Source organism: Oligosphaera ethanolica, from assembly GCF_030814695.1.
GTDB classification, from domain to species: domain Bacteria; phylum Verrucomicrobiota; class Lentisphaeria; order Oligosphaerales; family Oligosphaeraceae; genus Oligosphaera; species Oligosphaera ethanolica.
Map to the genome: position 1 here is coordinate 4,208,948 of NZ_JAUSVL010000001.1, position 57,671 is coordinate 4,266,618.

The window sequence follows — 57,671 nt, forward strand, 5'->3', positions numbered from 1 at the left end:
CTGTCGAAAACTGACATGGAGGTCCTGGACGTCGATGAGTTGTTTTGGCTGATTGTTCATGGTAGCGGAGGTCATTGGGTGCGGAGGCGGGGGTCGAGGGCGTCGCGGACGGCGTCGGCGAAGATATTGGCGGGGAGGACGAGGCCGATCATGAAGGCGAAGGCCGTGGTCAGTTTCCACCAGATGACGGGATCGCGGGTGAGTTCGGTGCGGGCGTCGTTGATCATGCTGCCCCAGGACATAGTGTCGGCGCCGACGCCGATGCCGAGGTAGGTCAGGGCGGCTTCGGCAAGGACTTCGCTGGAGAAACGCAGCACGGTGGTGATCAGCACGATGTGCAGCAGGTTGGGGACGATGTGCCGGCTGAGGATGCGCCAGACGGGCACGCCAGTGGCGGTGGCAGCCTGGACGAAGTCGGCGTCGCGGAGGCGGAGGGTTTCGCCGCGGAGGAGGCGGTAGAGGCCGGTCCAGGAGGCGATGCCCATGGCGAGGCAGAGCTGGGGGAGGCCTTGGCCAAAGATGATCATGAAGGCGGCGATGAACAGCACGGTGGGGATGGAGCTGAGGACGGCGCAGAGGTACTGCGCGGCGTCATCGAGCCAGCCGCCGAAGTAGCCGGCGCAGACGCCGAAGAGGATGGCGAAGGGTACGGCGAGGAGAGTAGTGAGCAGGCCGATGATCATGCCGGTACGGATGCTTTTCAGGCCCTGGTAGAAGACGTCCATGCCGACGCGGTCGGTGCCCATGAGGTGCCGGCGCGGGTGATTGAGCGGCGGGCGGACGCGTTGGGCGCGGCCGTCGGGACCGATGTCGGTGACGGCGCTGAACTGACGGTCGCTGAAAGGCGCGGAGTAGGTCTTTTCGCGCATGCCGCGGATGGGCTTGAGCAGCGCGTCGAGTGCGGAAGCGCCCTGGTCGTAGACGACCGCGCCGGTTTGGGTGTGGCGGGCGACGTCGCCGGTCTCGGGGTTGATGACGGGCCGCCGCCAGCCGACGCTGTCGAGGACGGCGATGCCACCGTAGAGGGCGAGGATGGCGAAGCTGGCCAGCGCGAGGCGGTTGTGGCGGATTTCGCGCGCGGCGATGCGCCAGGTCTCGCGGCGGCTGAGCTGCCAGGCGCTGGCGGCCAGCACCAGGAGGAGCGCAATGGTGATACTGTTCTGTAGAAGCCAGTAATGCATTTTTAAGTTCTATCCGCAGATTACACAGATTAACACAGATTTGTTAAAGAAAGTAAGGATAGTCTTTTGGAGAAGGGATGGTTTTTGTGTGGGGGGATTTTTTTATCCACAGATTACACAGATTAACACAGATTTTTTTCTATCCACAGATTACACAGATTAACACAGATTATTTTTTAGGAGGATAGTCTTTTGGAGAAGGGATGGTTTTTGTAGGGGGGGTATTTTTTTATCCACAGATTACGCAGATTAACACAGATTATTTTTGGGTGTGTCTTTTGGTGGTGGCAGGCGGGGGAAGTTTTGCATTGGGTACGTTTTTATGTGACTTCTGTGGCAAAAAGGGCAAACACGTAGGTCTATCTCTACGCCAAACAACTATCTAAAAGAAATCTGTGTTAATCTGTGTAATCTGTGGAAAAAAATAATCTGTGGATAGAAAAAAATGGTGGTTATTCGAGTCTGACGCGTGGGTCGACGACGGCGTAGCAGATGTCGGTGAGGACGAGGCCGGTGAGGTAGAGGACGGAGCCGAGGAAAACCATGGCGCGGACGACGGCGAAGTCCTGGGTGTTGATGGCCATGATGGTGTAGCCGCCGAGACCAGGGATGCTGAAGAAATTTTCCAGCAGCATATTTCCCATGATGAGCATAAGCAGCTGAATGGGCACGTTGGTGAGGATGGGTATGAGGGCGTTTTTGAGGACGTGGAGGAAGAGAACGCGGCTTTCGGGGAGGCCTTTGGCGCGGGCGGTGCGGACGTAGTCGCGGTTGATTTCTTCGAGGAACAGAGTGCGGTAGAGGCGGATGCCGCCGCCGATATTGCCGATGATGCCGACGACGACGGGCAGCGCCAGGAATTTGAGCATATCGCGGCCCGGGAGGAAGCCCGATACGGGCACAAGGCGGAGGATTTTGGCGAAGAGGAATTGTCCAGCAATGATGTAGATGAGGGTGGAGATGGACATGGTGAGGACGCAGATGAGCTGCACGCCGAGGTCGATGCGGTCGCCGCGGCGGGCGGTGACGAGCATGGCGACGAGGATGTTTACGAGCATACTGCCGGCAAAAATGGGTAAGGTTATGCACAGTGACGGCGCGATTCGGCGGCGGATTTCGGCGCCGATGGGCTCGAGGGTCATGTCCGAGCGGCCGAAGTTGCCCCAGAACATGGCGGCGCTTTTCTGCCAAAAGATGGTATCGCTGAGCACGGCGAGGCCGGTGGCGGCGGTGTTGAGGAAGCGTGGGCGGTCGTAGCCGCGGGCTTCTTGCCAGCGCTGGACCTGCTCGGGGTTGGCGGCCTTGTCGCCGAGGGCCTGGCGGGCCATATCGTCGGGAGTATTGACCAGAAAGAAGAGGAGGAAGACGAGGATATTGACGCCGATGAGGGTCGGAATGACGTAGAGGATGCGTCTGAGGAGGTACGCGGTCATGGCAGGTCCTCCCGTTTGCTGCAGAGGATCATAGCGCTGGCAGCGACGGCGACGATGCCCAGGGCGGCGTAGATGCCGGCGAGGCGCGGGCGGTTCCAGTCGCGCTGGCGCTGCTGGCGCTGGGCGGCGTCAATGCGGCGGTATTTGAGGAAAGATTTGGACATTTCGTGTGGCTGGTAGTTATGCAGCCATGCGTGGGTGAGGATGAAATTTTTGGGATGGAAGCCCCAGCAGCACGGCGCGTCTTCCTGGAGGATACGGGTTGCTTGCTGGATGAGTGCGAGGCGTTCGGGTCCGTCGGCCATGGATTCGAGTTGTTTGAAGACTGCGTCGAAGGCCTCGGAGCTGTAGTTGACGTAGTTGGCGCCACGGCCGCCGCTGTTGACGACGCCATTGGCGCTGTAGAAGAGGAAGAGGAAGTTTTCGGGGTCGGGGTAATCGGCGAGCCAGCCTTTGTTGAAGATGATCTGCCAGTTGCCGGTGTTGACCTTGTCTCGCCAGCGGTTGAGGTCCGATGGGCGTTCCTGGATGTTGATGCCGAGGAGATCGAAGCGCTGGCGGAGCCATTGGAATTGTGCTTTGAAGGCAGACTGGCCGGCGCTGGCGTGGTCGAGGAAGAGGGTGAGGGGCGCGCCGTCGGGGCCGATGCCATTGGGGTAGCCGGCGTCGGCGAGGAGCTTGCGGGCGTCGTCGATGGGTCGGCGGCGCGGGGTTTGGCGCAGGTCGTCCCAGGTATCGACGAAGGGGTTGACGCCGGTGGGGCCGTCGGCTGGTGCGCCGGTGATGCCGGGCGGGATGACGGATTGGGCGACCACGCCGCGGCCATTGAGGAAGATATCAATGAACTCCTGGTAGTCGAGGGCGATGGAAATGGCCTGGCGGAGTTTCTTTTGGCGGGGACTGTTGCCGCCGACGACGGGGTCGAGCATATTGAAGCCGAAGTAGAAGATGGTCGGGGCGACGCCGGTGTTGAGGCGAATGCCGCGCTGGATCATGTCCTGGGAGAGAGCGAGTTCGCCGTTGGGGTTCATGGCGACGGCGGCGTCGAACATGTCATTGGGGATGCCGCTGTTGTCGTAGTAGCCTTGGAGGAATTTGATCCAGGTGGGGATTGCCTCGCGTTCGAACTGGAAGACGACGCGTTTGATGAATGGGGTGGTTTTGCCGGCGTCGTTGAGAAGGCCGGCGTGGCGGTCGTCGTCGCTGCCGTCATTGGGGTATGGCTCGTGGCGGAAGTTTGGGTTTTTGACGATGGTGACGTGGTCTGCGGGGGCGCACTCGTGCATCATGTAGGCGCCAGTGCCGACGGGCCAGTTTTTTAGGCTGAGTCGCGCGTCCATGACGGCGGGCTGATGGTAGAAGGCGAGGGCCTCCCAGGGCATGGGCGCGAAGAAATGCATAGCCAGCCAATAGATGGCCTGGGGATATTTGCGCGAGAGGACGAGGCGGAAGCGGTGCTGGTCAATGACCTGCAGTCCGGCCAGGTCGTAGCGGCGATAGTCGGGTAGGACGGGGTGCATGCCGATGTCGCGGCCGTCGCGGCTGGCGTCTGCTTCGAGGGTGGCAACGTCGTTTTTGAGTTGCGCGGAGCAGTCGTCCATGCCGAGAATGAAGGACTTGAGGGTGGAATAGACGGGGGAAGCCAGGCGGGTGTCGCAGAGGCGAACGAGGGCGACCTTGAAATCCTCGGCGTGGAGCTCGCGGCTGTCTTGCGCCGGGAAATCGCCGATGCGGCGGAAACCTTTGAGGTCGCGCGGGGTGAGCTGCTGATAATGTGGCGTGCCGTCGCTGTTTTTGGCGAAGCACGGGTGTGGCTGGTAGCGGATGCCGGGTATGAGCTCGATGTCGTATTCAACGCGGGCGACCTGCTCGGGTGGGGGATCGCCGCTGAGGGTCGCGCCGTCGTGGCCGATGTAGCGCGGCACGGGGATGGCGCTGGCCAGCATGGGGCAGAGCTCGTAGGGGCGGCGCAGGTAGTGGTAACTCAAGGGCATCTCGACGATGCTGTCAAGAATCTCCCCTTCGTGGACGTAGTAGGACACGGCGGGATCGAGGCTCTTGATGCTGCTGCTGTAGCTGGTGAAGAAAGTCTCGTCTGCGGCCATGCCGGCTGGCCAGGGGTCGTTGGTGGCGCTGAAGGCGAGGATGGCGGCGATGAGCAGCGCCAGCAGCGGCGGCAGCGCGCCGAGCAGCCAGCGGCGGCGGCGCGGCTGGCGGCGGCGCGGCGCACTTTGGTCTGGCGCGGTTTGGCTGCTCATGGTCGGTCCTTGTCGGTAGAGGCTGCGGGCTTGGAGGCGGCGCGGCGCTATTGTTGGCGAATCAGGCGTGGTCTTTTTCGCGGATGCTCTTGCGCATGATTTTTCCGGAGATGCTTTTGGGTAGCGCGTCGACGAATTCGACGATGCGGGGGTACTTATATGGCGCGGTGCTGTGTTTGACGTGTTCCTGGAGGGCCTTGGCCAGTTCGGGGGTGGGCTCGTAGCCGCGGTTTTTGGCGAGGACGATGGTCGCTTTGACGACTTGGCCGCGGACGGGGTCGGGCGCGGCGGTGACGGCGCATTCGAGGACGGCGGGGTGTTCCATGAGGGCGCTTTCGACTTCGAAGGGGCCGATGCGGTAGCCGGAGCATTTGATGACGTCGTCATTGCGGCCGAGGAACCAGATGTAGCCGTCTTCGTCGCGCCAGGCGACATCGCCGGTGCTGTAGTTGCCGTCCTGCCAGGAACGGGCCATGGCGTCGGGATCGCGGTAGTATTCGCGGAAGAGACCGACGAAGCGTTCTTTGGCGGCGTTGCGGATAATGATGGTGCCTTCGCTGCCGTCTTCGCAGGGTCGGCCCTGCTCGTCAAGCAGTTCGAGGTCATAGACGGGGGCGAATTTGCCGGTTGAGCCGGGTTTGATGGGGAACCAGGGGAAGTTGGCGATAAGCACGGATGACTCGGTCTGGCCGAAGCCCTCGACCAAAGGCAAGCCGGTGAGTTTGAGCCACTGGTTGTAGACTTCGGGGTTGAGGGGCTCGCCGGCGATAGAGCACTGTTTGATGCTGCTGAAGTCGTAGTCGGCGAGGTTTTCCTTGATGAGGAAGCGGTAGATAGTCGGCGGCGCGCAGAAGGTGGTCAGGCGCATTTTCTGGATAATGCGGAGCATTTTCTGGGGGACGAAGTGGTCCATGTCGTAGGCGGCGATGACCGCGCCGCAGAGCCACTGGCCGTAGATTTTGCCCCAGCCGAATTTTGCCCAGCCGGAATCGGATGCGGTCATGTGGAGTTTGCCATCCTGGACGCCCTGCCAGTATTTGGCGGTGACGATATGGCCGAGGGGGTAAGTGAAGTCGTGCAGGACCATCTTGGGCATGCCGGCGGTGCCGGACGAGAAATAGATGAGCATAGTGTCATGCAGGCAGGCGAGGGCCTCGCCAGTGGGCTTCTGCCAGCTGGTGGGCATGGCCTGGTAGCCGCGGCGGAAATCGAGCCAGTTGGCCGGGAGCTTATCGCCGACGCCGGCGACGTTTTTGACGGACGGCGCCTGGGGCAGCGCTGCGCGGATGTAGCCGGCCAGTTCGGCGTCGTCGATGGCGACGATCATGGCGACGGTGGCGGCGTTGCAGCGGTAGACGATGTCTTTAGTGGTGAGCTGGTAGGTCGCCGGGATGACCACGGCGCCGATTTTATGCAGGGCGATCATGGCGATCCACACGTCGACGCGCTGTTTGAGGATGAGCATGACGACGTCGCCCTTGCGGATGCCCTGGCTGACGAACCAATTGGCGGCCTGGTTGGAGAGGCGTTTGAGGTCGCCGAAGCTGTAGTTTTCCTGGATTTCGTGGTCGTCGATCCAGGCGAGGGCGGGCTTGTCGTCCTGCTGCTCGGCCCAGGCGTCCATGACGTCGTAGGCGAAATTGAAGGTGGTGGGGATGGTCACGCGATAGTTGGCTTTGAAGTCCTCGTAAGAGTTGAAGTCCTGTCGCGGCAAGAATTTTTCGAGCATCACTGGTCTCCGGTGCGAAGGCGTGTCGTCTGCGGCGTTGGCAGAGGGCTGGCTGTTGTTCAGTTATTGATGACGGTGAGGAATTTGGCGGGTCCGCCGACGGCGCGTTGGCCGTGTGGGATGCGCGGATCGAAGTAGAACGAGTCGCCTTCGCCGAGTTCGAATTCGTGTTTGCCGAGGACGATTTTGATTTTGCCGGCGAGGACGAGGTTAAATTCCTGGCCGGTGTGGGTGACCAGGGCGGGGGCCTTGTCGTCGTCATATTCGTCGAGGCTGACGAGCATGGGTTCCATGCTGCGGTTTTTGAAATTGAAAGCGAGGGACTGGAAGTCGTAGCCGGGGAAGCGTTCGACCTTGACGCCTTCGCCTTTGCGAACCAGCGAGTAGTTTTCCATGCGGGGCATATCGCCGGTGAGCAGAACGGTGAAATCGACGTGGAAGAGTTCGGCGACGGCATTGAGGGTGCTGATGGGTATGGACTGCTGGCCGGTTTCGTACTGGCGGAAGGTGTCGAGGGCGATGCCGAGTTTGTCGGCGACTTCTTCCTGGCTGAGGCCGAGGATTTCACGCAGTTCGCGGACGCGGGCGATGATATCGTCGGGTTTGTGAGACATGAGGTGGGTTTTCCTTATTCGCTGGTGCTGGCGGAGTGGCTGGCGGCTTTGTTTCACTATTGTCCGTCGCGCCGCCGGCGTTTTACTGCTGTTTGACGACGGGGTTGCGGAGGGTGCCGATGCCCTCGATGCTGACTTCGACGACATCGCCGTGTTTGAGGTACACGGGCGGGTTGCGGGCCATGCCGACGCCGTCGGGGGTGCCGGTGAGGATGATGGTACCGGGCAGGAGGGTCATGGCGTGGCTGAGATAGCTGATGAGATAGCGGCAGTCGAACATCATGTTGGCGGTGGTGGACTGCTGCATGACCTGGCCGTTGAGGCGGGTGGAGATGGTCAGGTTGTCCGGGCTGAGGTCAGTTTCGATCCATGGGCCCAGTGGGCAGAAGCTGTCGAAGCTCTTGCCGCGGGCCCACTGGCCATCGAGTTTGAGCTGACAGTCGCGGGCGGAGACGTCGTTGGCGCAGGTGTAGCCGAGGACGTAGTCGAGGGCGTCTTTTTCGCTGACGCAGTGGGCGTTGCGACCGATGACGACCGCCAGTTCGGCTTCGTAGTCGACGGCGTCGGGGGCTTGCGCGGGCAGGACGATGGGCGCTTCCGGGTTGGTGAGGGCGGTGGTGGCCTTGATGAAGAGCAGGGGGCGTTCTGGGCGGGCCGAGCTGGTTTCATTGACGTGGGCCAAGTAATTGCGGCCGATGGCGAGGATGTTTGGCGGGCTGACCGGTGCCAGCAGTTTGAGGTCGCTCAGGGGAAGCGTCTTGCCGCTGACCTGGATGGACTGGAAGGGCGCGGCGTCTAGAATATCGACGGTGTCGTCGTGGATGAGACCGTAACGGATGGCTTTTTCATGTTGGAAGCGGCAGATACGCATGGCGGTGGTCCTTTCTGACTCCGGCGCCGGGCAGGGCCAGTGGGTGCTCTGTGCGGCAGCTTCTTCGTAGGGTGTGCCGCGCGCTGGCGGCGGCGATTTTCTGGTGGCTTCGGTCTTTGCTAGCAAAACGCCGCCGGCAGGACGTGTCCGGCGGCGGCGTGGGGGGCTGCGTGTGCTGCGGGCAGTGGATTAGTTGACGACACCGATTTTGATATTGAGGTCTTCGCGGCGTTCGAGGCGGTCGACGGCGCCGTCTTTGATCCAGAGAATACGGTCGGAGGTGGCCAGCATTTTATGATCGTGAGTAGCGGTGACGACGGTGACGCCCAGGCGCCGGGAGAGATCGGCGATGAGGTTGATGATTTCCTCACCGGTGTTGAGGTCGAGGTTGGCGGTTGGTTCGTCGGCGAGGATGATGGCCGGCTCGTTGGCAAGGGCGCGGGCGATGGCGACGCGCTGCTGCTGACCGCCGGACATTTCGTCGGGGCGGTGGTCGAGGCGGTGTCCCAAGCCGACCATTTCGAGGACTTCGACGGCGCGTTTGTGCGCCTTGTCCGGCTCGACGCCGCTGAAGAGCAGGGGTAGGATGACATTGGAGATGGCGTCGTAGGCGGGGAGGAGGTTATAGGACTGGAAGACGTAACCGATGTGGTTGCCGCGGAAATGGGCCAACTGCCGCGGCGTCAGCTTGGTCAGGTTGACGCCGGAGACTTCGACCATGCCGGAGCTGGGCGTATCCAGCGCGCCGATCATGTTGAAGAGGGTACTTTTGCCGGACCCGGAAGGACCCATGATGGACAGGTACTCCCCGCGGAAGATTTCCAAGTTGATGTCTTTAAGGGCGTGGACGACGGTCTTGCCGAGGTTGAAGACCTTGTTGACATCCTTGACTTTGATGAGGGTTTCTTGGCTCATATTGGACTTGCTCTCGGTTGGTGTTGCCCGGCTGATAGGTGATTGCGGCGGCGCTTGGCGCGGTGCGGTTTAGAAGGGCAGTTTGATGACGGCCTTGCTGAGGAAGGTGACGCCGACGCCGACGGTGGTGATGAGGCCCATGCCGCAGGAGAAGCCGGCGGCAACGACGGGGATGTACTGGCGCCACTTGAGTTTCAGACGTTTCTTGAAGTAGAAGTGGCCGATGAGGGCGCCGATGAACTGTGGCAGGATGGAGTGTGGCAGGCTCTGGCCGAGGCCGCGGACCACACCGTAGGTGAGCATGATAGGTGCGCCGATGACGCTCATGCCGCTGAAGAGGATGACGCCAAAGATGGCACCGAAGCCCAGGTAGGTGACATTGAAGGCTTGTTCGAACATGGAGTATTCGCCCATGGTTGACGAGTACATGATACAGGCGTTGGCGGCGTTGAGTTCCCACATTTTCTGGGCGAATGGGTAGGCCACCGAAGGAATCTGATCGAGGCCCCAGATGAAGTTCATGAAGAAGATAGTACTGAGGAGAATGAGGGGGAAGAGGATGATCTTCGTCTTCCAGATACTAGTGAACTTGGTACCGGTGAGTTCACACTGGCGGTAGAAGACGGTCATGGTGCCGTAGTTGGCGATGGGCAGGGGCAGGAACCAGACGGCGACGCCGTGGTAGCCGCTGAGGATCAGCGCGGCCTCGCGGATCATGGGGACTTCGACGACTTGGCCGACCATTCCTTCCAGGCGGGCGGTGACGTAGCTGATGATCGGCGTGTAGACATAGCCGAGGAGGAGGAGGACGATCAGCACGTTGCGGATGTCATCCGTCCAGCCGCCGTGATGCCAGACCAGCAGGCCAATGGACACGACGGTGTAGGACGCAGTGACCAGGAAGTAGCAGAGGATAATCGCCCAGGCGCCGATGTCGCCGCGGCCTTTGGGGACGTCTTTCCAGGCGCCTTTCTTGACCTGGCCGATGGCTTTGAGACGGCGTTTTTCGCGGTTGCCCTTGACAATGCTTTTGACAACCTGGTAGATGCCGGCGATGGCGATGGCGACGGCGATGCCGATATGCAGGCTGAAGTAGAAGTCGATGTTATTCTTGAAGAGGGTGGAGATGGTGTCGTCACCGAATTTCCAGTTGCTGAGGATACCGCGATTGTAGAGGATGGGGTTGATGACGACGGTGATGATGAGGCCGATGAAACTGCCGACCATGCCGTAGAAGGGCATAACCATGCCAGTGACGATGTTGCCGAAGTCCCAGGAGATACCTGTGGCGACAGCGTGGAGGTACTGGCCAGTCTTGCCCGTGAAATCAGAGAAAGGAATGGGGAAGATCTGGATGGCGGTGCCGGTGAGGGCGCCGCTGATGACCGGCAGGAAGAGGTAGATGGAACCGAAGGCAAGGCCGAGCGCGCCGCCGATGGCGAAGACGCGCCAGCGCCAGGAATTCTCGGCGTCCTTGCTGGTTTTGGCTTCGATGTCTTCAGCCATGGCCATGATGCCCTGGGCGCCGATCGGCGCCATCGGGAAGGGCAGTTTTTCCATATCGCTGGCGACGCGGAAGAGGCCGTAGCCCAGGACGAGGTTGGAGAGCTGGCCGACGAAGGAGCCGAAGAGCATCATGAGGATGACGGGCAGCCAATCCATGTGGAAGAAGGTACGTTTAGCATAGGAGTCGGACTCGATGGGCGGTGCCCACCAGCGCGGGATTTGATCGACGATGCCGTTGGCGGCGGCGGCGTCACTTTGGGCGAAGAACTGCTGCCAGAGCAAGCCGCCGGTGGTGGCGGCGCCCATCATGGACCCGGCCATGAAGAAGAGGACGAAGATTTCGGAGCGATTGAGGTAGCGGTGGGCTCGGCGGGCGACCTCAATGAAGAGGATGACCGTCACCCACTGGGCGGCGGAGCCGATGCCGGTACCGGCCAGCAGGCCCATGTAGATGGCGCCAGGCACCATCAGCAGGGCGACAAAAATGGCGCCAAACAGGGCCGACCAGCGGAAGCCTTCTTCAAAAGTCGAAGGCACCTCCATGATGCGGCGAAACTCGTCTAATTCTTTATCTACGCGGTGTTCCATGCTCGTATTTCCTCACCCTGGTGAATGATCTATTGATTGTTTTCGGCTCCGAGGCTCGTCAAAGTCCTCTGGCGGTAGAGTTCCATAGTCTGGCGGGGTATGGAGCGCCAGATGAGGAACTGCTGCCGCAAGTCGTCAAGGAAGACTTTGTTGAGGCGTTGCCAATCCTTAGGCTGACCGGAAATACGTTTGAGGACGACGCGGACCTCGTCAATGCCGGCGATTTCGCTGGGTGTGCTGCGCAGAGAGAAGCTCTGGCTGACACCGAGGTCGAAAGGCGCGAGGGCGAGGTTGGCGTCCAGTCCGAGTTCGCCGTTAGCTTCTTTGACGAGTTGGACATTGCTGGTCATGAAGCGTCCGAGGCCGGTGTCGGTGTGGTTGCCGAAGTGTTCCTGGAGGAAGCTGACGACGCCGGTGATGTCATACTGTGAGACGGTGAAGGGGAAGACCAAGTCCATAATATCGCCCTGGGGTTCTGGTGGCCGCCAGATGCGCATGAGTCCGGGGTTGGCGGACTTGGAGGCCTTGATGGCTGGGTACACGGAAGAAATCAGCACGGTGGCCATGACGATGAGGATGGTGACGATGGTATTGGTGGAGGACATGTTCATCTCGGGCACGCGGACGAGGCCGAATTCGGAGGCGACGCCGAGGAGTTTGAGGGTGCCCTGGGCGAGCAAGTAGCCGCCAAGGCCGCCGATGAGGGCATAGACCATGGATTCGGCGAAGAAGAGGGTGGCGACGTGCCTGGGGGCAAGGCCGAGGGCGCTGAAGGTGTAAATTTCCTTTTTGCGGTCGGCGACGGAACCGAGCATGGTGCCGAAGATGACCAGGCCGCCGAGGACGATGGGGAAGAAGAGGTCTTTGGCGCCGCTGGCCTTGAGGACCGTGCCGAGGAGGTGGCGGTAGACGCCATTCTGGCGGGTGGCGGGAATGGGGAAGGGGAGGATACGGGCGAGGTTTTCGGCGGTTTCGATCGCCTCGGAGCTGTCTTCGGTGTAGATAATCAGGCCGTAGAGGGAGGCGCCGAGGGTCTTGGCGGTGTCAGCAGAAACCACGGCGACCTGATCGACTGGCAGGCTCGCCCAGTTTTTCTGCGACATCATTTCCATCTCTTCCTCGCCGTCCACGTTGGTGGGCTGGGTGGAGGAGGTTTCGGTGAAGTCAGCGGGGAGGATGCTGCTGGTGTCCATGTCTTTGGCGGCCGAGAGCATGACAGCGTCAAGGAGTTTGCCGACGGTGAGACGGCGGCCGCGGAAGAGCACCTGGTCGCCGGGTTCGACTTCAAGGACTTTGGCGACGGCGTTGGTGATGAGGATGGTGTTGTCATCGACGGCGCCGAAGTAGTCGCGGAGGTCTTCGCGCTGGTTTAGTTCGTCGGGTTCGATGCCGAGGACGCCCTTGATGGTGAGGGGCTTGGAGGCGTCTGTACGGCTGACCAGGAGGCCGGGGTTGTCCTGGGTTTTGGGTGAGATCCAGAGGCGGCGGCAGACCGTGAGTTTGGGCCAGCGGCCTTTGATGATATCGCGGAGGTCTTCGCTGAGCGGGTTCCAGTTGACGTTGTGAACGAAGGCGCCGCTGTAGGCCGGGTTTGGGGCGGCGAAGAGGGTGACGACGCCGGACTGGGTGCCGAAGGAGGCGAAGCAGAGGATAGTGAAGGTTAGCAGGATGATGGTGATGGCGGTGAGGGCGGTACGGGTGGGGCGCCGGCGCATGGTGGAGATGCCCATCTGCATAGCGGCCATAAAGGTACTGACGTTGGAGACGTCATTGACGTGGACGGTGGCGGTCAGGCCCTGGATGGCTTTGAGTTCGTACTCGAATTTGCGCATGATGATGAAGATCACCATGGTGGACATGACGACGATGGCAAAGCCGAGGAAGATAATGATGGGCGTGTTGGCGATGGCGAAGGCGGGGTGGGTGAGGTAAAGGATGGTGAAGGTCATCGCGAAGAAGAACACAAACCAGTAGATTTGCTTGTAGATGGTGGTGGCGCCAATGATCACGCGTTCCAGCGCGAAAGCGAAGGGGACGGAGAGGCCCAGCAGGATTAGCACCGCGAAGACCAGGTCGTCCAACATGGAGCGGACTTTCTGGTAGACTGGCCGGGAGGCCCAGAAGGAGGTGGTGGTGAGGGCTTCGCGGCGCAGGGGCGTGGTGTCGGGCTTGGCGGCTTCGAGCAGGATGTCTTCAGAGCGGCCATGGAGTTCGGCCAAGGAGGAGTCGAGGATGCCCTTGGCGCGGAGGATGTCCATGCGGGATTCGTTGAGGCGCCAGAGGTCGGACGAAGAGCGGGCGGCGGCGTTGATGGCGATGGGGTCGCCGATCATGGAGAAGCCATCGCCGATTTGTTCGTCGGCAGCGGGGGTGTTGTCCAGGAACTGCGGGCCGTTGTTGAGGCCGACCATCTGGCGGAGACTGAAGAGCTTGACGCCCTTTTCGCGTTCTTCGGAATACCAGCAGACGACGCCGTCGACGGTTTCTTTGAAGGACTTGGTTTTGTCGAGGTCGGAGTTGGCGCGGGCGGAGAGGATTTTGACGTCCTCGCCGGGCAGTTTGTCGGTCCGTTGCTGGGATGGGAGGACGATGCTGCCGCTGCGGGCGCGGAAGGTATTGAGGCGCCAGCGGATGTTGGGGTAGGAGTTGTCGCCGGAGACTTCGAGGATGTTGCCGGCAGGGTCGAAGATGGCTGCGAAGCCGCCGCGTGAACCCCAGGCGTTGGTGACGGGGCCGAGAGAGTAGACGCCGTTGCGGTCCGTGCGCAGCACCTGGAAGTTGTCAAAGGCCGGCGGTTTGTTTTCGTTGAAAGCGAGTGAGAAGTTGCGGTTGAGGCGGAACTGAATGATGGCGCCGGGCATGGGGGTGTTAGGGATGGAGGTCCCTTGGAGCATGCCCATGACCATGGGGCCCTTGGCGCTGTTGTCGGTGTCGAAGCTGGGAATGACGTATTCCTTGCTGGCGACGATACCGCGGCGGAGGGACAGTGCGGGTTGGTTGCCGAGGGCGTCTTCGGCGGCCGTGGGGGGCAGGCCGGGTGATGGTGCGAAGAAGCGGGCGATATCGGCTGCCTGGGAGTAGATGCGGGCGATGTCGAGTCGGTCGAGGGTGTCGTTGGGGGTGCCTTCGCGGACGGTGGCTTCCTGGACGGTGCCGAGGGCGAGGTTATAGATACCGAAGAGACCGGCGGGCTCGCCACTGTGGATGAGGAATGGCGCGCCCCAGATGACGCGGGTCTGGGGAAGGGTCTGGTCAGAGGACTCGGTGAGGAAACTGGTGGGGATATTCAGGCCGGTGAGAGTCTGGTTGGTTTTGAGGAAGGCTGCCTGGATTTTGCCGTAGAGGCCGGGGTTGTCCTGCCAGGAGTGCATGGACGATTCGCCGCCGATGATGACAGCCCAGCGATCGCTGGTGTCGCCGAGCAGCAGGGATACGTGGAGGCTGATCCAGCTGTTGCCGATCAGTTCGACAATAGCTTCGTCGGCATCGAGGCCGAGGCGTTCGGTGTCGAGTTCCTTGGCGCGCAGTTCAATATCTTCGCGGACCTCAGCGAGGATTTTTACGAGGTTTGCGGCGACTTCCGGCTCGAGGGTGATGGCGCCGCCACCGCCCTGGAGGTCGCGTTTCTGTCTGCCGATGGTGCGCTGCAGTTCATTCCAGGTGTGTTTGATGGGAGTGACTTTTGCGCGTTCGCCGCGGATTTCCTCGACGCGGGCGGCGATTTTGTCAGGGAAGCCGTCGGGATACATTTTGCGGTAGGTGAGGACTTCGTCGTTGAGGAGGTATTCCTGGTTTTTGTAGGTATGGGCGTGGCGTTGGGCCTTGTCAGCGAGGCGGTCGAGGAGGCGGCGGCGGACGGGTGAGGCGGCGGTGATGGGATTTGGGGTATCCAGCAGGAGCTTCATTTCCTTGATGAAGTTAGCCTCGTTGTCGTAGGATTCTTCGCGTTTGGCGATAGTGACGTCTTCCTTGTCGATTTCGAGGGTGCGGTAGAACATGCTGCTGCCCAGGTGTCCGCGGGACTGATTGTCGAAGAAGGCGACGAGAGTGTGTCGGCGTGGGCGGTTGGCGCTGATGTGTTCGGCGATCTGGAGGAGTGCGGCGCAGTTGACGGCGCTGCGGGCGCCGGGTGAGATGGTGGGCACTTCGCCATAGGAGTCGAGGTTTGCGGCCATGATGATGACTTCGTCTTTGCTTTGGCTGAAGACGGGGTCGGTGCCTTTGAAGAAGGCGAAGATGTTTTTGCCGATAACGGGTTCCCAGATGACGCTGCTGTTGACGGTGACCATGCCGGATTTGGGCAGATCAGCGGGGTCGCCGGGGTAGTAGTAGCGGAGGAGGTTGACGTTGCTTTCGGCGTAGTGGGGGGTGCGGCTGTCGGCATTGTCATTGCGGGTGAAGATGATGCCTTTGGCGCCCATGCGGAGCGCGCGGACCCAGCCCTGGCCGCAGTTGAAGTCGAGTACGGCGATAGCGCCTTCGACGTTGACGGCCGCGAAATCCGTGGCGGCGCCGGCGCCGACGTGGACGATGGGAGCGGTGATGCCTTCGGGCGGGGTGACGGGGGGGATAATGCCGTTGGGGCGCATGGGCACCAGCGTTAGCGGCGCACCGCCTTCGGGGGTGAGGGTGGCATTGAGGACCTTGAGCTGAGTGGTGGCGAAGGGCTGCTCAATGAAGCTGTCGGGCTGGAGTCCTTTGAGGCGTTGCCCGACATGGTCGGCTGCCTGTTGGAATTCGCTGGTGCCGCTGAGGCGGTGGGGTGTCTGGGTCAGGGTGCGACAGTCCTTGACAAAGGACTCGGGCAGAGATTGCGCGGTGCAGACGGCGACAGTGAGTACGGCGGCGATGCCAATGATCAGTTGTGATGTTGAGAAAGCTCGCATAGTTGGTTATTATCCCTTTGTCGTCCCTACTGGATCTCTTGCCTGGTCCTGGTGCTTTCGCGCCGGGAGCGGTTTTTTATATAATTTTGAGCCTGACGCCGGCCGTGGCCTTGGTTGGCTGAGTGATGTGCAGTACTTGCTGGCGGTCTGCGGTTTAATGGCCGTCGATGCCGCCGACTTCGATATGGACGTCACCGCGGTCGGCGATGCGGTCGATTTTGCCATCGCGGATCCACATCAGGCGGTCGCAAATGTTCATCATGCGGTGGTCATGGGTAGCGCAGATAATGGTCACGCCCTTTTCCTTGTTGAGGCGCTGGAGGATTTCGAGGATCTCCTGGCCGGTATGGAGGTCGAGGTTCGCGGTCGGTTCGTCGCAGAGCAGCACGCTGGGGTTGTTGGAGAGCGAGCGGGCGATGGCGACGCGTTGCTGCTGACCGCCGGACATTTCGATGGGGCGGTGATGCCAGCGGTCCTTGAGGCCGACCAAGTCGAGCAGGCCCATGCCGCGGGAACGGGCTTCGTCCGGCATGACGCCGCCGAAGGCCATAGGGGTGGTGACGTTTTCGAGGGCGGTCATGTATTTGATTAGATTGTAGCTTTGGAAGATGTAGCCGATTTTATGGCAGCGCAGGTAGGCGAGTTCTTCGGCGGTGAGCTGGGCGACGTCCACTTCATCAATGAAGACGCGGCCGACGGACGGGCTGTCGAGGGCGCCGATCATGTTGAAGAAAGTGGATTTACCAGAGCCGGAGGGGCCCATGACGGAGATGAATTCGCCCTGGAAGATTTCGATGTCCATGCCCCGCAGGGCCTCAGTGAGCACACCCTTCATGAGGTAGCTTTTTTTGAGGCCGACGGTGCGGATGATGATACGTCTGTCAGCGTTTTTCTGAGCGGCGTCGCTTTGCGGGGTGGTTTCAGCCATAGTGCACTCTTCTCAGCTAGTTATTTACATGCAAGGTTTTCATTGATGACCGGTAGGGGCGGTGACGCTGGGGGGATTACTCGACGCGCATGGCTTTCATCGGTGCGAGGCGGGCGGCTTTGAAGGAGGGCAGCACGGCGGCCACGGCGGCCAGGATGGTGCCCAGGAGCACAGACATGAGCATGCCCACGAGGATGTCGCCAATCGGAATGGCGCCGAGGAAGTTCACGCCGAAGGCCGCCAGCATGCGGCCGAGGCCGATGACGCCGCCGAGGATGGAACCGATAACGCCGCCGACGATGCCCATGAAGCAGCTTTCGAGGACGAACATGATCATGATGAAGCCGTCGAGGGCGCCGAGGCATTTGAGGGTGGCGATTTCGTTGAAGCGTTCCGTGACGGCCATCATCATGGCATTGGTGATGCCGATGCCGCAGACGAGCATGGAGACGAAGAGGAGCCAGCCCAGGCGTTCGCCGAGGCCGAGGACGCCCTTGCCGGCGTCGAGGGTGAGGCGTTCGGCGCGCAGCAGCGCGGCATTTTCCTTGCGGCCTTGGGCGAGGTCAACGAGGCGGTCGGGGGTGAGCCCCTCCGTCTTAAGGCCGCCTTCCTGCATCTTTTCGAGGTAGCGAGTAGCGAAGCGCTTGCCGTCGAGATATTTCCACATCATCATGACATTGACGTCGGCGGGGAGGATATTGGCTTGTTGGGCGATAAGCTGGCGGGTGGGGCGTTCTTCCATGCTTTCTTCGAGGGCGAGGATATCGAGCAGGCGTTGGGCTTGGTCGGCGACCAGCGGCGCGGTTTGGTCGGCGTCAAAGATAAAGCCCGCTTGGCGGATGGTGTCGCCGAAGGGGCCGTTGGCGGTGGCCAGTTTTTCGAGGATGGTTTTTCCCTTGAGGGTCTTGTTGATAACAGCGATGGCGTTACGGCGGGCGGTGATGATGGTTTTGACTTGTTTGCGGATTTCTGGGCCTTTGGCGAGCACGGCGTCGAGTTCATCAAAACTCATATCGAAGTGTACGGAGCGAATGCGTGAGAGGGCGAGCTTGAACTGCTCCATGTTCTCGGGGGTGCGGAGGCGGTTGAGGATTTCCAGGCCGGAGGCGGTGTGGATCATGGCGCGGCGCTTGGCGTAGTCGAGGCTGTTGAAGAAATCGAAGACGAAGACGATTTTCTGGGCGTGGGTCTGGAAGGCGGCCATATCGTCGTCGTTCATGGCGGCGAAGCGCTGGGTTTCGCGGTACAGATCGGAGTCGGGGCTGCAGTTGGCGACTTCGATGATGATGGACTCCTGGCTTCCCGGCGAGCTCAGTTTGGCGCTCCAGTTGTAGATGACGCGGGACGTGTCAATACGTTCGCGGGTATTGCTGGCTACGGAGCGTTTGATGAGACTTTCAGCGAGGATATTCATGAGGAAGGCGACGGCGACAACGATAACGGCGACCGTCACGGAAGCCCGGAAGAGGCGGTAGCGAATACCATCGACCGTGATGGAAATAGTCCGCCGCATGCTTAGCCACGGTTGATCAGCAATATTGATTGACTTCATGGTCCTTCCTGTTGTCCTCAGGGCTTCGTATGGTGAATAGGTTGTGAGTGAAAAGATGCCTGGCCGTGCGGGCGCTCAGTCCTTGTCCATGACGACAGCGAGGACGCCGCGTTGCACGAGCTTCTTAAAATAGTCCGTTACGCCGGTTTTCGCCTCATGAAAACTCAATTGGTACTTATCTTTAAACAAATCTATTATTTCCTCGACGTCTCGTTGGCCATCGCACCACAGCCAGAGCTGTTTGCCGACGCCGTCGAGGATGACCTCACGTTGTGGATTGTAGGGCACGAACCAACTGATGGGAGGAAACATATAACGCGGTTTTTGGGTTTTGACAACTACGCAGAGCTGATTTTCGTCGTTTTCCCGGGTAGTAGCGGCGGTGTTGCGGACGGGTCTGGCTTTGAGCATGGAGCGCCAGTTTTGGCGTTGCGGCGTGTTTTTTGGGTGGCTTTTGTCCATAGCGATTAGAATCCGCGCTGGTGATCCGCGCAGCAGGCCATGCGGATATCGGGGAGGGCGTTGGGGGCGTTTTTGGGCTGATGGGCGATACGTGAGAACATGTGCAGGCGTTTATCTTGTGGGCAGATCCAAGCGCAGGCCTGGTAATGTCGGGTGCCCCAAAGCCAGTCTTTGAGGACAGGGCGGGTGATACGGGCTTCGAGCTGCCAGCATTCGTGGCTGGCGTGGGTGGACTGGCGTCGGGACACGACGGTGTAGCCTTGGGGCAGCTTGCTCTCAAGCCATTCCTGCAGGGGCTGGTCGAGCCATTCGCTGACCATTCCCCGGCGGAGGAAGGTTTCCTGAGTGCGTTCTTTTTGATCGGCAAAGAGCATCTCGGCGTAGGCAGTATGGACGTTGCATTCGACGAGTTCGTGGTTGTCAGGAACCGTGGCGTCAATTCCGAAGGCGTGCCACTGGCGCAGGGCGTCGTCGTTTTGAGCCGGTACCCGGATGCCGTCCATAACGCGGCCCTCAAAGGCATTATTGGCTTTTTGCTCTTCAGGCCAGAGAAAAACGATTTCGAGGAGGAGGCTGCGGGCGGGGAAGAAGGCGCCGTAGCGGCTGATGGGCAGTTTGTTTTCGCGGCCGAAGACACCGTACCATGGGGCGTGTTGGACGCTGCGCAGGTCGGTGACCTCTTCGGCTTCGAGTTTTGCCTTGTAGTCGCTGACCATTCTAGCGAAGTCGGGTGGGCCGTCGACGACGGCCCAGTCGAGTTCGAAGCGGAGTTGATAGCGGTCAGCGAAGGCACAGCGGCCGGAACGGGGGTCTTTGGAGAACTGGATCAATTCCCAGTCGTCCGGAAGATCAAGATGAATGCCGTTCCAAGCCCAGGATTCCAAAAGTGACCTCGTGTGTTCGCTCGGCGCCAAGACAGCTGTCGTGCGGTGTTATGAACGGTGAAACCCGGGCTGCCAAGATTGCCGGGAGTGAAAAAGCAACTTTAGCATTTGAGTAGCTTTTTTCAAGCAATTCCTGGCCGGCAGCGGCATATCCGCTCGACATTTGCGGGTTGAGGGGTTGTGCGGATGCTGACGGCGGGGCTCTTGGCTCAGGTGAGACCGAGCTGATTGCCGGCACAGAGGATTTCTTCGAGGTCGCGGTCGCTGAGTCGCAGGCGTTGCTGGAGATGGGCGATTTCGGCGCCGGGGTCCCAGAGTGGGTAGTCGCTGCCGAAGAGGAAGAGATGGCGCGGGAAGGCCTTGAAGATAGCCTCAAGCTCTTCTTGGGCAATGGCGAAGAGGCTGCTGGAGGTATCCATGTAGACATCAAGGCCGCTGAGGGCGGCGACGACGTATTGCCAGTGGCGGTAGCCGCCGAAATGGGCCGCGATGATCTGGAGTTTGGGGAAGCGGCGTTTGATGGCGGCGACTTTCCAGGGGCAACTGGGATTCTGCTCGGGCGGCAGCAGGTCGCCGACATGGACCATCAGGGTGAAATGGCCTGCCATGGCGGCGAAGAGCGGCAACAGCGCCGGGTCGTCCAGGCGGAAGCCTTGGAAGTCGGGATGGAGTTTGATGCCGCGGATGCCGTTATCGTAGAGTCTTGCCAGTTCGCCGGCCATGTCGGGGAATTGCGGGTGCATGGTGCCGAAGGGGACCACGCCGGGGATTTTGCGCAGCGAGCAGGCCCAGTTATTGGCCGGGATGACCTGTTCGGGGGCGGTTGCTGCCGAGTGCACGAAGACCTTGTGGATGTCGCAGGCAGCCAGACGCTGCTGGAGGTCGTCCCAATATCCGCTGCCGACCGGCTTGATGCGATAATGACTTTCCAGCTGCTGCACGGCCTTTTCGGCAATCTTGGGGTGAAAGGCGTGCGTGTGCACATCGACGCGTTCCGGGGAAGACATGGGCAGAGACCTTGTGACAATAGAGTAGGGGAGGGGGCGGTAGGGGCGGGAAAAAAACTAATATAATTAAGCGGGCGGGCAAGTCAACGGTGGGGAGGGGGTGAATGGGACGTAGTGGACAAATGGGCAGGGGACAATGGGACAAATGGGCAGGGGACGTATGGGACGTATGGGACGTAGAGGACGTATGGGCAGGGGACAATGGGACAAATGGGCAGGGGACGTATGGGACGTATGGGACGTAGAAGACGTATGGGCAGGGGACAATGGGACAAATGGGACAGCGGGGGCCGAAGTGCGGATTAGGGCGCGGGCAGGGGACAATGGGACAAATGGGACAGCGGGGGCCGAAGTGCGGATCAGGGCGCGGGCAGGCGCCCAGACAAGTTGGGAATGCGTGGCTGTTAATTTGGGGTTTGGGCTGTATTTTTCCTTGCGCGAACGTCGCGGGGCGACTACTTACGACATGGCGTTCGGGCTGGTGTCATGGCCTCTAGCACAGGGGAAGCTTCCGATGCGAGAAGAACACTTTGTCATTTTGTTCATCCTTTTGGCCCTCGTCTGGGTGGTGAAGACGCTGTGGGGGCTGTACTTGATGTTTTCCATGAGCCGCGATATGCGGCGACAAGTGGCCCTGTTGCAGGAACTGGCTGCGAAGCGTCCTGGCGGTGCAAAATCGCCTTTATCCGCAGGTAACGCAGATTCAGCGGCGGCGGCAGAACCTGTTGCTGCTGCCGCTGGTGTTGCTGGTGTTGCTGGTGCTACGGAAGCGGCCAGTGGTGGCTCGCGTCCAGCCTGGGCGACGGCCCCTACTACTGCGGCTGCGGCGCCGGCAGTGGGCGAGCGGCCGTTGCCGGCATCTGCGTCCGTGTCGCCGCCCGCATTGTCGTCTGCGTCGCCAGCTGCGTCAGTTGCATCATCCGTGCCGCCGTCGTCGGTTATGCCGCCGCCGTTGCCGTTGTCGGTGTCGACTGAGGCACCAGCGGTGGATTTGCGGCCATTGCCAGTATCGTCTGCGTCGTCTTCTTCGGCCACTTCTTCGTCCGTGTCGTCGTCAGCATTGCCTGCTGGTCCGTGGTCGGCAGCGGCGGCCGAGCCGTCCATGCCGCCTGCGGGTTCAGTTGCGCCGTCGGCATCGGCGGTGGCAGAGCGCAGTGCCTTTGAGCGCGCGGCGCTGGAGAAATTGCGCCAGGTTGGTTATTGGCTGTTGTGTGGTCAGAGCGAGGCGCCGGCGGCGGGCAGCATGGAGAAGATGGTGGCGACGACGTGGCTGTTGCGTTCAGGGGTGTTGGTGATTTTGTTCATGGTTGGCTTTTTGCTGCGACTGTCGATCAGCCGCGGCTGGCTGGCGCCGGAGGGGCGGGTTGCCTTGAGTGTGGCGGCGGGCGCAGCGTTGTTGGTATGGGGACTGCGGCTCCTGCCGGGTCGTTATCGGGCGTTTGGGCAGGCGGTGATGGGCATTGCGCTGGTGACCTTCTATTTTAGTGCCTTTGCGGCGACGAGCATGTATCATTTGCTGCCGGTACTGGCGAGTTTTGCCATTATGGCGTTGATCACGGCGGCAGCGGGCTTCATGGCGGTGCGTTTCAACACGGCGGCGGTGGCGGTGATTGCGCTGATTGGCGGCTATGGCACCCCGATCATGCTGAATACCGGCCAGAAGAATTATATCGGGCTTTTTGCGTACATGCTCGTGTTGGGCTTTGGCGTACTGGCGGTGGCGGTTCGTCGCAACTGGCTACCATTGAACTGGCTGGGGATGCTGTTCACTTACGTGTTGTTTGTGGGCGCGTGGCAGGCGCATTACGTCCCGGCGGATTTTCCGGTGCTGATGACGGCGCTGATACTGTTTTTCATGCAGTACTCTACGGTGGTCTTCATCCACAACGTATTGCGCAAGGAGGAATCAAGTACGCTTGAGCTCTTGGCTTTGCTGGTGAATGTGTCATTCTGCGTGGCGGGCGGTTACAGGCTGGTGGCCAGTGTGAGTGACGACCGGATCTGGAATGTGCCGTTGCTGCTGTTTCTGGCAGCGTTTTACGTCGCCCATGCGTATTGGCTGCTCCGGGCTAAAATACAGGATCGCGGCCTGCTGCTCTGTTTCATTGGCTTGAGTGCGCTGATGCTGACCTTGATCGTGCCCTTGGCGTTTTCGGCAGAATGGCTGGGCGCGGCGTGGGCGTTGCTGGCCTTGTTGATGCTGTGGCTCGGTTATGGCATGGACAGCCGTTTCCTGCGCAGCACGGCATGGGGGTTGTTCACGCTGGTGCTGATTCGCATGAGCTTCTGGGACTTTGGCGCGGCCTGCCGGAGCAACCGCGTGCGGATGGATACGCTGGCCCAGTATTGGCCTTTGCTGCTGGGGCGCCTGGTGCAGTTCGGTGTGCCACTGCTGTCTCTGGCCGCGGCCGCGCGCATGACGCAGCGGCCGCCGGCGCGTGCGGCCATGGCGGTGCCGGCGGCCTGTGACATCCCGCCACGGAAGCTGCCGGTGTCACTGCCCCTGTCGGTCTATATCGTGGTCGGCGTGCTATTTTTCATCTATTGGAATTTTGAGACCTACTGGACAATTGGTCGGCTTTTCCAGCCTTTTCAATTGCCGGCGCTGACCATGGTCTGGCTGGTGCTGGCCTTGCTTTGCGCTTGGACGGCGCTGCGTGCGGAGGGTGAGGACGCGGCGACCTGGCCGAAAATCCTTGGTCTCTGCGTGGCGGCGATACTGCTCAAGTTGTTTTTGTGGGATTTTCTGTCCTGGCAGCCGACTATTCGCCTGCTCTATCGCGGCGACTACAGCTGGCTGGGCGGCCTGATGCGCTTGGCGGATTTCGGGCCACTGATTGCCTTTTTGATCTTTGTCTGGCTGAATCTCGGCGGTCGTGATGCCGTGCTGGCGCGGGTCGCCGGCGCGCTGTGGCCGTTGTTGCTGTTTGTCTATCTGACCTGGGAGCTCAACAGCATGCTTTATTACTTTGTGCCGGGCTTGCGAGCTGGCGGCATATCGGTGCTGTGGGGGGCCTTTGCGGCGACGTTGGTGTATCGCGGCCTGCGGCAGCCATCGGCGTTGTTGCGCTACCTCGGTTTGGCGCTGTTTGCGTTGGTGGTGGGCAAGGTCTTCTTGTACGACTTGAGTCGGCTGAGCAATGTTTATCGGGTGGTGGCCTTCATGGGCTTTGGCTTCTTGCTGATGGCCGGCGCTTTCTTCTATTTGCGCTTCTGGCAGAACGAGGAAAGCAAGTGAACGACAACAATGCGAGCAAGCAGGAAAGAGCAGGAATGACAATGAAATACGCAGTATTGACCGCAGCCTTGCTGATGGCGGCCGGGTGTGAGCTGACGGCTGAACCGTGTTCTTTTCCCATCACGGGCTTGCCGAAGGCCAGTGCGGCCTTGGCGAGTCTGGAATTGCCGGTGTCGGCGCTGGCCGATCTAGGCGGGCGCGTCGAGTCCCTGCGGATCTACGACGCGCAGCGTCGTGAGACGCCATATTTGTGCGTGCCGGTGACCGCCAAGGGGCAGATCAGCCAGCGCGAGAAATGCCCGAGCAAAGTCTTGCTAGTGCGGGAAAAGAGTGGTGGCGGTGTGACGGTGGACTTCGAGTTGCTGGATGGCGCGCCGCAGCCCACGGGGCTGACCATCGACACGCCGTTGCGGCGCTTCGAGCAGCTGGTGACCTTGTCCGGCGAGATTGATGGCAGCTGGCAGGTCCTGGTGCCCGACGCGTTGATTTTTGAGAGCAGCGGGCTGCTGGCCATGCGTCACAACGAGCTGCGTTTTCCCATGGCGTCCTGCCGGCGTTTTCGGTTGGACATCAGCAAAGTGAGCATCGAACGGCAGGCCGAACTGCGGCAGGTGACGCGGGTGATCAACGCCGACGGCGTGGTCTCCAGCGTGGAAAGCACGGTTGTGCGCGACGAGGCGTTTAAAATCGGCGCGGTGGAATTCTGGCGCGAGAAAGCCGTGGCAGTCGATGGCGCGGTAAAGAGCCTGGACTATCCCGTTAAGGCTATGCAGCGGGAATGGCTTGCCGAGAAAAAACAGAGCGTATACACGCTGACGCCCGAGTGCTACCCGGTGACCGGCGTGGAGATCGTCAGCTCCGAACGCAATTACCACCGCAAGGTGCAAGTGCTGCGGGAGCAGGGCACGACGATGCAGCCGTGGCACAGCGGCGCGGTGTCGGCCATTCGCTTGCCGGGCTTTGAGAAAGTCAGCAGTGGTCTGAGTATTTCCGAGGTCGAGGCTGGCAAGATACGCGTGATCATTGATGAGCACGACAATCCACCGCTGGAGATTAGCGAGATACGCCTGCAGACGCCGGCGCGGCAGCTGCTGTTTTTTGCCGAGCCGCAGCGGGTGCCCTATCTGCTGACGGCGGTAGAAAAAGGACCGGCGCCGGTATATGAGCAGCACGACATTATCCGGGACGCCTGGGCAAGCAAGGCGGCGCTGCAGCCAGCCAGCCTGGGCGAACGTCAGGGCACGCCGATGGAACTGACGCCACCGGCGGGGCCCAAAGTGCCGCGTTGGGCGCTGATCGTGGTGCTGGCGATGGCGGCTTATGCGCTGGGTTTCGGCGTCTACAAGGCCGCGCAGAGTGCCCAGGCTGTGGAACGGCCGAAATGATGGGCGGCGGCGTTGCCGAGCAGACTACTGCCGCCTGGTGTACATCAGCTGGCTGAGGCCGTGGCGTTTTTCTTTTTGAGGACCTTTTCTACCGCCCACATGATCATCTGGCGTGGCTCGGCCAATCTGAGGGCGAAGGATCCGGCCAGATAGACGATGCCGCCGGCGGCGCCGGCGATGACGATGCGCATGGCGATGCGCACGCGGCTGATGTGCACGTCGCTGCCGCTGCCGAGCTGTTCCAGGGCTTTGCTGATGCCGTCGGGGAAGACCTTGTCCACGCCGGTGGAGACCAGCCAGGTGACGGCGCCGACGGCGACGGACAGCACGGCGAGCTTGAAGAAGAAAACACTGATGTCGCGCCGGTGGAACATGGGCGTACTGCGTTCAAGATAGATGGCCAAGGCGGCGCTTTTCAAGCAACGCGAGATGACGAAGCCCAGGGCTACGACCACCAGTGCGCCTTGCGGCGTGACGCCAACGAAGACGATGTAGATGTAGCTGAGCATGACGCTGAACATGGATGAGATCACGCCGATGACGGTGACCGAAACCGTCCGCTGATCGGCGAAATAGCCCTGCATGAGGACGCATTCGACGGCGGCGGCGGGCAGCACCAGGCAGTAGCAGGCGGTGGAGAGGCCCGCCCAGGACGCCAGTTCAATGCCGGTTTTGCCGCCGAGGAAAATCAGCACCGAGATGGGGCCGCCAAGGACAAAGAGCAGCACCGCGGCCGGCACAAACACGGCCAGCAGCAGTTTGCAGGATGAGCCGAGGACCATGCCGAGTTTCTCGCGGTCGCGCTGGCTGACCAGTTCGCAGAGGAAGGGAAAGAGCGCGATCTGCAGGGCGTAGGGAACCAGCCATTGAATGGTGGCGAAGAGCTTGCGGCCGAGGTCGTTGGCCATGAGGATGCCCTGCTGGTCGATATGGGTCAGGATGTAGATGTTGTTGAAGTTGTCGCGGACTTTGGCGAAGATGATGCCGGCGAGCAGGGGCAGCATGAGCAGGAGCATGGTGCGGAAGGCCGGATTGCGCCAGTCCAGCGAGGGCCGCAGATAGCGCAGGCGTTTGGCCAGGCCGACGGCGTGGGTGAGAATCTTGGCGGCGCTGCCGAAGAGAATGCCCAAAAATAGCGCCCGGTAGTCCAAGCCGAAGACTTTCATGCCGATGACCAGGCCGAGGATGATGCAGACCTTGGTTGAGGCATCGCCGAATGCTGCCAGGAAGAACTTCTTGTAGCCATTGAGCAGCATGTAGGTCGTCGAGCCCAACGAGAGGAAGAACAGGGCCGGCGCGAGTACCTGCAGACTCTGGCGCAGCAGGCGGTAGCGGGAGGGATCCTCGGCTTCCGTCCACTTGGTGAAGAGGCCGATAAAGAAATCGGGAAAACAGACGATGGAAGAGATGACGGCAATGAGCACGAGGGATTGAAAAGTCAGGACGATGTTGGTGAAATGCCAAGCGGCCTTTTCGTCCTTGGTTTCCTTTTCCTTCATGAAGAGACTGAGAAAGGTCGGCCCGATGACTTCTTCGCCGATGAGGAAGAGGCTGTTGATGACGCCGGTGAAAGCGACGACCATGATGGGCTCGTAGAGGGACGCATCCAGAAACTGCGTTGCAAATTTGACCTGGATGAGGCCGGCGAACTTTAAGCAGATATGGGCGATGCCGACGATGAAGCTGGCTTTGATGATGCGATCGGCGAGGGTTTTGTTGGCGCTGCTGCTCAAAATACCGCTCCTTGCTGCGTGCGGGATACCATTCGAATAGCGTGGGCTGGGGAGGAGATCGGGTTTTAGCGCCAGGCACGGGGCGGCGGTGTGGATACTTACGGGTGAACTCAGGGCACGCCGGGCCGGCACTAGCGCATGGCCCTACAACGTACCAGAACGCGCGGGGCTTTGCCGCAGTCGCAAGAAAAACGCGTCAGGCAGTGATATTAGTGCCCGGCTTGGGTGAGATTGCGGAAAAGATCGGCGCGGATGCCGGCGAGTTTGCGGGCATCGAAGCGGCTTTCGATGAGTTGCCGGGCGTTTTTGCAGCGTCGCTTGCATTCGTCCCGCTGGGCGCAGCATTCGCTGATGACGGCGGCGAGATGTTCGGGGCTGAGTGGGTCGACGGGCCAGCCGGTGTCTGGGTTGAGGACTTCACCGAGGCTGCCGAACAGGCTGCCGACGACCGGCAGGCCGCTGGCCATGGCTTCGGTGACGACGTTGGGGATGCCGTCGCGGTCGCCGTCGGCGGTGACGACGCTGGGCATGCAGAGGCAGCTGGCCTGTTGGATATGTGTGCGGACGGCATCGGGCGGTAGGACGCCGGTCCAGGTGATGAGACTGTCGAGGTCAAGGGTGTTGGCCTGGGTCCTCAGCTCATCTTCCAGTGGGCCGGCGCCGACGATAGTCAGGCGGACGTCGCTGTGCTGCTGTTTGAGGAGACTGATGGCGTTGAGGAGTATGGCAATGCCCTTTTTGGGGACGAGGCGGCCAATGAAGAGCAGGCGGGCGGGGCCCTCGACCTGTCTTTCGGGCTGGAAGGGCCAAGTGTCGAGAAGGATACCGTGATAGAGGACATTTAGGCGGTCCTGGCAGGTGGGACAGTGGCTTCTGAAGGCTTGTGCGGCGGCTTGATTGCAGACGGTGATGAAGGCGGCGGGGCTGAAGAGCCGCCGGCGGGGATATTTGCATGCGTGGATATCGAAGGCGTGGATGCCGACGCTGTAGCTGATACCGAGGTACTGAGCGACATCGGCGGCGAGGAGCGCTGCCACGTCGGCGAATTCGGCGTGGATGTGGCCGATGCGTTTATCCCGGCATTCGGTGAGGAGGCGCCGGCGCAGTTTGCGGTGACTGAGCAGGGACAGCTGGGCGTGAATGGCGTCAGGCAGGAGCCGGGCGATGAGTTTGTGCCAGCGGTCGCTGCGGTCTTTGCCGGCGCTGGGTGCGGGCGCGGTGTCGCTGAGGAGGGTGACCTTGGGCCAGCCAGGCTGGCACTCGCAGTCGCCGGGGTAAAGCGCAACGGGGAGAAGGGGAAGGTTTTCGGCCTGAAGGAGTCGCAGGTCTTGACGCAGGAAGGTCTCGCTCCAGCGCGGATAGGCCGTAAGCAGGTAGAGAATGGGCCTGCCGGCCGATGGTGGCGCCTGGATCAAATGACGGAGATGCCAGGCGCGACGCAGGCGGAAGACGAAGCTGATGGCCCAGAGCAGGGCAAGTGCTGCAAGCACAACGAGCAGGGTGGAAGCAATGCGGGCCATGCGCAGTTGCAGCTCTTCCAGGCCGGAGAGGGCGTGGCGGCCATGCAGCGTCAGCGGCAGCGACGCCAGGGCGGCAACGGGCCGGCGGATGACGACCACGAGTCGGCCACGGCCCAACGGGCGCTCGCGAATAGCTAGCGGCGCGCAGGGGCGCAGGGGCATGACGGCCTCGCCGCGCTCGTCGTCAAGGCGATGGCGGACAAAGTTGGCGAAGTCGTCTTCCCAAAGGAGTGTGCCGAAGTCGTCGTAGAGTTGAATGACGCCGATGGCGGCGTGGAGCAGCCCGACGAGGTCGTCGGGCGATTGTGCGGCAGCGGGGCGAGGGGCTTCGTCGGTGGTGGCGTCTGGCGCGTCGTCGCCCGTGCCGGCGCTGGCCGTTTTTGCGTCCGAGCTTAGGTCAGCCGTGTTGGCTGGCTTGACGGCGGGCATGCCCGCTTGGACTGGCAGACGCAGTTCGAGGGTGACGCCCTTGGGGAAGGCAATGTCGTGGGTGAAGGGCAGCGACTGCTCGCCGGCGCTGGCCAGTGACAGCTCGCCCTGGCAGACAGCGGTGTTTTTGGCGATGTCGAGCCGGCTGCGCATGGACTGCGCGGAGCGACGCCAGGACCACGCGTAGTTGCATGCGATGATGCTCAAGGCCAAGGCCAGGATGATGCCGAATGACGGCGCAATGAGTTTCTTCATAACGGCCTCCCGGGCGGTAGCTGCTGACGACTGGCGCGGCTGGCAACGACGCGGCTTGGTGGTCGTGCCATCGCGGTCCAGCTGCGTTCAGTAGCGGTAATGATCGGGCTTGTATGGGCCTGCGGCGGGCACGCCGATGTAGGCGGCTTGTTTGGGTGACAGGGACGTCAGGCGGACGCCGAGCTTGCCGAGGTGCAGGCGGGCGACTTCCTCGTCGAGTTTTTTCTCCAGGCGGTAGACGCCGACGGGCAGTTTTTCGCTGGCCAGTTTGATATGGGCGAGGACCTGGTTGGTGAACGAGCAGCTCATGACGAAGCTGGGGTGGCCGGTGGCGCAGCCGAGGTTGACGAGGCGGCCGTCGGCGAGGAGGATGATGCAATGACCGTCGGGATAGATATACTTGTCCACCTGGGGTTTGATATTGACATGTTTGATGCCGGGGGTGGCCTTCATGGCGGCGACTTGAATTTCGTTGTCAAAGTGGCCGATATTGCAGACGATGGCGTGGTCTTTCATGGCGGCGAGGTGCTTGGCGGTGATGACCTCGCAGTTACCGGTGCAGGTGACGACGATGTCGGCGCAGTTGATGACGTCATCAAGGAGGACGACTTCGTAGCCGGCCATGACGGCCTGGAGGGCGCAGATGGGGTCGACTTCGGTGACCAGGACGCGAGCGCCGAAGCCACGCAGCGACTGAGCGCAGCCCTTGCCGACATCGCCGTAGCCGCAGACGACACAGACCTTGCCGGCGATCATCACGTCGGTCGCGCGTTTGATGCCGTCCACTAGTGATTCGCGGCAGCCGTAGAGATTATCGAATTTGGACTTGGTGACCGAGTCGTTGACATTGATGGCGGGGACGAGGAGGCGTCCGGCTTCGTGGCGTTGATAGAGTCTGTGGACGCCGGTGGTGGTTTCTTCGGATACGCCCTGCCATTCGGCGCAGAGGCGCGACCACTTGTGCGGGTCGCTGGCGATGCTTTTGGCCAGACAGGCGACGAGCTCGCGTTCATCTTCGGAGGCATCAGCGGCGGCGGCGAGGGGGCTGCTGCCCTTTTCGGCTTCGACGCCGAGGTGGAGCATGAGGGTCGCGTCGCCGCCGTCATCGACGACGAGGTTAGGGCCTTTGCCGCCAGGGAAGCTGAGTGCCTGGCAGGTGCATTCCCAGTAGTCGGCGAGAGACTCGCCTTTCCAGGCGAAGACGGCGACGCCGGTGGCGGCGATGGCGGCGGCGGCGGAGTCCCTGGTGGAGAAGATGTTGCAGGAGCACCAGCGGACTTCGGCGCCGAGCTCGACGAGGGTCTCGATCAGCACGGCGGTCTCGGTGGTCATGTGCAGGCTGCCCATGATGCGCTTGCCCTTGAGGGGCTTGAGCGGGCCGTATTTTTCCCGCACGGCCATGAGGCCGGGCATCTCGATTTCAGCGAGGGCGATTTCCTTGCGGCCGAGATCGGCCAGCGTGGGGTCGGCAATCCAGTAACGGTCGGTCTTGACAATGCTCATGATGCTATCCTTGGCGGCTGCGGTGATGGGGCGGTTGCTGATGAAAAAGAGGTGGGCCTGACGAGGCGTTCAAGCGGGCAGGTCGCGTCGGATGGCCGTCCAGACGTCGTCGGGAATGACGGCGCCGGTGACCTGCACGACGGCAGCGGCGACCTTGGCGCCAAGCTCGGCGGCGGCGTGCAGTGGCCAGCCTCTGAGCCAGCCGTAGAGGAAACCCGCCGCCCAGAGATCGCCAGCGCCAGTGCTGTCGATGGCCTTGACGCTGCAGGCTGGCACGGCGATGACCTCGCCACCGCGTTCGCGGAGGCGGACGCCCTGGCGGCCGAGTTTGAGGACGGCCAGCGGGCAGTGCGCAGCAAGCGCGTCCAGGCCGGCAACGGGGTCGTTGCTGCCGCAGAAGGCGGCGGCTTCCTGTTCGTTGGCGAAGACGGCGTGGACGTAGTCGCGCAGTAGCACGGGGAGAATGTCCTTGGCGGCGAGGACGACCTCGGGTGCGGAGAGGTCCAGGCAGATGACCATGCCGGCGGCGCGGGCCAGGTCGAGGGCGCGGAAGGTCAGTTCGCGGCTGAAGAGCGCGTAGCCTTCGCAGTAGAAATGGCTGTAGCCGCGGAAGTCGTCCAGGCTGAGTTCGTCGGGGCGGAGGGTGGCGGCGGCGCCCATGTAGGTGCGCATGGTGCGTTCGGAGTCTGGGGTGATGAGGGAGAGGCAGCGGCCGGTGTCGGTGTCGCCGGTGGCCTTGAAGGGCGTGGTGTCAACGCCGGCGCGTTGCATGTCCTGGCGGTAGAAGACGCCAGCGTCGTCGAGGCCGATTTTGGCTAGGAGGGCGGCTTTGCCGCCAAGCTTTGCGTAGCCGACGATGGTGTTGGCGGCCGAGCCGCCGGGGGCTTGTCGCGGCGCCTGTGGGAGGCGTCTGACGATGGCGGCCATGGTATGGCTGTCAACGAGTTCGGTGCCGCCTTTGATGCCGGGGATGCTGGCGCGGAAATCCTCGTCAACATGGGCGAGGACGTCCACCAAGGCGCTGCCGAAGCCGAGAACGGAAGCTGTTACGAGTGCTGTAGTCATGTGCTTGCGGGTGCTGTCGCTGTCGGCGCGGTGGGTATTCGGAGCAGGGAAGGGCGATGGGATGTCGGCTGGCGTGTGGGTCAGGCGAGGGCGGCGAGCAGCTCGTTGACCTTGTCGGTCTTTTCCCAGGGGAAGCCGTCGCGGCCGAAGTGGCCATAGGCGGCGGTCTGGCGGTAGGTCCAGCCGTCGGGTCTGGTCAGGCCAAGGGCGTCAATGATGGCGGCGGGGCGGAAATCGAAGATTTTGCCTGCCATGAGCTGGTCGATGAGGCGCACCTCGTCCACCTTGCCGGTGCCGAAGGTGTCAACATTGATGCTGAGGGGCTTGGCGATACCGATGGCGTAGGACACCTGCACCTCGCAGCGGTCGGCCAGGCCGGCGGCGACGATGTTCTTGGCCACGCAGCGCGCCATGTAAGCCGCCGAGCGATCGACCTTGGACGGGTCCTTGCCCGAGAAAGCGCCGCCGCCGTGGCGGCCGATGCCGCCGTAGGTGTCGACGATGATTTTGCGGCCGGTGAGGCCGGTGTCGCCATCGGGGCCGCCGATGACGAAGCGGCCGGTGGGATTGATGTAAAAGTCGATGTCGTCGTTGAGGAACTCGGCGGGAATGACATCGCCAATGACGTGATGGACGAGTTTTTCGAGTTGCTCGCGGGGCATTTCCGGGCGATGCTGGTGCGAGACGACGATGTTCTGGATGCTTGCGGGCATGCCATTTTCGTAGACGAAGGACACCTGGCTCTTGGCATCCGGGCGGAGAAAGCCATAGCGGGCGGGGTCTTGATGACGGAGTTGGGCCAGGCGTTCGACGATTTTGTGCGCGTAGTAAATGGTCGCCGGCATGAGGGCCGGCGTTTCGTTGCAGGCGTAGCCGAACATCATACCCTGGTCGCCGGCGCCCTGTTCGCGGCTCAGGCTGGTCTCGGCGTCCACGCCCTGGGCGATGTCGGGTGACTGTTTGCGCAGGCAGATCATGACGCGGGCGTCATCGGCGCTGAAGCCGGTGTCGGGATCGGTGTAGCCGATATCGCGGACGACCTGCCGGGCAAGGCGTTCCCAATTGACATTGGCTTTGGTGCTGATTTCGCCGGAGAGGACAATGAGGTTGTTGGTGGCGAGGGTTTCGCAGGCCACGCGGCTGAGCGGGTCCTGCTTGAGGCATTCGTCGAGTATTGCGTCGGATATTTGATCGCAGACCTTGTCGGGATGGCCTTCGGACACGGATTCGGAGGTTAAGACGTGACGCGTCTTGCCAATATTCATGATGGGATTCCTTTATGGGAGGGTGCGAACTCGTTGCTGCCTAAGGCGAGGCCGACAGCGTTATTCGTAATATATCCTGACAAGGGCCAAAAGCACTCGCGGCGGAGTGCTTTTGGTAGCATGTTTCACGTTGGCCAAGGGCGAGAAACGGGCTTAGCCGAGCAGTACTCGGAAGGCCTTGGGGACTTCGCTGGTAATTAGGTAGTAGATGGCCGCGGTGATGCTGGGGACGATGGCGCCGAGGATTTCGCCGGCGATTAGTCCGAGCATGAGCGGGCGGACCTTGCCGTAGACGCCGTTGCCCCCGTACTTGATGACGAGGGTTTTGGCGAGCCAGCCGATGAAGAACGACCCGGCGAAGGGCGTGAGGTGGGTGGTATTCCAGGTGACGAAGAGCAGCGGGTGCAGCGGCCACCAGGTGAAGCGCAGACGCGCGGCGCTGACCAGCAGCACCAGGACAAAGCCGACGAAGAAGCACCACATGCTCAGCGGGTGGGGGCTGATGTCCGCAAAGCGGCCCCAGCCGGCGACGGCTTCGGAGCTTTCCAGCATGCCCTGGGCGATGAGTTTGCGTTTGACGGCGATGGCGTTGTCGAACTGCATTTTGGGCACGGCCTGCTCGGCCCAGGTTTCCCAGATGGCGCTGCCGCGGTCATACTGCATGTAGAGGGTGAGGGGAACGGCGACGGCGAGGCCGACGATGAGGGCCAGGGCGGCGCAGATACTGGCTTTGCCCATGGGCTGGCGGTGCTTGTCCAGCAGTTTGAGGGAGTTCATCATGAAGGGCATGAGGGATTCGCGGGGGTCGCAGACGAGGACGACGGAGATGATCTGCATGATCAGGAGGGTGCGCGGACCGAGGTTGGCGATTCCCAGGAAGCCCCAGATGATGCAGCAGGGGAAGATGTTGGACTGGAGATGGAAGAGGCCGGATTCGCAGATGATGCGGCTCATGACCACGTAGAAGATCACCAGCACGGCGGTGTACATGACGGCCAGCTGCCAGTCCAGGCCGGCGTAAACCAGCTGGCCGACGAAGATGAGCGTGAAGAAGATAAAGAAACGGCAGCCCCAGATGGAGAGGTAGTCTGCTTCCTTGTTCTTGCGGCCGAAGGCGGCGCGGATGACATTCCAGTAGTAATGTCGGCCGGTGTAGGCCATGGCCAGGAAGAGGCCGAGGTTGCTGCCGAAGAGCATGAACATGCGAGGTTTGAGGCCGGTGTACCAGTAGCTGCCTTCGACGACTTGGTTGATGTCAATGCCGTAACCGACCAGAAAGCCAGTGACCAGGGCCCACAGCCACGGGGCCATGGCGAAGGTCAGCGAGATGTCACTGGGAATGAGGAAGCACAGGCCGATGACGGTGAAGTAAAGGGTTGGACCGAAAAGGCCGCCGCCGCCGCCGCGGGCGATCATGGGGAATTTGCGCTGGAAGGGCCAGAGGTCCAGGCGGAGCTTGACGGGAATGAGCTCATCGGGAAACCAGATGCAGAGGTAGTTGTTGAGGTGGATGGCGAGTACGAACACGGTGCCGATCCAGAAGAGGCGAGTCATCAGCACCGACCCGGCCTGACCGTTGGGCCCAGGCAGAAAGGAGTCGACGAAGGACGCGATGGGGTAGGGAATGTGCTCGTGGGTCGCCCATTGTTTATGGAGGACAAGGGCGAGGGCGATGAGTGCAAACCACAGGCAGAACAGCATGGGCAGCCAAAAGACGAACGGCTGGACCCAGGCGCCCCAAGGCACTTCCGAAATGGCGACGTGGTCGCTGCCGATGCCCAGGCCCTGGACAAAGCCGCCGAGGACGTAGTCTTCATTTTCCGGCGTTACCACCGGCAGCATTTTCTGGGGGACGTAATCAAGGATCTGCTGCTCGCGCCAGGACGCGTCGAGCTTCTGGTAATGTGTCGGTAGCAGCAGGGATGACGTGAAGGTGCGCAGCAGCCCCGAACCGGGCAGACAACAGGATGCCAGAGTGATGGACAAGGCCAAAGCCAGCTCGCCAGCCCGGAATTTATAGCGGCGCAGCAGAGGGTTAATGAGAACGACGAAGATGATCAGGGTGCCGTACACACTGACTGGCATGTTGTTGCCAACCAGGTAAGTCTGCATGAGAATCCGGTCGTTGAAAAAACTGAAACCACAGACGCCAAGAACACCCAGGAACCCCAGCAATATTGCGCGTAAGGACATGATATCTCCGTAGTTGTAGAGTCGGCACGAGGCAACGCCGCCTTTGTACCGACAGTGACGACCGGTGGCCCGCTGCGCGCGCAGTGGCCAGGCCCGCCTGGCTGATTCGTGAAGAGGGCACAATATAACATGCAAGCTATACATGACAACCCTGGCAAGACCCGGAAGGCAAAAGTCGGGTAAGTGGTCAGTGATGGATAACAGTCGGTCCAAGAGGACGCCTGGGACCGATGGGACTAATTGACGGCGGCGCGCGCTGGGGCGAGGACTCACGGACTCATGAGGCATGATCCCATGGATTGGATCGTGGGGACTTTCTGGACCGTGGAGACTGACTCCCGACGCATTGGACTGATTGGGGACCGGTTGGACTCCTGGGCGCGCCGCCGTCTCGGCGCAGCAGCCGCCGGGTCCACTGGGTCCACTGGGTCCACTGGGTCCACTGGGTCCACTGGGTCCACCGAGTCCACCGTGTCCACTGGGTCCACCGAGTCCACCGTGTCCACTGGGTCCACCGGGTCCACTGGGTCCACTGGGTCCACTGGGTCCACTGGGTCCACTGGGTCCACTGGGTCCATGCGGCTGCGTGTGGCGGGTCTGGAATTGTGTCTTTTGATCTTGCGAATCGCTAGGGACGGGCTAACTTATGAGTTTGTTCTGGTGACGGTCCGCGGGGGCCGCGTCATGTATGTCATGAGCCGGATAGTGGACTGGATTTGGGTTTATTCTGTCGGTCGGGCGGATTGTTTCCATGCCCTGGTCGGCGGTTGGATAAAGGACTGCTGATGTTTGATTTTCTGCAAAAAGCGAAGCCTCGGCGCATGCGCATTGTGCGCCACGGTCATCCAGCGTTGCGCAAGCGTTCGGAGCCGGTGACGGCGATCACCCCCGAGTTGGTGGCCTTGGCCGAGCGGATGATTGTGACCATGCAGGAGAACGAGGTTGTTGGTGTTGGCTTGGCGGCGCCGCAGGTCGGAGTGAACATCCGCCTGATTGTGATCGACACCCGGTCGGAAAAAGATGATTCGGATCCGGCGGTGCTGAGTCCCGGTGAGGCGCTGTTGAATCCGCGCATGCCCCTGGCGCTGGTCAATCCCGAGATTGTGTCGAGTTCGGCAGAGACCGAGTGTGCTGGCGAGGGCTGTCTCAGTGTTCCCGACGTGTCTGGCGAGGTCACCCGGCCGGCGCGCGTGATCCTGCGGGCGAAGTCACTTGCCGGTGAAGAGTTGCAGGTCGAGTGTGGTCATCTACTGAGTCGCTGTTTACAGCACGAAATTGACCACTTGGACGGCGTGTTGTTCATCGACCGTATTTCAGCGGAAGAGCAGAAGATCGCCGCGCCGACTCTGGCGCGCATGGAGAAAGCCGAGCAGCGGCGCCTGGCGAGCCGCCAGCGCTGAAGTGCCAGGTTTGGCTTGAGGCGGGCGGCTTTTGACTTGCTGTAGGCACTTGGTGGTGTCTGACGTGGGCGATGTTGGAGAGACATGTGTATAGATGCAGGACGAGGATTCAGTGAAAATTGCGGATGACCAGTGGCTGGCGGAGCGCGTACCGTATCGCCGGGTGTTGCTGGCGCTGTTTTTGCGTCCCTACATTGCCTTTTTATCCGTGCGTGAACAACGTCGCTGGGGCAAAGCTCTGCTGGTCCTGCTGTTGTTGGCGTCGCTGGGCGGAGTGGTACGAATGTTATTCAAGCTGCCGGACACGGTGGCGCTGGTCGGGGATATCTCCGGGAAGGTCGCGTCAGTTCTTGGGGACCTCTGGCTGGACGATGGACGTCTGCGCTGGTCGGCGGACGTTGAGCTGCCGCTGGTGATTACGGCTGATGGCTGGCGGGTGGACATACTGGCGCCAGGCGCCGAACCGCCGGCATTGGCTTTGCGTGCAGGTCGCGAGGAGCGCGGCTTGATCCTGCGCAGCGAGCGCATTGACATGTGGGTGCGTGAGGGCAAGAGCGTTCAGATCGTGCCGCTGCTGCCGCCTGAGAAACTGTCGGCGTTGGGGGAGCGCCTTGGTGCAGGCGAGGGTAAGCGCCTGGCTCCGGGCGAGCTGGTCGAGTACGCCCGCACCATGACCTTTCTGATGTCGCCATTCATCGCCCTCTTTTATGCGCTGGTGCTGATCAAGCCGGTGTTCATCTGCGTGTTGATTTTTGTGGTCACGTCGCTGCTGTTTCATCCCGAATGGCGGAGCTCGCCGGGGGGGCTGCTGGCCGTTGGCCTGAACTGCTGCATACCGCCCTTGACCACGGGCATTGTCTATTCATTCCTGGACCTTCCCGGCTGGGATTTCCAAAGTATCTTTATGCTGATTTTTCTGATTTACCTGATCTTTGTTTTTTGGGACACTCGTTCCTACCTGCGCGAAACTGACAAGCCGGAGAAAAACGACTTCTGAGCAGGCAGTCGTCCACAGCGTCGAGACCATCGCGGTACATGAGGACAGGCCTATGAATGATGACATCCAGAGAGCAAAGTATTTTTTGCAGGACGTGGGCTACTGGTGCAAAGACACGGCGGTGATGCTCAGCCGGCGTTTTGTGAAGGCCGAGATTGAGACGGATCCGTTGTTGATCATCGCCATCGTGCTGGTGGTGGTGTTCTTCCTGGGGTCGGCGTTCTGGGCGGTGTCCATCGCGACCAGCCGGCGTCATAATCCAGTGATCGCATTCCTACTTGGCCTGCTCCTGCCGTGGGTCTTTCCGGTGGTGATCCTTTTTGCCCTGGATGTCAAGGGCGAGCGCGCCCGTCGGCGCGAAGAGGCCAAAAAGCAGAAGGAGCGGGAGGAAGCCGCGGCCCGCAAGGCCGCGGAAGAACGCCGGGCAGCCGAAGAAGCCCTGGCCAAGGACTTCCATGCCAAGTGGACGCAGAGCTACTTTGAGAAGATTTCGCGCCGGGCCGACGGCAGTCCGGCGGGGCCTTTCGCGGTTGATTTTGCCGGCCAGGCGTTGCGGGTGGAGCAAATTGTCGAGGTTCTGCCGACGCTGGTGCTGGTTGAGTTCCTGAACGAGCGCGGTGAAACCCAGCGCATGCGCATACCCTTTGCGAAGATTGACCGCTGGGAGAACTGCTGAGAGTGGCGCGGCAAGGTGCCGGCAGCAGTGGTCGGAGTCGGCCTCGCGGCCGTTTTTTTCGTGAATCTGCCTGTCGCCGGGCAAAGGCTTGGCGCTGGGCATGACACTGAGTAATGACAAGAGCGCGGCAGCATGGCTGCCCTGAGAATCCGGCTATAAGGGCCGAGGAGACGGAACACGATGTTTGATGCGGTTGACACGAATGCGTCCTTTGCCAAGATGGAAGAGGTGGTGCTTGCCTATTGGGAGCATGAGCAGATTTTTGCGCAGTCCCTTGAGCAGCGGCGCGGTGGTCAGCCCTACGTGTTCTACGACGGCCCGCCCTTCGCGACGGGCCTGCCCCACTACGGCCATTTGCTGGCTGGCACAATCAAGGACGTGTTTCCCCGCTACCAGACCATGCGTGGCCGTTATGTCGAGCGCACGTTTGGCTGGGACTGCCACGGCCTGCCCATCGAGGCTCTGGCGCAGGACAAGCTGGGCTTGGCGGGGGCACCGGCCATTCGCGACTGTGGCGTCGACGTCTTCAACGAGCAGTGCCGATCGATGGTGTTGCGCTACGTGAAAGAGTGGCAGCAGACGGTCAACCGCATGGGCCGCTGGGTGGATTTTGAGCACGGCTACAAGACCATGGACAGCACCTTCATGGAGAGCATCTGGTGGGTCTTCAAGCAACTCTGGGAGCAGGGACGCATTTACCGCGCTCACCGCATCATGCCCTACAGCTGGAAATTGAATACGCCGCTGTCCAACTTCGAGGCCAACAGCAACTACCAGGACGTGCAGGACCCGGCGGTGACCGTGCGCATGAAAATACTGGACCGGGATTTTCCCGGCTGCGCGGGCCTGACGACCTACGTGCTGATCTGGACGACCACGCCGTGGACGCTGCCGGCGAACCTTGCGGCTTGTGTCGGGCCCGACATTCGCTACTGCGTCGTGCGGGACGGCGACAGCAACGACGCGTACATCGTGGCCAAGGAGCGGCTTTCGGCCTATTACAAGCACGAGAGCGAGTACACAGTGCTGCACGAGTGCGCGGGCGCCGAGCTGGTCGGCTGCCATTACGAGCCGATCTTCCCCTATTTTGCCGGCCATGCCAACGCCTTCTGCATTTTGAGCGACGGTTATGTGACGACGACGGACGGCACGGGCATTGTCCATCAGGCGCCGGCCTACGGCGAAGATGACTACCGGGTCTGCCGGGCGGCGAACATCGAGCTGGTTGATCCGCTGGACGACGACGCGAATTTTCTGCCGGTGGTGGCGGATTTCGCCGGCGTGAACTGCAAGGAGGCCGACAAGGCCATCATCCGCATGTTGAAGCAGCATGGCAAGCTGGTGCAACAGTCGACGATTGTGCACAGCTATCCCTTCTGCGAGCGTACGGATACGCCCTTGATCTACCGGGCGATTGACGCCTGGTACGTGAAGGTGGAAGACCTACACGAGCGCCTGATCAAAAACAATGCGCAGACGCGCTGGATGCCCGATTTTGTGGGCGAGAAGCGTTTTGCGAACTGGCTGGCCGAAGCGAAGGACTGGAATATCAGCCGCAACCGTTTCTGGGGGTCCTGCATACCGGTGTGGATCAACGTCGAGGATCCGGCGGATACCATCTGCGTGGGCTCCATCGCGGAGCTGGAAGCGCTGTCGGGGCAGAAGGTCAGCGATTTGCACAAGCATTTCATTGACTGTATTGAGATTCGCCGCGACGGCAAGCTGTACCGGCGCACACCGGAGGTCCTCGATTGCTGGTTTGAGAGCGGTTCCATGCCCTATGCGCAGCATCACTATCCCTTCGCCAACCGCGAGAAGGTGGAAGGGGCCTTTCCGGCGGACTTCATTGCCGAGGGGCTCGACCAGACTCGTGGCTGGTTCTATACTCTCATGCTGATATCGACCATGCTTTTTGACAAACCCGCCTTCAAGAACGTTGTGGTCAACGGCTTGGTGCTGGCGGAGGACGGCCGCAAAATGTCCAAACGCCTCAAGAATTATCCTGACCCGCGGACGGTGATTGACAGTTACGGCGCGGACGCGTTGCGCCTGTGTCTGCTGGCATCGCCGGCGGTGCGGGCGGAGGATTTGCGCTTTAGTGAGGTGGCGGTGCGCGAAGTGATGCGGACGGTGCTGATACCCCTGTGGAACGCGCATTGTTTCTTTGTGACCTACGCCCGAGTGGATGGCTGGGTGCCGCCAGCGGGGCAGGCCGCGCCGCCCGCAGCTCCGGAGAACGTGCTGGACAGCTGGGTGCTGTCGCGCTTGAGTGCGACGGTGCAGGACGTGCGCAGCGCGCTGGACAACTACGACCTGCAGCGCGGCGCGACCCGCTTTACCAGTTTTCTTGACGATCTGACCAACTGGTATATCCGCCGCAGCCGGCGGCGCTTCTGGAAGAGCGACAACGATACGGACAAGGGCGACGCCTACGCGACGCTGCATTACACGCTGGTGACGCTCTGCCAGCTGGCGGCCCCTTTCACGCCTTTTATCACCGAGACGATCTACCGCAATTTGCGTACGGACGCCATGCCGGCGTCCGTGCATCTCTGCGATTACCCGGAGGTGCAGACGGCCTATTTGGACACGGCGCTCAATGAACGCATGGCGCGGACGATGTCGGCCGTGTCGCTGGGGCGCTTTTTGCGGACGCAGGCCAGCCAGAAGATCCGTCAGCCGCTGGCCTCGGCGGTGCTGGTGTCGGCGAAGGCGGCGGTGCGCGCTGATCTTGAGCAGATGGCGTCGGTCGTTGCTGAGGAACTCAATGTCAAGGCGGTGCTGGTGCAGGCCGACGAAGAGTCGCTGGTGTCTTTGAGCGCGAAGCCCAATCTGAAGCGGCTCGGGCCGAAACTGGGTCCGAAGATGAAGTTGGCAATGCCGGCGATCGCGGCGTTGTCGAGCGCGGATATTGCCAGCCTGCGCCAGGGCGAATCCCTGGCCTTGACGCTTGCCGACGGCACGGCGCTGACGCTGAGTGAGGACGATGTGCTCATCCAACGCACGGAGAAGGAAGGCATGTGCGTCGCCAATGAAGGCGACATTACGGTTGCCCTCGACACCCGACTGACCGCTGAGCTGATCCAGGAAGGCAACGCCCGGGAAGTGGTCAGCAAACTGCAGAATCTGCGCAAGGAGCTGCATTTCGAGGTCACGGACCGCATCCACATTTGCTACAGCGCGCCGGTGGCGCTGAGCCGGGCGATAGAGGCCGAGTCGGCTTATATTTGCGCCGAAACGCTGGCGTTGTCATTGACGGCGGGTGACTGTGCTGACATGCACGCTGTGGATATCAATGAGGTCCCGGCCCGCTTCCACCTGCGCAAGGCTTGAGCAGGAGTATCCAGTGCTGACTGTCGGCGCGGTGGGCAGTCAGCCGCGTCGTGAAGATGGCGCGAAACAAAGGAATAGCATCATGGCAGTGAACTATATTTGCCCGCAGTGCGCCGCCCGGCTGACTCTGAATGCGCCGGTGCCGAAGCTCAATTGCCCACAATGCCGTACGGCCATGACCGTCGATACGCGTGATGAGGCGGCTACCCCCGCCGCGACCAACAACGCCACGGTGGCCGGTGCCAAGCGCGGTCTGAAGATTGCCCGGCCGGTGAATGTCATTGACAACGCGAACAAGCCTTCGGCGACGTCGGCGACGCCGGCTCAGCAGACGGGCGCCGTGCCGCCAACGCCGGCTCAGCAGACGGGACCGGCGACAGTGCCACCGCCGGCTCAGGCGCAGCAGACCGGTCCGACAGTGGCAGCGTCCATGTATGCGGCGGCCCCGGCGATTAGCGTCGGCGCGAGCGTGGGGCTGGCACAGGAGATGGAACGCCTGGTGGAGACTTCACGGCAGCAGGCCGCCAAGGAAATGGAGCTGGCCCGACAGGGGGCGCGCCTGCAGGCTGAGCAGGATCGCCAGCAGCTGCTCAAACAAGCCGAGGCGGAGCGTCTACAGTTGCTCAAACAAGCCGAGGCGGAGCGGCAGTCCATTCTGAAACAGGCGGCCGATGAGCAGCAGGCGTTGCTAGCCAAGGGTCGGGACGAATGCGAGCAGATGCGCCAGCAGGCCATCACCATGGCCAAGCAATTGGTGGCCAAGATGAAGACCGAGGCCGAGCAGCAGCTGGCTACAGAACTGGCCAAGAAACGCGCCGATGGCGAGGCCGCCTGCCTGGAGCAGATCAAGAAAATGGCTGTTGACGCCAAGGCCAAGGCCGCGGAGATCAGCGCCAAGGCCGAGGCGGATGCGGCTGCGCTGCTGCAGAAACACCGCGACCAGTGCGTCGAGGAACAGCGCAAGCTGGAAGAGCAAAAAGAACAGATCAAGAGGCTGATCCTGGAAAAGGCAGCGGCCCTTGATGCCGAAATGAAGGAAAAACGACGCCAGGCCGATGCCGACAACGAGGCGTTGCGCAAAAAGACCAAGGACGAGATGGACGCTCTGCGCGCGAAGGTCACGGTCGCTCTCGGCGAAATGACCGCCCGGAAGACCGAGCTTGATCAGCGCGCCAGCAAACTCACGGAAGGCGAGAAAGCCCTGGCGGAAGCGCAGAAAGCCCTGGTGGAAAAGGAGAAGCGCGCGGACGCTTTTATCGCTGCCGGCAAGGACGGCGTTACTGGCGCTCTGCCGGCCAATGCGGCGGTACTGGCCAAGGAAAAAGCCGAGCTGGCCGAGATGATGAAAAAAAGCCAGGAAGAACGCGAACAGCTGGAAAAAGAACTGGCCGAAAAACGCCTCGCTGCCGACAAGGCTGCGGAGAAGGTGGTCAAAGACGCCGAGCGGCAGATGCAGGATCGTCTGAAGGTGCTTGAACGCCAAGTGATGGAGAGCCGCAAGACCGCCATTGACGACTTGGCCGGCGAGCAGAAACGGCGCCTGCTGGGGCTCAATGGGCCGATGCTGCTGCTCTTTTATGCCCTGTTCATGGCTCTGAAGAGTAGCGGTATGCTGGCGATCATCTCCTGGCTGGCAGTGCTGGTGGCCGCCGCCTTCATGGGCTTTGCCCTTTACAGCATGCGCACGGCACTGGCCATGCTGAAGAAAAAGGCAAACGCGACGGCCCCGGAAGCCCCGCCCGTGCCACCGCCAGCCGGCGCTGCCAAGCCGGTGATGGTACCTGCCATGAAACCCGCTGCGGGACTCAAGGGCAAGAACGACCGGGGCAAAAAAACGCTCCTGCCCCAAAAATCAACCGCGAAGACAAACGGCGACGACTTACCCGACAAAGATGGCGGTGCCGAAACAGCTCGGGATAATGCCGCCGCTGATACCCGCAACGACAGCGATACGAGCGGGGACAAGAAACCCGCCGACGCCAGCGCCAAGGACGGGGACAAAGCCCCCGCTGACGCCAGCGCCAAGGACGGGGACAAAGCCCCCGCCAACGCCAGCGCCAAGGACGGGGACAAAGCCCCTGCTGACGCCAGCGCCAAGGACGGGGACAAAGCCCCTGCTGACGCCAGCGCGAAGGACGGGGACAAAGCCCCTGCCGACGCCAGCGCCAAGGACGGGGACAAGAAACCCGCCGACGCCAGCGCCAAGGACGGCGGCACTTTGCCGTCAGTTGCGGCGAAGACTGCTGCAGCCGTGGTGACGTCGTCTGGTGGTCAGGCTGGCGGCGACGGGATTTCGGTCAACAAGTCCTGACGCTTCGTTATCATAGTGTGCGTCCAGCATGATTTGGGCAGCACGGGGTGTGTTTCGCGATAACCCAGATGGGCAGTGACGAGCATGTTCAGCGCCTTGGTAATCTTGTTGCTGGAATTGACGGCGTTGGCCGTCTTTGTGATGATGTTGCACTGCCTGCGGCGGGTGATAGGCATTGTCCCGTTGTATCTGGTTCTTGGGACGCTGTTCATGCTGGGGCAGGCCACGTGGATTCCCGAGCTGGTTTTGGACGTCACCCCGAACATCTGGGACACCCTCAGCTACGGCCTGCTGCTCATCCCCGTGATGAGCATGTTTCTGGTGATCTACGAGACAGAAGGGACTACGGAGGCTCAGCGTTTCATCCTCAGCATGATGGTGCTGGGTATTGGTTTTTTCTTTACGACCCGCCTGTTGTTCAGCCATTACAGCGTGGATTCTGGTTTCAAGTGGTACGACGATTCCGACCCGTTTATGCTGGTCATGAGTTTGCAGCAGGGCATGATCGGCCTGACTTTTCTGCACCTGCTGCTTTTTTTTCTGCTGCCGATTCTCTATCAGACCATGCGCAATCGGCAGATGCCGGTGCTGTTCTGCTTTTTCGTGAGCATGAACATGTATCTGATGTCAGCGGAGTTGCTGGTGCGCTTTTTAAGCCGGAACGAGGCGGCGGATGTATCATGGAGCGTCGAAGCCGGCCGTTGTCTGGTCGTGACCTGGATTAGCGTCTTGACCTACCTCTACCTGCACCTTGGCCGGGCCTTGCGCATCGAGCGCCGCATTGGCGCTTTCGGCATCGTCATTGATCTTTTCAAGCACTTGCAGAGCACCAATCAGATGCGGCAATCGCTGGCGGAGTGGGCCGGGCGTTACCAGGCGGTCTTTGACAATAGCAGCGAACTGATTTTTTTGCTTGACGAGCACGGCATGGTCCTCAATGCCAACACGGCCGCCATGTCCACCCTCCATCTGCTGCTGACACAGCCGGACTTCGTGCTGGCCAGTCAGGTCCTCGATGCCAACGACAAGCCCTTTGTCTGGAACGACGAATGGCAGCGGTTATGGCGCGGTAGCGAGGACAAAAAAGTCGTCATGTTCACCAACATGACCCTGCTGCTGCCCGATGGCCGCCGCCGCGACGTGGACTTCAATCTCTCCCAGGCATGGGTGAATGAGAAGGCCATGGCGGTGCTGATCATGCACGACATGACCGAGCAGCGGGACAAGGAGCGCGAACACCTGAAACTCGAAGAGCAGCTCATGCACTCGCAGCGCCTGGAAGCCGTTGGGCAGCTCGCCGGCGGCGTCGCCCACGACTTCAACAACCTCCTGCATGGCATCCTCGGCAGCATTGAGATGCTCAGCCGGCAGGACCTCACCCCGGCGTCACGAGCCATGCTTGGCAATATCGACGCGGCCAGCAAGCGTGCGGCCGAGTTGACCAGCCAGCTGCTCGGTTTCGCCCGCAGAGGCAAATTTCAGGAAGAGCTGCTGGACCTGAGTGCATTGATCACCCAGGCCGGAACGCTGTTCAATACCACCGCCAAGGGGATCGCCTTCAAGACTCTGCTCGACCCCGAGCCGATGATGATCTACGGCGATGCCGCGCAGTTGCAACAGATCATCCTCAACCTACTTTTCAACAGCAAGGACGCCGTGGCCGAACTCAGCGGCGAGAAGCGCATCGTCTTGCGCGCGGAACAGGCTCACGAAGACATGCCGGAATGGGACAAGCGGCCCCAGCGCGACGCGAAAGCCGGCGATTTCGTCTGCATCAAAGTGCGCGACAATGGCTGCGGCATCCCCCCGGCCTTGGTCGGCCATATTTTCGATCCCTTTTTCACCACCAAAGGCCCGCACAAAGGAACCGGCATGGGGCTGGCGATGGTCTATGGCTGTGTCACCCACCACCAAGGCTGGCTGGATGTAAAAAGCCAAGTCGGCCAGGGAACCGAATTCACCGTCTTTTTACCCAAAGCCCGCAAAGGCAAGAAGGTCGGTGAGCGTTAGTGTAGATGATGTCTGACAAAGCGCTCCCGCCGGGACCTGTCTGGTTGACTTGCGGCGAATGGCGCCGGCTCGGCCAGACCGAAGAATAAGCAAGGAGGACGAGATGTCACTGTTAATCCAGCATGCCCACGTGATTTCCCCCGATGTGGATCTGCCCGATGCGGCACTTGAGATAGCCGGCGCTAAGATCAAGCGGGTGATCCCCGCCGGGAAGGCCCTTCCTGCCTGTTCCGAGACCTACGATGCCCAGGGCATGCGCGTGGTGCCGGGCTTCATCGACACGCATTGCCACGGTGGCATGGGGCACGACGTCACCAGTGAAGATCCGGCGGCTATGCCGATCATCGCCGAGGCCAAGTTGCGGGAGGGCGTGACCTCCATGTGCCCGACAACGCTGACGCTGTCCGAGGAGATGCTGGCGAAGAGCCTGCGCAACATTGAGGCATACCGCCGTTCGCCCAGCCACGCGAAGATACTCGGCACGCATTTGGAGGGGCCCTTCATCAATCCCGAGTGTATTGGTGCGCAGAACCCCGCCTACGTTCGCAAGCCCGACATGAAGGAAGTGTTGCGGCTGTGCGAGATTTCGCCGGTGTCGCTGGTCACCTACGCCGTAGAAATGGCCGGCAGTCTGGAACTGACCGAACAGCTGGTGGCCGCCGGCATCTGTCCGAGCTGCGGTCACACCAACGCCACCTACGCGCAATTCCAGGCTGGCCGGCAACGCGGCCTCAAACGCTTGACCCACTTCTGCAATCAGATGACCAAGCTGCATCATCGCGAAGTCGGCATGGTCGGCGCCGGTCTCTATGACGACGACGTGGCCATCGAAATGATCTGCGACAAAATACATCTCTGCCCCGAGATGATCCGGCTGGCCTTCAAGGTCAAGCCCATTGCGAAGATCCTGCTGATGACTGACGCCATGGAGGCTACGGGGCTCCAGGACGGCAACTACCACCTCGGCGGGCTGGCGGTGGTGGTCAAGGACGGCGCCGCGAGGCTGGAATTCAATGGCGCGCTGGCTGGCAGCACCCTGCGCTTCAATGTCGCGCTCAAGAATATCGCCGAAGTCACCGGCAAGCCCCTCTGCGAGTTGATCCGGACGACCTCGCTTAACCAGGCCGAGTCACTGGGAATCAAGGGCCTCGGACGGTTGGAAAAGGGCTACGCCGCCGATATTACCGTGCTTGACGACGATTATGCGGTGCGGGCCGTCTTCGTCGATGGCGTGAGGAAGGTCTAAACCCGACACGCCAGGGCGCCGCCGACCACTGGCGTCGCCCGGCGGCACCAGCGGGGCTTGCCCCGCCGCAGCGTTTTTTTGCCACTGCCTTTTGCCTGTTGACGAGGACTGCCAACCACCATTATGCTTGAAACCATCCATAGCCCCCACGACTTGAAGAAGTTGCCGGTTGACGCGTTGCCGGCCCTGGCCGCCGAGATTCGCCAGGAATTACTGGCAGTGGTATCCCGCCATGGCGGCCACTTGGCATCCAATCTCGGGGTGGTCGAGTTGGTGCTGGCGCTGCATTACGTCTTTGATTTTGCCCAAGACGCGCTGGTGTTCGACACCGGCCACCAGTGTTATGTGCACAAGCTACTGACGGGGCGGGGCGAGCGTTTTCAGCAGCTGCGCCAAGCCGACGGCTGCTGCGGTTTTCCGTTGCGCGCGGAGAGCCCCTACGACTGCTTTGGCACGGGGCACAGCGGCACGGGCATCTCGGCGGCGCTGGGCCTGGCCGCCGCGCGGGACAACGCGCACGGTCACCGCAAAGTCGTGACCATTCTGGGCGATGGCGCCCTCGGCTGCGGTAGTTCCTTCGAGGGGCTGAACAACATCTCGGTAACGACCAAGGACTTCATTCTCGTCCTCAATGACAACAAGATGTCCATATCGCCCAACGTCGGCGCCTTTTCCCGTTGTTTGAGCCGGGTGATCTCAACGAAGAGTTACAACAGCTTCAAGGCCTTTTGCCGCAATGCCCTGCTGCGGGTGCCTTTTGCGGGCCGGCGCCTGAAGGGTTGGATCAGCCATCTGGAGGGCGCGACCAAATACCTGCTGGTTCCCAGCGCGATCTTCGAGGAGCTCGGCTTGCGCTACTTCGGGCCTTTGGACGGGCACGACTTGCCTGAGCTGGTCCGGACTTTCCAGCGCATCAAGCATTTGCGCCAGCCGCTGTTGTTGCATGTGCTGACGACCAAGGGCAAAGGCTACCCCGCTGCGGAACAAAACCCGGCCTGCTACCATAGCACCCCGGCATTCGATCAGAGTAATGCCAAGCCGACCAAAAAGAACGCCGGGCCGACGTTTTCCACGGCCTTCGGGCAGGCGTTACAGGCGTTGCGGGCGGACGACCCGCAGCTGTTGGCTATTACTGCGGGCATGCCCGAGGGCACCGGCCTGCTCGATTTCAGCCAGAACTACCCTGAGTCATTTTTTGACGTGGGCATCTCCGAGGGGCATGCCGTTGCTTTTGCCGCCGGGCTGGCGGCCGGCGGGCGGCGGCCGGTCTTCGCCGTATATGCCAGTTTCTCCCAGCGGGCGATGGACTACGTTTTTCATGACGTCTGCCTGCAGAAATTGCCAGTACTGCTTTGTTTGGACCGCGCCGGCGTGGTTCAGGACGGGCCGACGCACCACGGCATCCAGGACCTGGCCTTCTGGCGGACGCTGCCGAATCTGGCCGTGCTGCAGCCCTGCGATGCCGAGGAACTGCAGGCGATGTTGGCTCTGGCCCTGACGCGACAGCACGCGGTGATCCTGCGCTATCCGGCCGGGTCAGCCAGCGCCCTCGCGGACTCCCACGCCGACTACGCCTGGGGGCGCGCGGAAGTGCTGCGCCGAGGGGGCCGCCTGGCGCTGTGGGCCGTCGGCCGGGAAGTACAGACGGCGCTGGCCGCGGCTGATATCCTGGCAGAGCAGGGCGTGCCCATCACCGTGGTCAACACCCGTTTTGTCATGCCCTTCGATGAGGCCTTGATGCGTCAACAGCTCGATGACGGTATGCGCGTGGTCACCTTGGAAGACCACAATATTGCCAGCGGCTTCGGCAGCATTGCCAAAGAGTTTTTCGCGGGTCATGCCAGTGGGCGGATAGAGAAGCTGGGCTGGCCCAACGAGGTCCTCGGCTGGGGCAGCCCGGCCGGGTTGCGCGAACGCTATGGGCTGACGGCCGCCGCCATCGCTGAACGCCTGCGGGCGCTTCTCTGATCAGCGCTTTTTGGGGCTGGCCGGCGGCGTCACCGCCGACGCCACGGGCTGGCATTTCGGGCAGAAGAAGCTTGAGCGGCCGCCGATCACCGTCCGTTCAATGATCGTGCCACAGCGCCGGCAGACTTCGCCTGCGCGGTCATAGCCCATCTTTCTCACTTGATTTTATTCAAAAAAAGTTTTCCTGCGTGAGACCGGCCCCCGGCCCGCTGACGCTGTGCGTAGGGGTGGGCGGAAGCGCTTTTGTTGTGCCTTTTCAATGTGCTGTTATAGCTTGAACTTTTTAATCTTATTGCTAGTCTATTTGCGAATACATACTAGAAACCTTCACTGCAAAGGCACAAAATGTATTTTCGCGAAAAGACAAGCACCAACGGCACTCTCCTTCTTCAGTTGGTCCGCGGTAGTCGCGGACTTGACGGCAAGGTGCGCCAGCAGGTTCTCTTGTCTCTTGGGGGATGCGTCATACCCGACGTGTTCCGTCGCGAGATCGCCCATAACATCGAAGCCATTGTTTCCGGTCAGCAGTCGCTTCTGCCCATGAAGCCAGAAGTGGCGTCCTGGTCGGACCTGATCATTGACAAGATGAAATCCGAAGGCAAGCTTGATCTTGTCAGGAGCAGCGTCACAAGGAATGTACCGGTCGGCGGCATCGCCGACGGCGTACTTCTTGATGAGGTCAGCCACGAGGACACCAGGCAGATTGGCGTTCTGCTGCCGCTCAAGCGGGCGTGGGAAAGCCTTGGCCTGTCGGACTTCCTTGCGTCGCGAGGCATGCCAGCCCGACGCATACACGCCGCGCAGGCATGCGTTTTCAACCGCCTTGTCGAGCCATGCAGCGAGCACGAACTTCCGTCGTGGCTGCAGACCGTGGCCATGGACGAACTTCTCAATGACACGTTTGGCTTTTACGGCAAGGAAATTTTCTACAGAGCTGGCGATGATCTGCTTGAGCATAGTGTTGAGCTCACCAGGCACTTGCGGGCGCGCGAGGAAAACCTGTTCAACTTGGGAAACACAATTTTTCTGTATGACCTGACCAATAGCTATTTTGAGGGCGGCTGCACGGAAAATCCCAAGGCCAAGCGAAGTGCCAACAGCAAGGAGAAGCGAACGGACTGTCCCTTGCTTTCGGTTGGTCTTGTCCTCAACGCGGAGGGTTTTCCTGTCGTGCACAAGGTCTTTCCCGGAAACACCAGTGATAGCAAGACCATTCTGGACATCGTGTCTTCGCTGCAAAGGGAGACTGGTGACACAAGACGTCCGACCGTGGTGTTGGATGGCGGCATTGCCACTCAAGCCAACCTCAAGACCCTGCTGGAGAACAACTACGACTATGTGGTGAATGGCAAACGAACGACACGCCAGAATTTTGCCGAGGACTTCAAGCGGCGGGAGGCCTTCCAAACCGTCAAGGGGCGCGACGACAAAAAGCCGGTCTTCGTGAAGCGCATATGGGGCGAGGGGGAGGTTGTCCTGCTTTGCCGAAGCGAAGACCGAAAGGCAAAAGAAGACGCGATAGTCAGCAAGACGGAAGAACGATACCTTGAGGCGCTGCGAAAGCTGGCCGGAAGAATTGAGAAGAAGGACGGGAAACTGCACTTGGACAGCAGCGGAGGGCGGGCAAACGTGGACAGGTGCATTGGGAAAATAGCGTCGCGATATACCAGGGCCTCCAAGTTTTATACCGTCAGATACAATGAGGACCAGCAGCTTCTATCCTGGACCAGGGACGAGGATAAATACCAGGAGGACGCCAGCCTGCATGGATGCTATCACCTGAGGACAAGCCGCAAAGACCTGTCAAATGACGAAATATGGCTCATCTACATCATGCTGACGCGGGTTGAAACGGCCTTCCACCTCCTCAAGGGGGAACTGGGGTTACGTCCGTTTTATCACTGGAAAGAAGACCGGTGCGATGCACACATCTGGATCACCGTGCTCGCCTATCACCTATTGCGTTGGATAGAGTATTCCCTGAAGCTGGCTGGCGTGGACTGCACGTACCAGGAAGTCCGCAGGCTGCTGCAGACCCATTGCTACACGACCATCAACCTTCCTTGCCGCAATGGAAGGAAATATCACGTCCGGCGCCCAGGAAAGCCCGACGAAAGGCAGAAAATGATCTACAGCGCTCTCGGCATAGACGTGAGCGCGCTGCCAGTACGGAAAGTGGTCGTGGAGTCGTCGCCGGCTGGTGAGGCCTAAACGCCCCGTTCATTCATGACTCAAGGGGGAGATGTGAAAATTTTGTTGTGCCTTCCCAGCCTCAAAAAGGGGGCAAAAGTGAGAAAGATGGGATAGACCCGCAGCTTGACGGCGAAGCCACCTTCACTGCCATCGAGGGTTCTGAAGTCGCTGATGGTCGTGCCGCCGGCGGCGATGGCTTCCCGTAGCACTTTGCGGATGGCCCGGGCCAGCCGTCCGCACTGTTCTTCGTCCAGGTTCTGCGCCGGCGACTGTGGCGCAATACCGGCGCGGAATAGCGCTTCGCTGGCGTAGATATTGCCCACGCCGACGACCTGCTGTTGGTCCATGATGAGCGCCTTGATGGGGCAACGCCGGCCCCGGCTGGCCGCGAAGAGCCAGGCCGCATTGAACTGGCTTGACAGTGGCTCCGGCCCCAACGCGGCCAGCGCCGCCGGCCAACGGCGAAAGTATCGCCCCGGGCAGAGCCTGATCTGGCCGAAGCGCCGCGGGTCGCAGAAGCGCAGGACGCGGCCGTCGGTGAGGACCCAGCGGGCGCGCACGTGCTTGGCGCCACAGCTGTCGTCAGGGTTGGCGGCGAGGACAAAATAGCCCGTCATGCCCAGGTGGATGATCAGGCCGTCGCCTTCGGCGAAAAGCATCAGGAGGTACTTGGCCCGGCGGCGGACGGCGATGATGCGGCGCTGGCGGCAGAACGCGTCGAGCTCGTCGCTGCCGGTGCCGCGGCGGAGCTTGCCGCAGCTTTCGGCGCTGGCGATGCTGGTGCCGATGAGCGCGCCGGCCAGGTGCCGGCGCACGGTTTCGACTTCGGGCAGTTCGGGCATGCTACGTGCTTTCTGCGTGCTGGGGCCTGCATGTGAAACGGCCCACGCGCGCCTGGGTATGGGCTTGCGGGGCCGCTGTGCTGCGCTTGCTTACGACTGGGCCGTCAGGATTTCTTGAAGGCCTCAATCATGGCTGACGCGTCTTTGGTGAAAGACAGCGTCTGTTGCGGGAAGGGTATGGTCAGGCCGGCGGCTTCGATGCCCTCCTTGACCTGGCGGTTGAGTTTCCAGTAGGTATTCCAATACTCGCCTATGGGTAGCCAGACGCGCAGCTGCAGGTCGATGGAGCTGTCGTTCATCTTCAGCAGAATGGCCTGTGGCGCGGGATCGGGAAGTATCGTTGGTTCATTGGCGGCAAGGCCCAGAAGCACCGCCAGGCCGGTTTCGATGGAGTCGTCGTAGGAAATGCCGACGGTGATATCCAGACGGCGCGAGCCATTACGGGTGTAGTTCTTGATCGGCGGGCCCCACAGGGCGCTGTTTGGCGCCGAGATGTACAGGCCGTCTGGCGTGCCCAGGATGGTCGTGAACATGTCTATTTCCTTGATCACGCCGCTAACCGAACCGCATTCAATGAAATCTCCGGCCTTGAAGGGCCGCAGAAACAACAGCATCAGACCGGCAGCCAGGTTGCTCAGGGTGTCTTTCAAGGCCAGGCCGACGGCAATACCTGCGGCGCCAAGCAGGGCAATGAGGCTGTTGGTGTTGAAGCCAAAGACCTCCAGCAAGACCAGCGCGCCGATGGTGTAGAGCAAATAACCGAGCATCTCGGTGATAATCGGCGTGGCCGTGTCGTCCCAGCCTTTAATGCGGTTCAGCATCGTCGTGACGCCTCGCCGGATGACCCGGGTGACGACCACGGTTATGGCGATGATCAACAGCGCCATCAACAGGCGTTTGCCGCTGGTGATGAGGCCGTCTTGATGCGCGGCAATAAAATCGCTGATTCTGTTAAAGAGTTCGTTTTCCATTGGGCTCCTTGGCTGGGTGGTGGTTTCTGTTGCGGGAGAATTCCCAGATAGGTACTAATAGCACCACAAGCGAGAAATGGAAGCCCTTGAGGCTAAATTACCGTAAAAAAACTCGTATTCGGTCAGTAACCACCCCGGTGGGGAAAACACCGGGGACAAGTTGCAGGAAACCCACGGCCCGCCGCCGCCCAGCCATTACACATGGGTGGCTAACCAGGCAGCGGATTTCATAGGAGCAATGCTCTTCACATAGCATGCGGCAATCGCCGGCGATGAGTTGATTGGTAACCATGCACAAGATCATTCGCCGAGGTTTTGAGCACCGAAGGTGCGCCCTAAGATAGCCCAGGGCAAGCGCCCGCAGGGCGCGTCGCCCTGGGTAAGGTGCCCCCATCCCAAAAGAGCCCTGTAAGGGCGACCTAAAAGACCTGCGACGAAGGGTCACAGCGCAAAATTGCCGCAGCAATCAATGAGTTCCATTGCCTCTTTGGCTCCAGTCAGCTTCGCCGACTGAAGCCAAAGAGGCTGAGGAACACGGACCAATATGGCGCGCTACCCAGGGCGGCGCGCGCCTTCGGCGCCGCTTGCCCTGGGCTATCTTAGGCCGCGCTTTCAGCGCTTCTGCCGCTTCGCGGCGGAAATGCACGATGAGAAAAGGCTGCTTGGTTGAAACAACAAGTGCCATGGATACCGTTAAAGGAAGAGCATCGGTTTCATAGGAGTAGCCACCCCGGTGGGGAAAACACCGGGGTGGTTACTGACCGATTAGAAAAAACCTCAATGGCAGGAACCTAGTATGGCGCATTATGCTGCCTGAAGGCGCTAGGCGTTTGTGCGAACAGGCGTTTGAATTCGGCAGTGAAAAAGGACGGATTGTGATAGCCGACCTGATGCGCGATGTCCTTGACGCTGTATTGCTGTTCCAACAGCAGACTCTTGGCGCGCTGCATACGGAAGCTGATGAGCTGTTCAATCGGCGACGTCTGCAGGTATTTGCGGAAGAGTCGGAAGAGCGTCGCACTGCCGATGTTGAAATGACTGCTGAGCTGTTCGACCGTGATGTCTTCGGCATAATGCGTCTCGAGATAATGCGTGATTACCTTGAGCTGTTCGGGTAGGCGCCGCTGCTGGCCATGCTGGGATAATTCCAAGAGCAGCTGGTAGGCGAGAACCGACGCCTCCCGCAGGTGATTGTCCGGCCTGGTCTGTACGAGTTCAAAGGCTTTGGCAAAAAGACTGTCGATGTGCGGCGAGGCGACCTGCGGCACAACATCGACTTTGGCCATGCCCAACGCGGTGAGTAAGTGCGGCAAGGCGCTGCCAACCATGGCAATGGTCTTCTTGATCGCGTAGTCGCTTTGACAACGCATGTGCATGTTCGCCCCGGGCTGGACCACAAAGAGATCGCCAGCTTGGCAGATGTAATTCTGGTCGTTTTGCGTGAAGGCAAAGATGCCCTCCTGGATGTACTCCAGAGAAAAAGTATCGGAGTTCTCACGGGTCCGCCACACTCCGGCGACATTTTCGTCCGGGCCGGCAAAACTGATCTGCAAGGCCCAGTCGCTGTGCTGAATTTCCGGATAGAGCCAAGTGAAATGATGCTTGGGGTAGGGACCGACGTTCTCACCAAACAGGCGGCTGGGGCCGTTGACGGTGGTGGGAAAAGGAGTGATTTTCAAGGCTTCGTTGGTCATGGTGTTCACAGTGGCTTGGTGCTATCTTCCCTCACACAAAGCGAAATTGTTTCCGCCTGCCGATACAAAAAACGCCTCAATATAAGTATAGTGATAAAAAATGCACGTATTGTTATGGTTTTTTTTTAATAATAGCCTTGTTTTTTCTTGTTTGTTGTGTAAATGAGGTGGCCGAGAGGCAAAAAAAAGCCCCCCCGGGCAGCTGACCGCAGCTCAGGGGGGGGACTGTGAGGGGAGGACGGATCCGTCTGCTTGATCGGTTCGATCAGTCGGATCAGCGGACGGATCGGACGGATCGGACCGATCAGTCGGATCAGTCCGCGAAAAAAGATGATCAGTCCGCGAAGAAAGAAGAATGGTCTGCGAAGAGAGAAGAATGGTCCGCTTAGGTGCCGTTCACAAATTACGTTTACACATTGCAGTGCAAACGTTCTTTCATGTCATACCTTGTCGCCGGCCAACATTTCCCTGGCCGCGAAGCGGCAAGCGCCCTGGAGGGGCGCTGTCATCGTAGCCCAGGGCAAGCGACGCCGAAGGCGGAGCGCCGCCCTGGGTACAGCGCCTATTGCGCTCGTGTTCCTCGGCCTCTTTGGCCCCAGTCGGCGCAGCTGACTGGGGCCAAAGAGGCAATGGAGCCTCACCTTTTTTTGTTTGCGATGTCGCACGCTTTCAGCGTGCCTGGGTATAGCTGTAGATGTAATTATCGAACGGCCCCTTGGCCGGCGAATCGCTTTGGCCTTATTCAGAGTCTTGGTACGGTAATGCCGCCATCGACCAGGATGACTTGTCCGGTGGAGTATGCCAGGTCGCCGCGGGCGAGCATGGCGACGGCGCGGCCGATGTCGTCTGGGAATCCCCAGCGGGCTTGCAGGCAGAGGCCTTCGCTGATGAGTTTGTCGTATTTGGCCTGGACGACGGCCGTCATGTCGGTCTTGATGACGCCGGGGCGGATTTCATAGACGCCGATACCGTATTCGCCGAGGCGGACGGCCCAGAGTTGGGTCGCCATACTGACGCCGGCTTTGGAGATGCAGTATTCGCCACGGCTGACGGAGGCGACAGTGGCGGAAATGGACGACACGTTAACGATGCAGGCGGGGAAATCTGGCTGCTGTTTTTTTGCCGCGATCATGATTTTAGCGACGGCCTGGGTGAGGAAGTAGGGTCCCTGCAGGTTGGTGCGCAGCACTTCTTCGAAGCTTTCCTCGCCGGCGTCGAGGATGTCGGCGCGGACGCGCGGGGCGATGCCGGCGTTGTTGACGAGGACGTTGACGGGTCCGAGCTGGGCGGTGATTTTGTCGAGTGCCGCCTGGCGGGCGACTGGGTCGGCGACGCTGCCCTGGCAGTAGATGACGCGGCCGCCGTGGGCGCGCAGTTCAGCGAGAGTGTTGGCGGCGTCTTCTTCGGGGCGGGTGCCAAGAATGGCCAGGTCCACGCCTTCCTTGGCCAGCGCGTGGCTGATGCCCAGGCCAATACCTCTGGCGCCGCCAGTTACAAATGCACATTTCGTCATAGGTCGTTCTTCCTTTGCAGGTGCGTTGGGTTGTTATTGAATAGCGCTGAGTGATAATCAGACCTTTGTCCGCGCTGCGATCCGGGCTGAGCGCCATGGTCCATTTGCGCCAGGACCTGCGGCAGCAGCTCGCCGATACTGTCGTGAAACACCATGTCGGCTTTATCGTCCATTGCTGTGGGCGTGCGGTTGACGATCAGCAGCGGGCAGCCATCTCGGCGAGCGTCGGGTAGTGACGCGGCCGGGTAGACCTGCAGGGAGGTGCCCAAGACCAGCACCAAGTCGGCGTCTGCCATGGCGTCAAGCGAAGCCGAGAAAGCAGCAGCCGGTAGTTGCTCGCCGAAAAACGTGATGTCGGGCTTGAAGACGCCGCCGCAGCGGTGGCGGAGAACCTCGCCCTTGCCGAGTTCATTGAGGAAACTTTTTGCCAGCGCCTGGCTGCCGCAGTCCTGGCAGCTTAGGGTGTCCATGGTGCCATGGACTTCGTGGACTACGCGCGATCCGGCTTTCTGATGCAGCCCGTCAATATTCTGCGTGGCGATGACCAGTTCTTTGCCGAAACGGTCGGCCAGCTGCGCCAACGCGACGTGGCCGGCATTGGGCTGGGCCTTGAGGATGGACAGGTAAAGAGGGCCGATGACTGAGTAGAAGAGCTCCGGCTTGCGCCGGAAGCGGGCGATGTCAAAAACTTGCTCGCTGGTGAGGGTATTGTACAAGCCTTTGCTTGACCGGTAATCCGGTATGCCACTTTCCGTGGACATGCCGGCGCCGCTGAGACAGGTTATGCGCCGGGCGCCGGCAAAGAGCGCCGCCAGTTTGTTGATGTCGTGTTCCGTTGCCATGGCCGTTCTCCAAAAGCGTGCCGGCGCTGGTGATTCTGGCGCGCGTGCTTGACGCAGCGTTCCCCGCCGGGGCAGGAATAAAGTAAGCCGCCGCCGGGCAATGTCTACGCCGCTAGCCCGATTTTGTCCCGCCGGAACCGGCACTCGGCGACGCCGGGCGGCGTCTGGTAATCGGTCACCCATTGATAATTGAACCATAGAGCTTCTGGCTGAGTCAGGCGTGCCCGTTTCCCTGGCCGCGAAGCGGCAGAAGCGCTGAAAGCGCGAAACATACC

General features: G+C 61.0%; 40 protein-coding genes (1 of these 40 cut by a window edge). 11 read left to right on the forward strand and 29 right to left on the reverse strand.

The annotated features are described in order from the left end of the window. From J3R75_RS14710 to J3R75_RS14785, 16 genes are all read right to left on the reverse strand, one after another. Positions 1-60, reverse strand: the beginning of a protein-coding gene (locus J3R75_RS14710; RefSeq protein ID WP_307262984.1) for a dipeptide ABC transporter ATP-binding protein. It extends 1,944 nt beyond the left edge of the window; 60 of the gene's 2,004 nt are visible here — the first part of the coding sequence; its start codon is at positions 58-60; its stop codon lies off the left edge, out of view. Between the two features lie 11 nt (positions 61-71). Beyond that, positions 72-1,181: an ABC transporter permease gene (locus J3R75_RS14715; protein WP_307262987.1), complete on the reverse strand. Its 1,110-nt coding sequence runs from the start codon at positions 1,179-1,181 to the stop codon at positions 72-74. Between the two features lie 452 nt (positions 1,182-1,633). Continuing rightward, positions 1,634-2,614, reverse strand: coding sequence for an ABC transporter permease (locus tag J3R75_RS14720; protein ID WP_307262989.1), 981 nt, complete (start codon positions 2,612-2,614; stop codon positions 1,634-1,636). Then, on the reverse strand, positions 2,611-4,872 hold the full coding sequence (locus J3R75_RS14725) for an ABC transporter substrate-binding protein (protein WP_307262991.1): 2,262 nt from the start codon (positions 4,870-4,872) through the stop codon (positions 2,611-2,613). Before J3R75_RS14725 ends, J3R75_RS14720 begins: the two co-directional genes overlap by 4 nt. 61 nt (positions 4,873-4,933) lie before the next feature. Further along, on the reverse strand, positions 4,934-6,601 hold the full coding sequence (locus tag J3R75_RS14730; protein ID WP_307262993.1) for an AMP-binding protein: 1,668 nt from the start codon (positions 6,599-6,601) through the stop codon (positions 4,934-4,936). Positions 6,602-6,660: 59 nt separating this feature from the next. Next, positions 6,661-7,215 carry a helix-turn-helix domain-containing protein gene (locus J3R75_RS14735; RefSeq protein WP_307262996.1) on the reverse strand — a complete coding sequence of 185 codons (555 nt, stop codon included), beginning with the start codon at positions 7,213-7,215 and terminating at the stop codon, positions 6,661-6,663. Positions 7,216-7,297: 82 nt separating this feature from the next. Next, positions 7,298-8,086 carry a fumarylacetoacetate hydrolase family protein gene (locus J3R75_RS14740; protein ID WP_307262999.1) on the reverse strand — a complete coding sequence of 263 codons (789 nt, stop codon included), beginning with the start codon at positions 8,084-8,086 and terminating at the stop codon, positions 7,298-7,300. Between the two features lie 189 nt (positions 8,087-8,275). Then, positions 8,276-9,001 carry an ABC transporter ATP-binding protein gene (locus J3R75_RS14745; RefSeq protein WP_307263002.1) on the reverse strand — a complete coding sequence of 242 codons (726 nt, stop codon included), beginning with the start codon at positions 8,999-9,001 and terminating at the stop codon, positions 8,276-8,278. A gap of 69 nt (positions 9,002-9,070) precedes the next feature. Next, a complete protein-coding gene (locus tag J3R75_RS14750) occupies positions 9,071-11,095 on the reverse strand; it encodes an OPT/YSL family transporter (protein WP_307263004.1) in 2,025 nt (674 codons plus the stop codon). Positions 11,096-11,124: 29 nt separating this feature from the next. Then, positions 11,125-15,981 carry an FtsX-like permease family protein gene (locus J3R75_RS14755; protein WP_307263006.1) on the reverse strand — a complete coding sequence of 1,619 codons (4,857 nt, stop codon included), beginning with the start codon at positions 15,979-15,981 and terminating at the stop codon, positions 11,125-11,127. Positions 15,982-16,135: 154 nt separating this feature from the next. Beyond that, positions 16,136-16,909 (reverse strand): ABC transporter ATP-binding protein, encoded by a 774-nt coding sequence (locus J3R75_RS14760; RefSeq protein WP_307263008.1) that lies wholly within the window; start codon positions 16,907-16,909, stop codon positions 16,136-16,138. A 76-nt stretch (positions 16,910-16,985) separates the two neighbouring features. After that, positions 16,986-18,461 (reverse strand): ABC transporter permease, encoded by a 1,476-nt coding sequence (locus J3R75_RS14765; RefSeq protein WP_307263011.1) that lies wholly within the window; start codon positions 18,459-18,461, stop codon positions 16,986-16,988. 75 nt (positions 18,462-18,536) lie between these two features. After that, on the reverse strand, positions 18,537-18,923 hold the full coding sequence (locus tag J3R75_RS14770; protein WP_307263013.1) for a PqqD family protein: 387 nt from the start codon (positions 18,921-18,923) through the stop codon (positions 18,537-18,539). Positions 18,924-18,928: 5 nt separating this feature from the next. Next, positions 18,929-19,807 (reverse strand): hypothetical protein, encoded by an 879-nt coding sequence (locus J3R75_RS14775; protein WP_307263015.1) that lies wholly within the window; start codon positions 19,805-19,807, stop codon positions 18,929-18,931. Positions 19,808-20,016: 209 nt separating this feature from the next. Next, positions 20,017-20,814, reverse strand: a complete 798-nt coding sequence (locus J3R75_RS14780) for an amidohydrolase family protein (protein ID WP_307263018.1) — start codon at positions 20,812-20,814, stop codon at positions 20,017-20,019. Between the two features lie 459 nt (positions 20,815-21,273). Beyond that, positions 21,274-21,918, reverse strand: coding sequence for a hypothetical protein (locus J3R75_RS14785; protein ID WP_307263020.1), 645 nt, complete (start codon positions 21,916-21,918; stop codon positions 21,274-21,276). A gap of 37 nt (positions 21,919-21,955) precedes the next feature. On the opposite strand from J3R75_RS14785, the gene J3R75_RS14790 reads away from it, so the two are divergent. Both J3R75_RS14790 and J3R75_RS14795 read left to right on the forward strand, forming a co-directional pair. Next, positions 21,956-24,052 (forward strand): DUF2339 domain-containing protein, encoded by a 2,097-nt coding sequence (locus tag J3R75_RS14790; protein WP_307263021.1) that lies wholly within the window; start codon positions 21,956-21,958, stop codon positions 24,050-24,052. A gap of 41 nt (positions 24,053-24,093) precedes the next feature. Further along, the gene (locus J3R75_RS14795) at positions 24,094-25,437 is read left to right on the forward strand and encodes a hypothetical protein (protein WP_307263023.1); all 1,344 of its coding nucleotides are present in this window, start codon (positions 24,094-24,096) and stop codon (positions 25,435-25,437) included. 44 nt (positions 25,438-25,481) lie between these two features. On the opposite strand, the gene murJ is transcribed toward J3R75_RS14795, so the two are convergent. The 6 genes from murJ to J3R75_RS14825 all read right to left on the reverse strand — a co-directional run bounded on the left by murJ (position 25,482) and on the right by J3R75_RS14825 (position 35,400). Next, entirely contained in the window at positions 25,482-27,170 is a 1,689-nt protein-coding gene (gene murJ, locus J3R75_RS14800; RefSeq protein ID WP_307263024.1) for a murein biosynthesis integral membrane protein MurJ, read from the reverse strand. Positions 27,171-27,379: 209 nt separating this feature from the next. Further along, positions 27,380-29,374, reverse strand: coding sequence for a glycosyltransferase family 4 protein (locus tag J3R75_RS14805; RefSeq protein ID WP_307263026.1), 1,995 nt, complete (start codon positions 29,372-29,374; stop codon positions 27,380-27,382). Positions 29,375-29,461: 87 nt separating this feature from the next. Further along, positions 29,462-30,877 carry an adenosylhomocysteinase gene (gene ahcY / locus J3R75_RS14810; RefSeq protein ID WP_307263028.1) on the reverse strand — a complete coding sequence of 472 codons (1,416 nt, stop codon included), beginning with the start codon at positions 30,875-30,877 and terminating at the stop codon, positions 29,462-29,464. A 69-nt stretch (positions 30,878-30,946) separates the two neighbouring features. Further along, on the reverse strand, positions 30,947-31,942 hold the full coding sequence (locus tag J3R75_RS14815; protein WP_307263030.1) for an adenosine kinase: 996 nt from the start codon (positions 31,940-31,942) through the stop codon (positions 30,947-30,949). 80 nt (positions 31,943-32,022) lie between these two features. After that, positions 32,023-33,207: a methionine adenosyltransferase gene (metK, locus tag J3R75_RS14820; RefSeq protein ID WP_307263032.1), complete on the reverse strand. Its 1,185-nt coding sequence runs from the start codon at positions 33,205-33,207 to the stop codon at positions 32,023-32,025. Between the two features lie 153 nt (positions 33,208-33,360). Continuing rightward, positions 33,361-35,400, reverse strand: a complete 2,040-nt coding sequence (locus tag J3R75_RS14825) for a DUF6785 family protein (RefSeq protein WP_307263035.1) — start codon at positions 35,398-35,400, stop codon at positions 33,361-33,363. A 785-nt stretch (positions 35,401-36,185) separates the two neighbouring features. On the opposite strand from J3R75_RS14825, the gene def reads away from it, so the two are divergent. The 8 genes from def (at position 36,186) to dxs (ending at position 49,341) form a co-directional block, all read left to right on the forward strand. Then, entirely contained in the window at positions 36,186-36,800 is a 615-nt protein-coding gene (def, locus tag J3R75_RS14830) for a peptide deformylase (protein ID WP_307263039.1), read from the forward strand. Positions 36,801-36,912: 112 nt separating this feature from the next. Then, positions 36,913-37,797: a hypothetical protein gene (locus tag J3R75_RS14835; protein ID WP_307263042.1), complete on the forward strand. Its 885-nt coding sequence runs from the start codon at positions 36,913-36,915 to the stop codon at positions 37,795-37,797. A 52-nt stretch (positions 37,798-37,849) separates the two neighbouring features. Beyond that, positions 37,850-38,473 (forward strand): hypothetical protein, encoded by a 624-nt coding sequence (locus tag J3R75_RS14840; RefSeq protein ID WP_307263044.1) that lies wholly within the window; start codon positions 37,850-37,852, stop codon positions 38,471-38,473. Between the two features lie 180 nt (positions 38,474-38,653). Continuing rightward, entirely contained in the window at positions 38,654-41,806 is a 3,153-nt protein-coding gene (gene ileS / locus J3R75_RS14845; protein ID WP_307263045.1) for an isoleucine--tRNA ligase, read from the forward strand. Positions 41,807-41,888: 82 nt separating this feature from the next. Continuing rightward, positions 41,889-44,117 (forward strand): hypothetical protein, encoded by a 2,229-nt coding sequence (locus J3R75_RS14850; protein WP_307263046.1) that lies wholly within the window; start codon positions 41,889-41,891, stop codon positions 44,115-44,117. Between the two features lie 84 nt (positions 44,118-44,201). Next, positions 44,202-46,127: a two-component system sensor histidine kinase NtrB gene (locus J3R75_RS14855; protein WP_307263048.1), complete on the forward strand. Its 1,926-nt coding sequence runs from the start codon at positions 44,202-44,204 to the stop codon at positions 46,125-46,127. A 103-nt stretch (positions 46,128-46,230) separates the two neighbouring features. After that, a complete protein-coding gene (gene nagA / locus J3R75_RS14860) occupies positions 46,231-47,373 on the forward strand; it encodes an N-acetylglucosamine-6-phosphate deacetylase (protein WP_307263052.1) in 1,143 nt (380 codons plus the stop codon). A 123-nt stretch (positions 47,374-47,496) separates the two neighbouring features. Further along, on the forward strand, positions 47,497-49,341 hold the full coding sequence (gene dxs / locus J3R75_RS14865) for a 1-deoxy-D-xylulose-5-phosphate synthase (protein WP_307263054.1): 1,845 nt from the start codon (positions 47,497-47,499) through the stop codon (positions 49,339-49,341). On the opposite strand, the gene J3R75_RS14870 is transcribed toward dxs, so the two are convergent. Beyond that, complete coding sequence (locus J3R75_RS14870) at positions 49,342-49,491, reverse strand: zinc finger domain-containing protein (protein WP_307263058.1); 150 nt, start codon at positions 49,489-49,491, stop codon at positions 49,342-49,344. 435 nt (positions 49,492-49,926) lie between these two features. Between J3R75_RS14870 and J3R75_RS14880 the strand changes: the two genes are divergently transcribed. Continuing rightward, positions 49,927-51,552: an IS1634 family transposase gene (locus J3R75_RS14880; RefSeq protein ID WP_442418874.1), complete on the forward strand. Its 1,626-nt coding sequence runs from the start codon at positions 49,927-49,929 to the stop codon at positions 51,550-51,552. A gap of 20 nt (positions 51,553-51,572) precedes the next feature. On the opposite strand, the gene mutM is transcribed toward J3R75_RS14880, so the two are convergent. The 6 genes from mutM to J3R75_RS14910 form a co-directional block, all read right to left on the reverse strand. Beyond that, positions 51,573-52,376, reverse strand: coding sequence for a bifunctional DNA-formamidopyrimidine glycosylase/DNA-(apurinic or apyrimidinic site) lyase (gene mutM, locus J3R75_RS14885; RefSeq protein ID WP_307263060.1), 804 nt, complete (start codon positions 52,374-52,376; stop codon positions 51,573-51,575). A gap of 104 nt (positions 52,377-52,480) precedes the next feature. Beyond that, positions 52,481-53,347: a mechanosensitive ion channel family protein gene (locus J3R75_RS14890; RefSeq protein WP_307263064.1), complete on the reverse strand. Its 867-nt coding sequence runs from the start codon at positions 53,345-53,347 to the stop codon at positions 52,481-52,483. Between the two features lie 97 nt (positions 53,348-53,444). Then, entirely contained in the window at positions 53,445-53,639 is a 195-nt protein-coding gene (locus tag J3R75_RS14895) for a hypothetical protein (protein ID WP_307263066.1), read from the reverse strand. Positions 53,640-54,138: 499 nt separating this feature from the next. After that, a complete protein-coding gene (locus tag J3R75_RS14900; protein WP_307263068.1) occupies positions 54,139-55,041 on the reverse strand; it encodes a helix-turn-helix transcriptional regulator in 903 nt (300 codons plus the stop codon). 742 nt (positions 55,042-55,783) lie between these two features. Continuing rightward, complete coding sequence (locus tag J3R75_RS14905; RefSeq protein WP_307263070.1) at positions 55,784-56,554, reverse strand: 3-ketoacyl-ACP reductase; 771 nt, start codon at positions 56,552-56,554, stop codon at positions 55,784-55,786. Beyond that, on the reverse strand, positions 56,551-57,396 hold the full coding sequence (locus tag J3R75_RS14910; RefSeq protein ID WP_307263072.1) for an SIR2 family NAD-dependent protein deacylase: 846 nt from the start codon (positions 57,394-57,396) through the stop codon (positions 56,551-56,553). Before J3R75_RS14910 ends, J3R75_RS14905 begins: the two co-directional genes overlap by 4 nt. Positions 57,397-57,671 lie beyond the last annotated feature (275 nt).

What these genes read in the sequence shown, in the direction of transcription:
- J3R75_RS14715 (WP_307262987.1), bottom strand. Translation starts at nt 1,181, where the DNA reads ATGCATTACTGGCTTCTACAGAACAGTATCACCATTGCGCTCCTCCTG.
- J3R75_RS14720 (WP_307262989.1), bottom strand. Translation starts at nt 2,614, where the DNA reads ATGACCGCGTACCTCCTCAGACGCATCCTCTACGTCATTCCGACCCTC.
- J3R75_RS14725 (WP_307262991.1), bottom strand. Translation starts at nt 4,872, where the DNA reads ATGAGCAGCCAAACCGCGCCAGACCAAAGTGCGCCGCGCCGCCGCCAG.
- J3R75_RS14730 (WP_307262993.1), bottom strand. Translation starts at nt 6,601, where the DNA reads ATGCTCGAAAAATTCTTGCCGCGACAGGACTTCAACTCTTACGAGGAC.
- J3R75_RS14735 (WP_307262996.1), bottom strand. Translation starts at nt 7,215, where the DNA reads ATGTCTCACAAACCCGACGATATCATCGCCCGCGTCCGCGAACTGCGT.
- J3R75_RS14740 (WP_307262999.1), bottom strand. Translation starts at nt 8,086, where the DNA reads ATGCGTATCTGCCGCTTCCAACATGAAAAAGCCATCCGTTACGGTCTC.
- J3R75_RS14745 (WP_307263002.1), bottom strand. Translation starts at nt 9,001, where the DNA reads ATGAGCCAAGAAACCCTCATCAAAGTCAAGGATGTCAACAAGGTCTTC.
- J3R75_RS14750 (WP_307263004.1), bottom strand. Translation starts at nt 11,095, where the DNA reads ATGGAACACCGCGTAGATAAAGAATTAGACGAGTTTCGCCGCATCATG.
- J3R75_RS14755 (WP_307263006.1), bottom strand. Translation starts at nt 15,981, where the DNA reads ATGCGAGCTTTCTCAACATCACAACTGATCATTGGCATCGCCGCCGTA.
- J3R75_RS14760 (WP_307263008.1), bottom strand. Translation starts at nt 16,909, where the DNA reads ATGGCTGAAACCACCCCGCAAAGCGACGCCGCTCAGAAAAACGCTGAC.
- J3R75_RS14765 (WP_307263011.1), bottom strand. Translation starts at nt 18,461, where the DNA reads ATGAAGTCAATCAATATTGCTGATCAACCGTGGCTAAGCATGCGGCGG.
- J3R75_RS14770 (WP_307263013.1), bottom strand. Translation starts at nt 18,923, where the DNA reads ATGGACAAAAGCCACCCAAAAAACACGCCGCAACGCCAAAACTGGCGC.
- J3R75_RS14780 (WP_307263018.1), bottom strand. Translation starts at nt 20,814, where the DNA reads ATGTCTTCCCCGGAACGCGTCGATGTGCACACGCACGCCTTTCACCCC.
- J3R75_RS14785 (WP_307263020.1), bottom strand. Translation starts at nt 21,918, where the DNA reads ATGGACGGCTCGGCCGCCGCTGCCGACCACGGACCAGCAGGCAATGCT.
- J3R75_RS14795 (WP_307263023.1), top strand. Translation starts at nt 24,094, where the DNA reads ATGAAATACGCAGTATTGACCGCAGCCTTGCTGATGGCGGCCGGGTGT.
- J3R75_RS14805 (WP_307263026.1), bottom strand. Translation starts at nt 29,374, where the DNA reads ATGAAGAAACTCATTGCGCCGTCATTCGGCATCATCCTGGCCTTGGCC.
- ahcY (WP_307263028.1), bottom strand. Translation starts at nt 30,877, where the DNA reads ATGAGCATTGTCAAGACCGACCGTTACTGGATTGCCGACCCCACGCTG.
- J3R75_RS14815 (WP_307263030.1), bottom strand. Translation starts at nt 31,942, where the DNA reads ATGACTACAGCACTCGTAACAGCTTCCGTTCTCGGCTTCGGCAGCGCC.
- metK (WP_307263032.1), bottom strand. Translation starts at nt 33,207, where the DNA reads ATGAATATTGGCAAGACGCGTCACGTCTTAACCTCCGAATCCGTGTCC.
- J3R75_RS14825 (WP_307263035.1), bottom strand. Translation starts at nt 35,400, where the DNA reads ATGTCCTTACGCGCAATATTGCTGGGGTTCCTGGGTGTTCTTGGCGTC.
- def (WP_307263039.1), top strand. Translation starts at nt 36,186, where the DNA reads ATGTTTGATTTTCTGCAAAAAGCGAAGCCTCGGCGCATGCGCATTGTG.
- J3R75_RS14840 (WP_307263044.1), top strand. Translation starts at nt 37,850, where the DNA reads ATGAATGATGACATCCAGAGAGCAAAGTATTTTTTGCAGGACGTGGGC.
- ileS (WP_307263045.1), top strand. Translation starts at nt 38,654, where the DNA reads ATGTTTGATGCGGTTGACACGAATGCGTCCTTTGCCAAGATGGAAGAG.
- J3R75_RS14850 (WP_307263046.1), top strand. Translation starts at nt 41,889, where the DNA reads ATGGCAGTGAACTATATTTGCCCGCAGTGCGCCGCCCGGCTGACTCTG.
- J3R75_RS14855 (WP_307263048.1), top strand. Translation starts at nt 44,202, where the DNA reads ATGTTCAGCGCCTTGGTAATCTTGTTGCTGGAATTGACGGCGTTGGCC.
- nagA (WP_307263052.1), top strand. Translation starts at nt 46,231, where the DNA reads ATGTCACTGTTAATCCAGCATGCCCACGTGATTTCCCCCGATGTGGAT.
- dxs (WP_307263054.1), top strand. Translation starts at nt 47,497, where the DNA reads ATGCTTGAAACCATCCATAGCCCCCACGACTTGAAGAAGTTGCCGGTT.
- J3R75_RS14870 (WP_307263058.1), bottom strand. Translation starts at nt 49,491, where the DNA reads ATGGGCTATGACCGCGCAGGCGAAGTCTGCCGGCGCTGTGGCACGATC.
- J3R75_RS14880 (WP_442418874.1), top strand. Translation starts at nt 49,927, where the DNA reads ATGAAATCCGAAGGCAAGCTTGATCTTGTCAGGAGCAGCGTCACAAGG.
- mutM (WP_307263060.1), bottom strand. Translation starts at nt 52,376, where the DNA reads ATGCCCGAACTGCCCGAAGTCGAAACCGTGCGCCGGCACCTGGCCGGC.
- J3R75_RS14890 (WP_307263064.1), bottom strand. Translation starts at nt 53,347, where the DNA reads ATGGAAAACGAACTCTTTAACAGAATCAGCGATTTTATTGCCGCGCAT.
- J3R75_RS14895 (WP_307263066.1), bottom strand. Translation starts at nt 53,639, where the DNA reads ATGGTTACCAATCAACTCATCGCCGGCGATTGCCGCATGCTATGTGAA.
- J3R75_RS14900 (WP_307263068.1), bottom strand. Translation starts at nt 55,041, where the DNA reads ATGACCAACGAAGCCTTGAAAATCACTCCTTTTCCCACCACCGTCAAC.
- J3R75_RS14905 (WP_307263070.1), bottom strand. Translation starts at nt 56,554, where the DNA reads ATGACGAAATGTGCATTTGTAACTGGCGGCGCCAGAGGTATTGGCCTG.
- J3R75_RS14910 (WP_307263072.1), bottom strand. Translation starts at nt 57,396, where the DNA reads ATGGCAACGGAACACGACATCAACAAACTGGCGGCGCTCTTTGCCGGC.